This window comes from Blastococcus sp. SYSU DS0669 (assembly GCF_054050895.1).
In genome coordinates this window covers 1-57,549 of record NZ_JBJHAE010000019.1, presented here as the reverse complement: position 1 = coordinate 57,549, position 57,549 = coordinate 1, and the positions used below count along the sequence as shown (strand labels likewise).

Genomic DNA, 57,549 nt, shown 5'->3' with positions numbered 1-57,549 from the left:
CGCCACCGACTGCGCCGCACCCGACCGCGCGTCACCCGCCACCACCACCGTGCCGGCTCCCGTGCGCACCCCGTCGGCGAGCAACCGCCCGGCGCCGTCGGCAGGCACCGACTCGACCAGCCCGCCCGGGCCCCGGCGTCCCACGTACGGGAAGAGCCCGTCCGCGGCCAGCTCGCGCTCCCCACCGGGCGTGGCGACGACGACGCCCGCGAGCAGGCCCTCACCCCGCAGGGCGGTCACGCTCGCGCCGGTCAGCACCTCGACCCCGTCCGCGGCGGCCAGCCGGCGCGCGCGGTCGGCGTCCCACCGCGGCTCCCCCGGCACGAGCACGGTGACCGCGGACGCGACCTCGGCCAGCTCCAGCGCCTCCTCGGCGGTCCACCCGTCGTCGCCCACCACGACCACCGGGCGGCCCCGGAAAAGGGGGCCGTCGCACCCGGCGCAGGTGGAGATCCCGCGGCCGACGAGCAACTCCTCCCCGGGCAGGCCCAGCCGCCCCGCGCCCAGCCCGGTCGCCACGACCACGGCGCCCGCGGTCGCCGCACCCCCGCTCGTCTCCAGCCGCGCCGGGGTGCCGGGCCGCACCAGGGTGACCTCGTCGAAGGCCATGACCACACCGGCGTCCTCCGCCTCGGCGACCAGCCGCGACATCAGCCCGGTCGACCCGACGACCTGCCCCGGCCGCGGGTAGTCGTGCACCGAGGTCAGGTTGACCAGCTGCCCGCCCGGGGCCATCCGGTCGTAGGCCACCACCCGCAGCCCGGCCGCGGCGGCCACCCGTGCCGCGGTCAGCCCGGCGACGCCGGCGCCGACGACGGCGACGTCCCAGTCGGTGCTCATGCGCTCACCAGCCCCCTCGAGATCGTCGGCCACAGCTCGTCGGCGCCGGCGTCGGCCAGCCGCCGCCCGAGCTCCCGGCCCCACGTCCGCTCGCTGCCGAACTCGTCCCGCCACGACCACAACCGCCGGCTGAGCTGGCCGAGCTCGTACTCCTTGGTCATCCCGATGGCACCGTGCGCCTGGTGCGCCGCGCGGGCCGCGACGGTCGCCGCCTCGCCGGTCACGGAAGCGGCCGCCGCCACGTCGAAGAAGCCGGGCTCCGGCCGCGCGTTGCGCGCCGCCACCTCGACGGCCAGCCGGGCCAGCTCCGCCTCCTCCGCGATCGTCACCAGGTGCGCCTGCACCGCCTGGAACCGGGCCACCGGCCGGCCGAACTGCTGCCGCTCACCGGTGTACCGGACGGTCAGCTCGCCCACCCGCTCCAGCGCCCCCGAGATCAGCGCCGCCCGGCCCAGCGCCCCGCGCAGCCGCAGCGCGTCGGGGTCCACACCGGCCGGCGCCGCGGCGACCGCCTCGTCGCCGAGCGGCACGTCGTCCCAGGCCAGGGTGTCGCGGGGCTCCGCCGCGAGGTTGCGGCCCGGCTCCACCCGCGCCGCCTCCGTCGGTGCGCAGACGACGTGCCGCTCACCGCCGACGGACGCCAGGAGCACCACCCGGGTGCTCCGGCCACCCCAGGGCACCCGCTGCACCCGCGCCGTCAGCCGCCACCGCCCCGGCCCGCCGGAGAGCTCGACGGCGTCACCCGGCCGGCCCACCGCCACCGACAGCGGGCCTTCCGGCAGTTCCAGCCCCGCGGCGGCCAGCGCCCAGCCGGCCAGCAGCCCGCTCTCGGCCAGCGGCACCGGTGCGGCGAACCGTCCGGCCACGGCGAGCAGCGCGCACGCGTCGGCGACGTCCCCGCCCGGGCCACCGGCCTCCTCCGGCACCGACACGTAGGGGAACCCCGCCTCGGTCAGCGCCGACCAGAGCCGGTCGCTCCACCCGGTCGCCTCCGCCGCGACGACGTCCTCCGGGGTGCAGAGATCGCGCATCAGCCCCGCAGCCACCTCGGTCAGCATCGTGCTGTGCTCGCTCATGCCAGCCCCTTCGCGGCCACGGACCGCAGGATCTCGGTGGTGCCGCCGCGCAGCGTGTAGGACGGCGAGGTGAGCACGGCCTCGGCCAGCAGCCGCTGGAAGAGCGTGCCCGTGCTCTGGTCGACCTCGGTCTCGGCGGCGACCCGCAGCGCCTCCACCAGGTCCTGCTCGAACCGCGTGCCGACCTCCTTGACCAGCGCCGCCTCGATGACCGGCACCGCCCCGGCGTCCAGGGCGCGAGCCACCGACAGCGACAGCGCCCGGATCGCCCAGGCCCGGGCGGCCAGCCGCCCGATGACCGTCGCCTCGTCGTCGGCGACCGCCTTGCCGGCCCCCTCCCGCACGAACTCCCGCAGCACCGGGAACGTCGAGAGCCACCGGTCGGGCCCGCTGCGCTCGTAGGCCAGCTCGCTGGTGACCTGCTGCCAGCCCGAGCCGATCTCGCCGAGGACCATGTCGTCGGGGACGAAGACGTCCTCGAGGGCGACCTCGTTGAAGTGGTGCGATCCGTCGAGGTACGGGATCGGCGAGACCCGCACGCCGTCGGCGTGCAGGTCGACGATGAGCTGCGACAGCCCGGCGTGCTTCCGGCCCTCCTCCATCGGGGAGGTGCGGCACAGCACGGCGAAGAAGTGGTTGCGGTGCGCCTCGCTGGTCCACACCTTGGTGCCGGTCACGGTCCAGCCGCCGTCGACCCTGGTCGCCCGGGTGCGCACCGAGGCGAGGTCGGAGCCGGAATCGGGTTCGCTCATCCCGAGCGAGAAGTAGATCTCTCCCGCCGCGATGCCCGGCAGGAAGCGGCGGCGCTGCTCCTCGGTGCCGAAGTGCAGCAGCGCCGGGCCGGTCTGGCGGTCGGCCACGAAGTGCGCCCCGATCGGGGCGCCGGCGGCCAGGAGCTCCTCGGCGACGACGAAGCGCTCCACCGCGCTGCGGCCGTGCCCGCCGTACTCGGGCGGGATCGCCATGCCCACCCACCCGCGGGCGGCGAGCTTCCGGGAGAAGTCCGGATCGTAGCGGCCGGCGAAGCCGAGCGCCGGCCGGTGGTCCTCGGGGAGCTCCGCGGCCAGGAAGTCGCGCACCTCGGCGCGCAGCGACTCCTCGGCGGGGGTGAGGGTGGTGGCGCCGAACTGCATGGCCGGTCTCCTCCGGTCAGGGGTTGCCCGCCGGGCCGCCGGTGGTGCGGCGGCCCGGCGGGGCGTGCTCAGGCGGTCTCGCGCCGCCGCTGGGACCACATCTGCGTGGCCCGCTCGAAGTGCAGGGCGGCCTCCCAGCCGATCCCGGGCGGGCCGGACTCGGTGCGGAACGAGCGCGCCGCCTCGCGGGCGAGCTCCGGGTCCTTGGCGGCGCGGCCGGCGAGCTCCATCGCGAGGTCCTCGACCTGCTCGTCGGGCACCGCCTTCCACGCCATCCCGATCTCCGCGGCGCGGACCCCGTCGATCTCCTCGCTGAACAGCCCCATGGCCGCCGTCGCCTCGCGGCCCGCGGTGCGGGAGCTGATGGTGAAGTAGCCACCGCCCGGGTGCAGGCCGATGCGGAGGAAGCCGGCCAGCAGCCGCGCGGACTCGGAGACGATCCGCAGGTCGGTGGAGAGGGCCAGGTTGATGCCTGCGCCCACGGCGGCACCGCGGACGGCGGCGATCGTGGGCACCTGCAGCAGGCCCACCCGGCGGAACGCCTGGTAGACCGCGCCCAGCTCCTTGTAGGTCTTGTCCTCTGCCTGGTCGGAGCCGGCCGTCCAGCGGCGGCGGTCGGCGCCCGAGCAGAACATGCCGTCCTTGCCGCGCACGACCGCGGCACCGATGGCGGGGTCGCGGTCCACCTCGTCGCACAGCTCCGACAGCTGCATGCCCATCTCGGGCGTCAGGCCGTTCTTCACCTCGACGTTGTCGATGGTGAGGACGGCGATGCCGCCCTGCTTCTCCAGGTGTACCTGTCCCACGCGGGGGTCCTGCCTCTCTGTGTGAGTGGTGCTACTCGCCGAGCGGGGCACGGTGGCCGGTGGTGCGCACCAGCACGTCGACGGCGGTGGCCCCGCCGCCCTGCGCCCCGACGATCAGGGGGTTGACCTCGAACTCGGCCAGCCTGTCACCCCCGGCCACCGCGGCCTGCGACAGGCGCACCACCGCGTCGACGGCGGCGGCGACGTCGGCCGGCGGCGCACCCCGGAAACCGGCGAGCAGCGGCCAGGCGCGCAGGCCGCGCAGCATCGACCAGGCGTGCTCCGGGGTCACCGGCGCCAGGCCCGAGGCGATGTCGCGGTAGAGCTCGGTGGTGATCCCGCCGAGACCGACGGTGACCACCGGGGGGAAGCCGTCGCGGCCGGCGGTCGCGGCGAGGATCAGCTCGGTGCCGGGCGGGATGAGCTCCTGCACCTGCACGCCCTCGACGTCCGGGACATGGTGCCGGCGGGCGGCCTCGACCAGCTCGGTGAAGACGACGGCGGCCTCCTCGACGGCCACGCCGACGCGCACGCCGCCGACCTCGCTCTTGTGCGCCAGGTCGCCGGCGGCCAGCTTGAGCACGCCGGGGCCGGGCAGCGCGGCGACCGCCTCGCGGGCCGCCTCCGGCGTCGTCACCAGCGTGGCGGCGGGCTGCGGGATGCCGATGGCGCGCAGCAGCTCGGGCCCGTCGACGACGTCGGCGTCCAGCAGCTCGCGGACCCGGGCGACGGGCACCTCGGGGGCGGGCGGCAGGGCCGGCGCCGCCCCGCGGTGCGCCGGCGGCGCCATGCGCGCCGCGGCGCGGACCACCCCGCCGACCGAGCCGAAGACCGGGATGCCCGCGTCGCGCAGCACGCGCCGCCCCTCGGTGGTCAGCTCCTGACCGGCGATCCATCCCACGAGCAGCGGCACCGGCAGCTTCGCGGCGGTGAGCACCAGGTCCTCGGCCAGCCGGGCCCCGGCGTCGCCGACCACCATCGTCACGAAGACGGCGATCGCGTCCACCGACGGGTCGTCGGCCACGATCCGGCAGACGTCGCCGAACGCGTGCGCCCCCCGGTTGAACAGTTGGGCGGTGACGTCGACCGGGTTGGCCAGCGCGCCGAACGCGGGGATCAGCGGGCGCAGCCGGTCCTGGGTGTCGGCGGAGAGCTCGGGCATCTCCAGGCCGAGGTCCTCGCACTGGTCGGCCGCGAGGCTGCCGGCCCCGCCGGAGGTGGTGACGACGGCGACCCGCCGCCCCTCCGAGCGCTTGCCGGTGGAGAGCAGCGCGGCCACCGAGAGCAGCTCGTCGATGTCGTGGACGAGCACCACACCGTGCTCCTCGGAGGTGAGCACGAAGGCGACGTCGTCTCCGAGCATGGACCCGGTGTGGCTGGCCACCGCCCGGCGCCCGGCGCTGGAGCGGCCCGACCGGAGCACCACCAGGTGCCGGCCCGTCTCGCGCGCCCGGCGGGCGAGCGCGGCGTAGGCCTGCCCGTCGTCGGTGGCCTCGACGTAGAGCATGAGCACCCGGATCGCCGGGTCCTCCAGCAGCTCCCGCGAGACCTCGAGCAGGTCCAGGTCGGCCTGGTTGCCGGTGCTCGCCCAGAACGACAGGCCCAGCCCCATGTCGGTGGCCAGGTCGAGCACCGAGCCGCCGACCGCCCCGCTCTGCCCGACGTAGGCGACGCCGCTGTCGGAGGTCAGCGGCCGGTCGGCCGCCGCGGTGAAGGTGGCGACCACGCCGGTGGGCGCGTAGAGGAAGCCCTGGCAGTTGGGGCCCAGCACGCGCACGCCGGTCTCCCGCGCCACCTCGGCCAGCCGCTGCTGCAGCGCCACCCCCTCCGGCCCCACCTCGGCGAAGCCGGAGGCGTAGACGACGGCGGCCGACGCGCCGACCGCGGCCGCCTGCCGGATCGCGTCCTCCACCCGGTCGGCGGCGACCAGCACGAGCACCAGGTCCACCGGCCCGGGGACGTCGGCCAGCGTGGCGTAGCACTTCTGCCCGACCAGCTCCTCGTAGTTCGGGTTCACCGGGTACAGCGCACCCGTGTACCCGTGCTCGACCAGGTAGCGCAGCGGCCGGGACATGAGGTTCTCGGTGCGCCCGGAGATGCCCAGCAGTGCGATCCCGCGCGGCCGCAGCAGGGCACCGAACCCACCGGGGCGGGCGTCTGTCGGCGATCCGGTCAACGGGATCCGCCTTTCGGGCGGGCGACGGGGTGGGCAGGACCAGCTAAGTTGACACCGACGTCAGTGTCAACAGCGCCCCGGGCGTTGCGGGAGGGAGGCCCCTGGTGCAGCACCCCGGCTCCGCCGGGCCGGACGCGATCCCGGCCTCCCCCGGCGCGACCCCGGCGGCGCCGGCCACCGAGCGCGGCCGCGCCATGCGCGTCCGGCTGCTCGCCGCCGCCCGCCAGGTCTTCGAGCGGGACGGCTTCCTCGACGCCCGCGTCACCGACATCTCCGCCGCGGCCGGCGTCGCGCACGGCAGCTTCTACACCTACTTCCGGTCCAAGACCGACGTGTTCCGGGCCCTGGTCGCCGCCACCATGGACGACCTCTACGCCTCCCTCGGCAGCGGGGCGAAGGCCGGCAGCGGCGCGGCCGACGGCGGCATCCGCGACCGCCCCGCGGACCCCGTCGCCGCCATCGAACGGGCCAACCGCCGGTTCGTCGCGATGTACCGGGAGAACACCGCGCTCATGGCGCTGTTCGAGCAGGTCACCACCTTCGACCCCGAGGTGCGCGCGGTGCGGCAGGCGGCCCGCGAGCGGATGGTCGGCCGGGTCCGGCACAGCATCGAGCGCTACCAGGCCGACGGCCTCGTCACCGCCGACCTGGACGCGGAGTACAGCGCCCACGCCCTCGTCGCCATGGTCAACGGCCTGGTGCACTACTGGCTGGTGCTCGGGGGGGACTTCGAGGAGGAGCGCCTGGTGGAGACGCTCACCCGGCTGTGGGCGCAGTCCCTGGGGCTGGCCACGACCCGCTGAGCGACCGGGTCAACTGGCGGCGGGTCGAACTCCCCGCATCCCGGTCGGCCCCGGGTCACGTCGAGCCGCTCCATCCACCGTCGAGCCGCGTGCGGACGCGGCTCGACGTCGCGCGAAGCGGCTCGACCCGCGGGGCGGGGGCTCCCCACCTCCCGTTGAGCGCTCGGGTCAGCCGGTGATGCGGGTGGCCAGGGTGCCGATGCCCTCGATGGTCACCGCGATGTCGTCCCCCCGCTGCAGCGACCCGACCCCGGCCGGCGTGCCGGTCAGCACCACGTCGCCGGGCAGCAGCGTCATCGCCTGGCTCACCCACGAGACGCACTCGGCGACGTCGCGCAGCATGTCCGCGGTCGTGCCGTCCTGGCGGACCTCGCCGTTGACGGTGGACCGCAGCGCCAGCGCGGAGGGGTCGACGTCGGTCTCCACCCACGGCCCCAGCGGGCAGGCACCGTCGAAGCCCTTGCCGCGGGTCCACTGCCCCTCGCGCTTCTGGACGTCGCGCATCGTGAGGTCGTTGGCCACCGTGTAGCCGAACACCACGGCGGCGACCTCCCCGGCCGTGACCGCTTTGCAGCGCCGGCCGATGACGACCGCGAGCTCGCCCTCGTAGTGCAGGTCGGAGGTGAGCGCCGGGTACTCGACCTCGGCGTCCGGGCCGACGACCGAGGTCGACGGCTTGAGGAAGACGATCGGCACCTCGGGGACCTCGTTGCCGAGCTCCTTCGCGTGCTCGGCGTAGTTCCGCCCGAACGCGACGACCTTGCTCGGCTCCACCGGCGCGAGCAGCCGCACCTCCGCCAGCCGCAGCTGCTCGCCGGTCCGGCGCACCCCGTCGTAGGGCAGCCCCTCGAGGGCGTGCAGCACGGCGTCGTCGCCGTCGCCCTCGACGACGGCGTAGGAGGCTGCGCCGCCGGGAGCGGTCTCGTAGCGGGCGATGCGCATCAGATGGCCTTGACCAGGCCGCCGTCGACGAGCAGGTTCTGCCCGGTCAGGTAGGTGTTCGCGCCGGAGACGAGGAACGCCGCCACCCGGCCGAACTCCTCCGCCTCCCCGTAGCGGCCCAGCGGGATGGTTCTCTCCGACTGCGCCCGCACCTCCTCGACCGAGAGGCCGGTCTTCTCCGCCCGGGCGGCGTCCAGCGAGGCGACCCGGTCGGTGGCGATGCGCCCCGGACCGACGGTGTTGACCAGCACGCCCTCACCCGCGAATTCGATGGCCAACGACTTGGCCAGCCCCACGACGGCGACCCGGTAGGTGTTGGACAGCAGCAGGTTCTCGATCGGCTGCTTGATCGACGACGACGTGACGACGGCGATGCGGCCCCAGCTCTGCTCGCGCATGTGCGGCAGCACGCCGCGGATCAGCCGCACCGTGCTCATGAGGTTCAGGTCGTGCGCCTGGTACCACTTCGCGTCGTCGACCGCGTCGAACCCGCCCGGCGGGGGGCCGCCGGCGTTGGCGACCAGCACGTCCACGCCCCCGAGGCGGTCCCGCGTCTCGGCCAGCAGCCGCTCGACGTCGGCAGGGTCCGCGACGTCGGCCGGGCAGTGCTCGACCTGCGCCCCGGTGGCCTCGGCGATCTCGGCCGCGGTGCGCGCCAGCTGCTCCTCGCCCCGGCTGGAGATCATCACCCGAGCGCCCTCGGCGGCCAGCTGGGTGGCGGTCGCCCGCCCCAGCCCCTTGCTCGCCGCGGTCACGAGCGCGGTACGACCGGTCAGCTGCAGGTCCATCGGTTCACTCCACGGGGTTCGAGAGGTCGCGGAAGCCCGCGATCGAGACGCCGGCGGTGTCGCCGGGCCGGATGTGCACGGCGCCGGGGGTGCCGGTCGAGATGACGTCGCCGGGCAGGAGGGTCATGACGCGCGAGTGGAAGGCGACCAGCCACCACGGCCGGAACGTCATGTTGGAGACGACGTTGCGGCGGTGCACCTGCCCGTTGTGGATCGTGGCGACCTCGAGCGCATCGACGTCGGCGACCTCGTCCACGGTGACCAGCTCTGGGCCGAAGCTGAAGAAGGTGTCGAAGCTCTTCGACCGGGTCAGGTACCGCGGGTTCTTCTCAAGGATGTCCTCGGCGGTCATGTCGACGATCGTGGTGAACCCGGCGACGACGCCCGGCGCGTCGGCCTCGTCGACGTCCTTGCACTCACGGCCGATGACGACGCCGAGCTCCCCCTCGGCCGTGGTCCGCTGCGACTGCGGCGGGATCCGGATCACGTCGCCGGGCCCGATGATCGCGGTGTCCGGCTTCATGAACGACGCCGGCTCCGTCGACGGGGCCTTCTCGGACAGGTCCGCAGCGTGCTCGACGTAGTTCAGCCCGATCCCCCAGATCTTGCGGGGCCTCCGGTAGAGCGGCGCGTACGCCAGCTGCTCCTGCGGGATCGCCAGGTCATCGAGCAGCCCCGCCGGGGCGCCGCCCACCCACTCGCGCAGCGGCTCCACCTGGCCCTGCTCCAGCAGCTCCTGCACCGTGCCCGGCCAGGTGGTGCCCAGGGCCTCGTTCACGGCCGTGAGGAGCACGGCGCCGGAGGGCCGGACCAGCGCCGCCGGTTCGGCGCCGTCGATCCGCAGGGAGGTGAGTCGCACAGGGGTGTCCCGTCTCTCGGGTGGCCGCCGGTCAGAGACCGACGGCCGCGATCAGGTCGTCGAGCTCGGCGAGGGTCACGTCGTCGACCGGCGGTGCCGGGAAGCGGGCGTGCGGCGAGCTGATCGCGCCGCGCCGGGCGAACACCTGCTTGCGGATGGTGACCCCGCCGACGCCCAGCTGGGCCTCGTAGCGGATCAGCGGCAGGTGCCGGAAGAAGTACTGCTGGGCCTCCGCACGATCGCCGGCCACGAACTTCTCGTAGGTGCCCACGAGGACCTGCGGAAAGCCGAAACCGGTCATGATCCCGTCGGCCCCGCGCAGCAGCTCCTCGTACAGGTACACCCCGCCGAGGCCGCCGAAGATGCCCACCGGCGAGGTGACCGCCTTCCGCACCGCGGTGATCTTCGGCAGCGTCGGCGTCTCCTCGAGCTTGAGGTACCGGCACCCCTCGATCTCGTCGAGCAGCCGCACCAGGAAGGGGGCCGGCATGGTGACGCCGGTGTTCACCGGCTCGTCCTGCACGACCACCGGCACCGAGACCGCCTCGGCCACCCGGCGGAAGTGCTCGAACACCAGGTCGAGGTTCTTCGTGCCGTCCGGGGGTGCGAGCATGACCGCCGCGGCACCGGCGTCCTCGGCCCGCCGCGCGTAGTCCAGCGCCATGTGCGTCGCGCGGGCCGACACCCCGGCGACGACCGGCACCCGGCCGGCGGTCGCCCCGACGTAGCGGCGGAGCACCCGCTCCCGCTCCTCGTCGAGGAGCTTGGCGGCCTCGCCCATGATCCCGAGGATGGTCAGGCCGTGGGCCCCGGCGCCGAGGTAGTCCTCGACCAGGGTGTCGATGCTCCCCTCGTCGACCGCACCGTCGTCGGTGAACGGGGTGAGGGTGATGGGCAGGACCCCCTGCAGGGAGGTCATCGCCGGGCACCCCGCGCGGACGCGCCCTGCGACGGGCTGGAACACTCGGTGATCGACATCACAAGGTCACCGTAACGGTTCCTCGGGCGATGCTCAGGGCGGGTCCCACCGGGTGGACCCAGATCGGAGGATCCATGTCCGCGGCTCGCTTCGCCGTCGTCGGCGGCGGCATCATCGGGACGGCGGTGGCCCGGCGGCTGCTCCAGCTGCGCCCGGAGGCGCAGGTCACCGTCCTGGAGAAGGAGGACCGCCTCGCGGCCCACCAGACCGGGCGCAACAGCGGCGTCGTGCACGCCGGCCTCTACTACGAACCCGGGTCCCTCAAGGCGGTCCTCTGCCGCCGCGGCGTGGCGCTGCTCAAGGAGTTCTGCGCCGAGCACGACCTGGGCTACGACGAGATCGGCAAGGTGCTCGTCGCCCTCGACGACGCCGAGCAGCACCGGCTCGGCGCGATCGCCGACCGGGCCCGCGCCAACGGGGTCCCCGGCATCCGCATCATCGGCCGGGACGAGCTGGCCGAGCTCGAGCCGAACGTCACCGGCGTCGGCGCCCTGCACTCCCCCAGCACCGCGATCGTCGACTACGCGGGCATCACCCGGCAGCTGGCCGCCGACGCCACCGCCCGGGGAGCGACGATCCGCACCGGCTTCGCCGTCACCGACCTGCGGCACACCACGGGCGGCCCCGGCGAGGAGGTCGTCGTCCGCGGGAGCACGGGCGAGGAGCTCGTCGTCGACCAGGTCGTCCTCTGCGCCGGGCTGCAGGTCGACCGGCTGGCACAGCTGGCCGGCGACGGGGCGGCCCCGCGCATCGTCCCCTTCCGCGGGGAGTACTTCGCCCTCGTCCCCGGCAAGCGGGAGCTGGTCAACGGCCTCGTGTACCCGGTGCCCGACCCGCGGTACCCCTTCCTCGGGGTGCACCTGACCCCGCGGTTCGACGGCGAGGTCCTGGTCGGTCCCAACGCCGTCCTGGCGCTGGCGCGGGAGGGCTACCGCCGTCGCGACGTCAACCTGCGGGAGCTGGCCGAGACCGCTCGCTACGCCGGGTTCCGCCGGTTCGCCCGGCAGCACTGGCGCACCGGGGTCACGGAGATGTACGGCTCGCTGAGCAAGCGGGCCTTCACCCGCGCCGCCCAGCGCTACGTGCCCGCGCTGACGGCCGCCGACCTGGTGCCCGCCGACGCGGGGATCCGCGCCCAGGCCCTCGAGCCCGACGGCAGCCTGGTCGACGACTTCCGCATCACCCGCACCGGCGCGGTCGTCGCCGTGCGCAACGCGCCCTCCCCGGCCGCCACGTCGTCCCTGGCCATCGCCGAGCACATCGTCGACGACCTGCTCGACCGCCGCTCCGACTCGTGAGCGCGGCGCGGTGGGCCTGACCGCCGTGCGCGGGTGGCGGGGCCGCGGCCCGGCGAGCTCGACCGCGGCCGCGGTCGCCGCGGTGACCGTGACGACGGTCGGGGTGCTGCCGATCTACATGGTCGGCGTGCTGTGGGTGCAGATCCGCGAGGAGCTGGAGTTCGGCCCCTCCCTCCTCGGCGTCCTGGTGGCCTGCTTCTTCCTCGTCTCCGCGGTCTCGGCGCTCACCGCCGGCGTCGTGGTGCGCCGCTTCGGCACCTCGCCGGTGGTCCGGCTCTCTGCCCTCGTGGGCGGCCTGTCGATGCTCGCCGTCGCCCTGGCCGCGCAGCACACCGCCGTCCTGGTCGGCGCGCTGGTCCTGGCGGGCTGGGGCAACGGCATCGGCCAGCCGGCGAGCAACGACCTGATCGCCCGGGCGGTGACCCCGGGCCGGCACGGGCTGGCCTACGGCACCAAGCAGGCGGCGATCCCGCTGGCGACCATGCTCGCCGGGGTCGCCGTCCCGCTCGTCGCCATCCCGCTGGGCTGGCGCACCGCCTTCGTGATCGGCAGCGTGCTGGCAGTGCTGGTGCTGCTCGGCGTCCCCGGGGGCGCGCGGCTGCCGGCCCGGGACGCCGCCCAGACCTCGGAGGCGGCCGGCCCGTTCCACCGGGCGGCGCTCGTCGTGCTCGCCGTCGGGCTCATGCTGGGCGCGGCCACGGGCAACGCGCTCGGGTCCTTCTTCGTCGCCACCGCCGTCGACTCCGGCATCGCCCCGGCGACCGCGGGGGTGCTCGCCGCGGTGGCCAGCGGCGCCGGCGCGGCGGCGCGGGTGGCGTTCGGCTGGCTGGCCGACCGGGTGCGCACGCGCTGGCTGCTGGTCGTCGCCGCGCAGATGTCGATCGGTGGCCTCGCCTACGCCCTGCTGGGCACCGGCGTCGAGGTCCTGGTGGCCGCGGGCGCGGTGATCGGCTACTGCACCGGCTGGGCCTGGGCGGGGCTCTCCACCTACTCGGTGGCCCGCATGCACCCGGGCATGGCCGCCCGCGCCACCTCCATCACCCAGGGCGGGATGGGCGCCGGGGCGGCGCTCGGGCCGCTCGCCTTCGGCGTCGTCGTCTCCTCCACCTCCTACGCGGTCGCCTGGTATGCCACCGCGGCCGTCTCGGTGGTGGCGGGCGCGGTGGTCGTCCAGGGCCGGCGCATGCTCGTGCACGACCGGCCGCAGCTTGTGGCGGCCCAGCGGCTGCGCCGTCAGGCCCGCCACGGCTGAGCCGGTTCAGCCCGGCGGGTCGGTGGGCAGCCGCCCCAGGACGTCGAGGGCCTCGGCCAGCGACCCCGGCACCTCGCCGGGCTCGTGGCCGGCCGCCGCCAGGCCACGGGCGGTCAGCTCGTGCCGGGCCAGCAGCCCGCCGGAGAGCAGCGGCGGCACCCCGGTCCCGGCGACGGTGTCCCGGGCCATCCGCACCTCCACCTGGCGCCGCCCGGCGTGCCCGACGTGGGTGGTCACCAGCATCGTGGCGAAGTCCCGCGTCGGGTAGCGGTCCAGCGTCTCCTCCACCATGGCGATCAGCGGCTCGACGACGCCCAGCTCCCGCGCGGCCAGCAGCGCCTCCACCCAGAGCCCCTCCATGCCCTTGACGACGACGCTGCGCAGCATCTTCAGCGCCGCCGCGGCCCCCACCTCGCTGCCGACGACGCCGGCCTTCAGCCCCACCCCGCGCAGCAGCTCCGCCGCCTGCTCCGCCTGCGGGCCGGCGAGCGAGATCGGGATCGCCGCGCCGTCCAGCCGGATCCCGCCGCCGGTCATCACGCCGTCGACCACCCGGTCGCCGCCGAGGGCCTCGGCGACGGCGCGCTTGTCGCCCGGCGCGGTGGAGTTCAGGTCGACGTAGAGCAGGTCGGGGCGCGTGCCGACGGCGCACTCCACCGCCGCCGCCACCGCCGTCGCCGGCGTGACCAGCGACAGCACGACGTCCCGGTCGGCGAAGTCGGCGAGGTCTCCTGCCGCGCGGGCACCGGTCGCCTCGATCGCCGCGCGCGCCGCCGGCCCACGGGCGGGGTCCAGCAGGACCCGGTCGTGCACCAGCAGGTCGGCGCCCGCGGCGGCGACCGCCGCGCCGATGACCCGGCCCGCCTCGCCGAACCCGATCAGCCCCCAGCGGGGGCTCACCGCGCGGCCCGCTCGCCGGCCGGGGACTCGGTCAGCGCCGCGGTCACCCAGGAGCGGTCCAGGGTCCCCGCGGCGATCTGCCGGAACGTCTCCTCCTCGGCGGCCAGCCGCTCCTCCCCGGCCCCGACCACCTCCGCGGCCCGCTCGTGCGGCACGACCACCACGCCGTCACCGTCACCGACGACCAGGTCGCCGCAGCGCACCACCGCGCCACCGGCCTGCACCGGGCCGCGGAGCTCCCCCGGGCCGTCCTTGTACGGCCCGAGGTGGTTGATCCCCCGCGCGAACACCGGCACCGGGCCCTCTGCCAGCCCCTCGCGATCGCGGACGGCGCCGTCCACCACCAGCGCCGCCAGACCGCGCGCGGCGGCGTAGCGCGCCATGATCTCGCCCAGCACCGCCCGGTCCAGGGCACCGCCGCCGTCGACGACGAGCACGTCGCCCGGCTCGGCGAGGTCCAGGGCGCGGTGGACCACGAGGTTGTCGCCCGGGCGCGTGCGCACGGTGAACGCCGGCCCGGCGACGCGCGGCCAGGCGGCGCCCGGCACCCAGTGCAGACCCGTCGCGCCCTGGGCGCGCTCCATGCTGTCGGACAGGATGCTGGTGGGCAGCGCCCGGGCCCGGGCCAGCAGCGCGGGATCGGGCCGGGGACCCGGCGGGTGCAGCCGGCAGGTGCTCATCGGGGTGCTCCTCTCGTGGTGCGCGGGGCGCCGGAGCGGGTCCGGGCCGGGCGCGCCGGTCAGGTCGGGGAGTGCAGGTCGGGCACGGCCGCCGGCCGCCACGGGTGCCGCAGCGACGTCACCGGCAGGCCCCGGGACCGGCGGACGGTGCGGCGGGCCGAGCGGACCGTCAGCGCCGCCGCCAGGCTCAGCACCGCCGCGGTGGACCACGCCGCGCGGTAGGAGAAAGCCTGCGCCACGACGCCGAACAGCAGCGGCCCGCTCGCCGCGCCGAGGGACAGACCGGTCTGCACGAAGCCGGTCACCGAGGCCGCCGCCGTCCGGTTGTCGCGGATCACCGCGAAGTGGAACAACCCGGTCCAGGCCCAGCCGAGCAGGTAGGCGCCGAAGGACCCGGCGACGAACAGCGGCGTGGCGCCGGTGGCCAGCAGCAGGTAGGCGACCGAACCACCGGCCATCAGGTTGGCGATGAACAGGTAGCGGCTGCGGTCGGGGTACCGGTCGGCGAGCCACCCGAACCACACCCGGGCGCCCAGGCCGAACACCGAGCAGGCGGCGAACAGCAGGCCCGCGGCACCCGGGCGGAGGCCGGCGGCGACGGCGGAGTCGACGAGGAACACCCCGGTGGAGGTCGCCGCCGCCGAGCCGAGGAACCCGCCGACGGTGAGCACGACCAGCCCCCGGCGGGGGATGCCCTTGTCCGGTCCACGGTCCACGGCCGTGGGGGCTCGGGACCGGGCGTCCCGGCCGGTGCCGACCGCCCACAGCAGCAGCCCGAGCGCCAGGCCGATCGCGGCGAGCACCGCCCAGCGCCAGCCCAGCACCAGCGCGATCCCCGGCACGGCCAGCCCGCCGAGCAGCGTCGCCGCCGGGATCGAGGACTGCTTGATCCCGAACGCCAGCCCCAGCCGGGCCTCGGTGACCAGCTCGGAGATGCCGAGGTTGGCCGAGGGCTGGGCGACGGCGTTGCCGAGGCCGCCGATCGCCAGCCCGACCATCAGCCAGGCCGCCGACTGGGCGAGCGCGATCACGCTGAGCGAGGCGATGGACAGCAGCGCCGCCAGCGCGGTGCCCCGGCGGGAGCCCAGCCGCTGCACCAGCCGGCCACCCGGCCGGGCCAGGGACCCCGAGACGGCGAAGAGGGTGGCGGCGGCCAGGCCGAAGACGCCCAGGCCCACCCCGAGGTCGGCCCGGATCTGCACCGCGAGGGCGCCGACGAGGAAGGCCGGCAGCACGCCGAGCACCGAGACCGAGACGCCCTGCACCACGGCGCGACCGGAGGCGACCGGGACGGCGGCGGGCGCCGCCGGCCCGGTGGGGGCGGCGTCGGTCCCCTCAGCCACGGGCGGCGGCCCCCAGGGGCCGGCCCAGCCGGTCGCCGACGGCGACCAGCGCCGCGTGCGTCTCCCGGTCCAGCGGCACGCCGTCCGCCCGGCGACGCGCGCGCTCGGCGGCGGCGCGCTGGCCCGGCGTCCGCACCGGCAGCTCCTCGTCGACGGGCAGCAGCGCCCGCAGCTGGGCCAGCATCCGCCGCATCTCGCCCCGCATGCGGACGGGGTCACCCAGCCGCGCCGGGTCGAGCACGACGACGAGGTGGCTGGTGCCCGGCGGCCGGGGCTCCGACCGGAAGGTGAGGTTCCCGACCTCCGGGCCGAGGGGGCCGCCGGCGAGCACCGCGGTGAGCACCTCCACCAGCAGGCCGAGGCCGTAGCCCTTGTGGCTGGAGCGCTCGCGGTCGCTGCCCAGCGGCAGCAGGGCGCCCTTGCCCGGGAAGACCGCCGCGGGGTCGGTCGTCGGCCGGCCCTCGGCGGTCAGCCCCCAGCCCAGGGGCACGGGCAGCCCCTGCCGCAGCGCGATCTCGAACTTGCCGCCGGCCACCGCGGAGGTGGCCATGTCGAAGACCATCGGGTCCTCGCCGTCCACCGGCACCCCGAGAGCCAGCGGGTTGGTGCCGAAGTACGGCCGCCCGGTGCCCGTGGGGGCGACGATGGGACCGGTGTTCGTGGCCACCAGCCCGAGCAGGCCCTGGGTCGCGACGTCGTGGACGTAGGAGCCGCTCGCCCCGTGGTGGCTGCTGCGGCGCACGTTGACCCAGCCGACGCCGTACCGCCGCGCCCGCGCCACCGCCTCGTCCAGCGCCAGCGCCGTGACCGGGTGGCCGAGCAGCCCCTGCCCGTCGACGAGGGCGACCGCCCCGCCGTCGGAGTGCACGACCGGCTCGCCGTCCGCGGCGATGGCCCCGGTGCCGATCATGGTCACGTAGGCGGGCAGCCGGGCGATGCCGTGCGAGTCGATGCCCGAGAGGTCGGCGTAGCCGAGCACGTGCGCCACCTCCCGGGCGTGCGCCGGGCGGACGCCGACGGACTCCAGGACCTCGACCGTCCAGGCCTCCAGCACCTCGGCCGGCACCCGGACGTCCGGCTCCGAGACCTCTCCCGCCGTCCCGCCCGCGCCGCCGGGTGCGGTCGCGTCGAACGCGGCGAGCACGGCATCGGCGACCTCGTCGGTGGAGGCCGGCGTCATCCCGGCCGGGGCGAGGTCGTAGGTCCAGGGGCCGTGCCGCAGCACGGCGTGCGTGGCCGCGCGCAACTGGTCGCCCAGCGCCCGGGTGGTGTCGAAGTGCCGGAGCAGCGCGACCAGGGCGAGGAAGCCGCCGAGCGGATCGACCTGGCGCAGGCCGGCCCTTCGCGGCGCCGAGCCGTGCGCCGGTTCGAACAACCCCTGGCAGCGTCCGTGCGCCGGCGGGCCGGGGTGGATCGACGCCGACCCGCACAGCGCCGGCGAGCCGGCCCGGCCGGCGGCGAGATCGCTGAGGATGTCGCCGAGCAGCCCCTCGGTGACGATCACCGCGGGCACCTCCGCGCCCGACCCCAGCTCGAAGGCGGCGCGGTCGACGTAGCGGTGCTCGACGGGGACGCCGCGGCGGCCGGCGACCTCTGTGGCGACCTGCCGCCAGAGCCGGCCGGTGGCGTAGAGGTTCGCCTTGTCCACCGACACCAGCCGGCCACCACCCCGCTGCAGCAGCCGGTCGATGCCGAGCTCGACCACCTCGCTGATGCGCCCGGGGGTCAGCCGCAGCACGTCCGCGGCCTCGCCGCCGCCCTCGGAGTACGTGCGGTCGGCCGGCCCGGTGCCGTAGGAGCCGCCGATGAGGTTGCGGACGACGGTGAGCTCGCCGTCCTCGCCGAGCGGGATGTCGCGTACCGAGATGCGCAGGTCGTAGCGGGCCCTGAGGCGGTGCAGCGCGACCTCGGGTCGCGGGCAGACCTCGGGCGGGACGGCGGGGTCCTCCCCCACCGCGCCGAGCAGGATCGCGTCCGCGTCGTCGCAGGCGGCGAGCGTCTCGTCGGGCAGCACCTCGCCGGTGACGGCCGCGGCCGTCGCCCCGACCGGCCACGGCCCGGTGACCTCCACCAGGCCCCGCTCGGCCAGCCGGTGCAGCAGCCGGGTCGGCCCGTCGAGCACCTCCGCGCCGACGCCGTCCCCCGGCAGCAGCGCGATCCTGATCACCGCCGCACCAGCCGTCGCCCGACCGTGGTCAGGATGAGCTCGGCGTCGGCCTCCCCCACCGACCGCTCCAGGCCGGCCAGCCAGCCCGGCAGCGCCTGCTCCATCGTCGGGTGGTGCGCGTGCCCGAGGTCGCCGCCGAAGGCCAGCATGTCGTGGGGGTACACCTCGCCGAGCGTCGTCGAGGGCGGGCCGTCGGTGGTCAGGATGTCGGGCAGGATGCCGAGCTCCAGCACCACCCCGAGCCGGGCAAGCTCCGGCGCCGCGTCGTCGTCCCACTCGAGGAACGGCATCCGGGGGTGGTTGAACAGCATCCGGGTCACCCCCGCCGCCTTCGCCGCGCGGAACAGTGCCAGGGCCTGCGCGCAGGTGAGGTGGCCCGAGGCCAGCACGAGGTCGTGGGCGGCGACGACGTCGAGCACGTCCTGCCACGCGGGCAGCAGCGCACCGGCGTCGTCGACGACGTCGACCTGCCGGAACACCATGCCCCGGTGGACCGACCGGGCCGGGCTGGACGGCGAGGCGATGTGCGCCGGCGCCGACACCGTCGGCATCCACACCACCCGGCCGCCCAGCCGTGCCGCCACCTCGACCGCGTCCGGGTTGGCGCCCCCGACCGGTGAGTTGAGCACGATGCCGCCGTACACCTCGACGCCGGCCGCCTCCCCGCGCTGGGCGGCGAACACCGCCCGCTCGACGGTCGAGCCCTCGTGCGCCTTGAGCACCGCCAGGTCGACACCGACCGACCCGTGCGCGCCGACGACCTCGTGGTCGAAGCCGTGCCGCTCCACCAGGCTCGGCGCGCCGTGGACGTGCAGGTCGGCGACCCCTGAGATCACGACGCCACCCGCCCGGGCGCTCCCACCTCAGCGCTCACCGGGACGGTCGGTGCCCGAGGTGGTCGCGCCGGCCGTGGTGCCGCTCGGGGGCGTGGCGTCGCCGTCGGTTCCGCCACCGCCCCCGGGGACCATCCCCTTGACCTTGGCGGCGACGTCGTCGCCCGCACGCCGGCGCATCACGAGGTGCACCGCGGTGCCGAGCACGCCGAAGCCGAGGCCGATGGCGATCCACAGCGGCTCCATGACCAGCAGCGCGATCGCCGCGCCGAGGAAGAGCGCCCGCTCGGGCCAGCCCGCCGGGCCGATCAGCCACTTGCCGGTCACCACCGCGAGCGCGCCGACCGCGAGCGAGGATGCGACGAACGCGATGGCGACCGTGCTCGCGCCACCCTCGAAGAGCAGGCCGACCCCGTTGGGCGAGAGCACGAAGATGAACGGCACCAGGAACGCCGGCAGCGTGTACTTCCACGTCAGCCACATCGTGGGCACCGGTTTGCCGCCGGTGATCGCCGCGGCCGCGAACGGCGAGAGCGCCGTCGGCGGCGAGACCTCGCTGAGCACCGCGTAGTAGAAGATGAACATCGCCGCGGCGAACGGCTCGACGCCGACCTGCTGCAGCGCCGGCGAGATGATCACGAAGGAGATGATGAAGCTCGCCGTGACCGGCACCGCCAGGCCGAGCAGGATCACCACGATCGCCGAGAACAACGCGGTGAGCACCAGGCTGCCGCCGGAGAAGTCGACGATGATGCCGGCCAGCCGCAGCGCCAGACCGGTGAGGGTCATGACGCCGACGATGATGCCGGCGACGGCCATGACCGGGATGACCGAGAGGGCACCGACCGCGCCCTGGCCGAGCGCGTGCCAGATCCGCTTCGGCGTCATCCAGTGCTCGCGGTCCAGCCAGCTCAGCAGGAAGGCCAGGACCGTGGCGTACACGACGGCGCGGAAGGGCGTGTAGCCCAGGGCGAGGAAGAGGACGATCGCGGCCAGCGAGCTGAAGTGGTACCCGAACCGGAGCAGCAGCCGCCACGCCGACTTCTCCTCCACCTCGACCTGGTGCGTGCCGTGCCGGCGGGCGTCGAACTCGATCGCGAGCACGATGCCGAGGTAGTACAGGATCGTCGGGATCGTCGCCCAGATCAGCACCTCGAGGTAGGAGACGTTGAGCAGCTCGGCGATGATGAACGCCGCGGCGCCCAGCGTCGGGGGCGACATGATCGCGCCGATGCCGGCCGCGGCGAGCACACCGCCACCGGCCTCCGCCGGGTAGCCGGCCTTGCGCAGCAGCGGCCAGCCGAAGCCACCGAGGGTCACCGTCGTCGCGACGCCCGAGCCCGACACCGTGCCGAGCAGGAAGCCCGAGAGCGTGACGGTGCGGCCCGGGCCGGCCTTCGACTGACCGAAGGCGGCGAAGGACAGGTCGATGAAGAACTTCGTCGCACCGGAGGCCGCCAGGACGGCGCCGTAGATGGTGAACAGGATGATGTAGGTCGCGGCGACCTCGAGCGGTACGCCGAAGATCCCCTGGGTGCCCATCACGTTGTGGCCGATGAGCCGCGTCCACTGGAAGTCGGCGGTCGTGAAGGGGCTCGGCATCGCCGAGCCGAAGTAGGCCATGGCCAGGAAGCCGAGCACCACGAGCGGCACCAGCAGACCGACGGTGCGGCGCGCGGCCTCCAAGATCAGGACCACCAGCAGCGTGCCGACGACGAGGTCCATGTCGGTCGGGGTGATCGCCCGGCGGAAGAAGCCCTGCCAGTCGTAGACCATGTAGAGACCCGGCACCAGCGACACGAACGCCAGCAGCCAGTCGAGGACGTTGGGGTGGTCGGCCCTGCCCTTGAGCTTGTCCTTGTCCGACCGGCCCCAGCCGCGGTAGGTCAGGAACGTCAGGAAGAGCCCGATGCTGAGGAACAGGGGCAGGTAGACCTGCCGCGGCATCGGGTTGAACACCCAGTAGAGGGCGAAGACGGACAGCCCGACGCCGATGACCGCGACGACGTGGCCCGGGATGCCGGTGAGGTGGCGCGCCGGCTTCTCGGCCTCGAACTCGGCGAGCAGTGCCTCCTCGTCGATGGCCTCCTCGTCGACGTCGCGACGCCGGTTCAGGCTCTTGTCGATGGTGGAGGCGTCCTCGTCCCCGCGCTCGGCACCCGGGCTCGCCGGAGGTGCGCCGGGGACGTCGCCCGGCTGGTCCTCGGCGACGCGGGTGGCCCCCGCGGTCGTCCCCGGCTCGGCCTGCCGATGCGTGAGTCGTCGGAGATTCATCGGTTCTCCTCGATGTCGAGAATCACGGTGGGGTCGTCGGTGACGACGAGCTGCCAGATCGGGACCGGCTCGGCGCCGGGCACGTGGAGCGTCCGCTCGCCCAGGTCGGTGGCGGCGATGTTGAGCTCGTCGAAGACCGCCGGCCGGGCCGGGTCGGGCGGGACCACGTACGCCAGGCGGTCGCGGGGCGGGGCCGGGCGGGGCGGGGCGGGCACGGCGTAGTACTCCTCGAGGACCGCGACCTGCTCCGCGGCCAGTTCCACCAGCTCGAACCTGCCGTCGGGGAGCACACGGTAGCGCTCCTCGGCGAGGGTCCGGTAGATGCTGTTGCGGTAGCCGACGGCGAACGTGTCGCCGTCCAGCGGGACGCGGGCGATCTCCACGCCGTCCGGCCCGCGGACGGTGACCGCCCGGGACCCTTCGCCCACCGCGACGGGCCCGCCCTCGGCCGTCGCGACCGCGACCGCCACCCCCGCCGCCGTCACGGTGACGAGCACCGCGACGACGGCGAGGACGAGGTGGCGTGCCACGAGCGGGCGTCGGGAGGGCCCGGGGTCGCCGGGGCCGGAGATCCCTCCGGCACCCGGCAGCGCACGGGTCGGGCCGCCGGTCAGCCGACCGAGTCGAAGTAGGCCTGCGCGCCGGGGCAGGTCTCGATGAACCCGACCTCGTCGGCGGTCTCCGCGTTCAGCTCCTCGGCCGCCGGGTGCACGGTGAGCAGCTGCTCCTTGTTCTCGAAGATCGTGCGGGTGATCTCCTCCTGGAGGGCCTCGTCCATGTCGGAGCGGACGACGAGGATGTTCGGCGACACCACGTTGGGCACCGCCTCGTCCTGGCCCTCGTAGGTACCGGCCGGGATGTCCTCGGCGAAGTAGAAGTCGCCGTACTCCTCGGCGAGCGGGTCGGCGTACTCGCCCGTGGGGATGAGCACCAGGTCGCTGGTGCTCGCCAGGTCGACGATCGCACCGGTGGGCAGGCCGCCGGACCAGGCGCCGGCGTCCACCGTGCCGTCCTGGATGGCGGCCACCGTCTCGGCGACGCCGAGTTGGACCCGCTCGATGTCGGCCTGCGGGTCGATCCCGGCGGCCTCCATGATCCGGTCGGCGGTGACCTCGGAGGCCGAGCCGACGGCGCCGGGCGAGACGCGCTTGCCCGCCAGGTCCTCGATCGAGGTGATCCCCGTGTCTGCGGTCGTGAAGAAGTGGACGAAGTTGTTGTACGTGTTGCCCAGCGAGCAGATGTCCAGCGGCTCGGTGAAGGTGTTCTCCCCGTTCGCTGCGTCGGACACGACGTCGCCGAGGGCGAGGGCCATCTGGGCCTGATCGGTCTCGAGCAGCTTCATGTTGTCGACGGAGGCGTTCGTCTCCTGGACGGTGACCGTCAGGCCGGGGATCTCCGAGCTCAGCACGTTGGCCATGCCACCGCCGTAGGGGTAGTACACGCCGCCGGTGCCGCCGGTGGCGAAGGTGAGCTGCTCGTTGAACGTCTGCGTCTCACCCTCGCCGCCGCCGGAGGCCGTGTCGTCGGCCGAGTCGCCGCCGCAGGCCGTGAGTGCCAGCGTGGTCGCCGCCCCCAGGGAGAGGAGGAGTCGCGACCGCTTGCCGGGGTGGGGGCCGGGAGTCGGGAGCATCGTGTGCCTTCCTGTCGGTGCCGACCCGGCGGTGGCCGGGGCACCGGATGCGGGACCTCCCGCATGCCGGCCCACCCGCTGCCGGAGGGGGCGTCAGCAACATGCTGTTGATGAGATCACAGGAGTGAAGCAGCTCACATTCGGCAGTGTCTACTGTTTACAGTGTCACGGGACGATGACATTTCCGAGCGTCGCGTGGAGGCCGGCCGATGTCCGACGCACTGCCCATCGCCGCCCTGCCCCTCCGCGAGCACGTGTACGAGCGCCTGCAGGAGCTGCTCATCAGCAGGTCCCTGGCGCCCGGCGACCACCTCGTCGAGGAGCGCCTCGCCGCGCAGCTCGGCGTCAGCCGCGGGCCGGTGCGCGAGGCGCTGCAGCGGCTGCACCGGGACGGCTGGATCACGCTGCGCCCCCGGCAGGGCGCGTTCGTCAACAAGCCCACCCGGCAGCAGGTCCACGAGTTCTTCGAGGCCCGCCAGCTGGTCGAGCGCGAGGCGGCGCACCTGGCCGCGGTGCGCCGCACCCCCGAGGACGCCGCCGAGCTGCTGAGGATCTGCGACCGCGCGGACGCCGACTGGCGGCGGGGAGTGCCGTCCCAGGAGATGGCGGCGCACACGGCGAGGTTCCACCGGGCAGTGCTCGTGCACGCCCGCAACCACCTCCTGCTCCAGTTCGGCGAGCAGCTCTCCCACCGCAGCCGCTGGTTCTTCGCCCCCCTGGTCTCCTCCATCGCGCCGCGCGCCTGGCACGAGCACCGCCAGGTGGCCGAGCTGATCGCCGCGGGCGAGGCTGCCCGTGCGGCCGAGGCGATGCACCGGCACGTCGCGCTGTCGCGGAACTCCTACCTGGAGATCCACCCCGACGGCGACGTGCACGAGGCCGACCTCACCCCGGTGACCGCCACCGGGGCGCGCCCGGCCGACCCCGGCCGGTGACCGTCCCACCCCTCCTACGGAAGCAGGCCCCATGGCAACCACCCGTGTCGTCCTCGTCACCGGCTCCTCCAGCGGCATCGGCCGCGCCTGCGTCGCCGCCTTCCTCGCGCAGGGGGCGCGGGTGATCGCCGCCGCCCGGCGCACCGACCGGCTCGAGGAGCTGCAGGCCGAGCACGGGGACGCCGTCCTCCCGGTGGCGCTCGACGTGCGCGACCGGGCGCAGGTCGCCGAGGTGATCGGCTCGCTGCCCGACGGCTGGTCGCCGATCGACGTGCTGGTCAACAACGCCGGCCTGGCCCTGGGGAAGACACCGCTGCACGAGGACGACCCGGACGACTGGGACCAGATGCTCGACACCAACGTGCGCGGGCTGCTGAACGTCTCGGGCGCCGTGCTGCCCGGCATGGTCGAGCGCGGCTCGGGCCACGTCATCAACATCGGGTCGAACGCCGGGCGCGAGGTCTACCCGGGCGGCACCGTCTACTGCGCCACCAAGGCCGCCGTCGAGCGGATCACCCGCGGCATGCGCATGGACGTGCTGGGCAGCGGTGTCAAGATCAGCCAGGTCGACCCGGGCATGGTCGAGACCGAGTTCTCCGAGGTGCGCTTCCACGGTGACAAGGCGGCCGCGGCCGCGGTGTACGAGGGCGTCACGCCGCTGGCGGCCGCCGACATCGCCGACGTCGTCACCTGGGTGGCCGGTCAGCCGCCGCACGTGGTGATCGCCGACGTCCTCGTCTACCCGCTCGACCAGGCCGGCTCCGGCAAGATCGCCCGCCGGAAGTGAGCCCGCGCTGAGCCGCGGCGGGCGCACCGCGCCGGTCACCCGCCGCCGGGACTTCCCCGGCTGGCGCATGGTCTGGGCGCTCGCCGTCACCGAGACGGTCTCCTACGGCGTCCTCTACTACTCCTTCGCCGTCTTCCTCGTGCCGATGCGCGAGGAGCTGGACGCCTCCACCGCCCAGCTCTCGGGGGCGCTGACGCTGTCGCTCGCCCTGAGCGGGCTGGGCGCGGTCGTCGTCGGGCGGTGGCTGGACCGGTGGGGCGCGCGGTGGGTGATGACCACCGGCAGCCTGCTGGGCGGCGCCTCGGTGCTCGCGTGGTCGCAGGCGCGGGACCTCCCGCAGCTGTACCTGGCGTTCGCCGGCATCGGGGTGGCCAGCGCCGCGGTGCTGTACGAGCCGGCGTACGCGGTCATCAACACCTGGTTCCGGCGGGACCGGCCGCGTGCCCTGCTGACGCTCACGGTGGTCGCCGGGTTCGCCTCGACGATCTTCCTGCCCACCTCCCAGCTCCTCATCGAGGGCGTGGGCTGGCGGCCGGCGCTGGTCGTCCTCGCCGCCGCCGTGGCGGCGTGCGCGCTGCCGCACGCGCTGGTGCTGCGCCGGTCGCCGGCCGACCTGGGGCTGCTGCCCGACGGTCGTGCGCACGGTGACGCACCCCCCGCCCCGGCGCCGGCCGCGGCCGACGTCGACCTGTCGCCGTACCGCGGCCCGGGCGCCGCCTACCGGCGGCCCGCGGTGCGCTGGCTGACGCTGGCCGCCGCGCTGCAGATGGTGGCCAACGCGGCCGTGGCCGTGTTCCTCGTGGCCTACCTGCTCGAGGCCGGCGCACCCGCCGGGCTGGCCGCGGTGGCGGCCGGCGGGCTGGGCGCGCTGTCGGTGACCGGGCGGGTCGTCCTGACGGTGCTCGCCGCGCGGGTGGGGATCGGCCACGTGACGGCGGCGATGGTCCTCGGTCAGGCCGTCGGCGTCGCCGCGCTCTTCCTGCTGCCCCAGCCTGCGGCCACCGTGGTCTTCGTGCTCCTCTTCGGCGTCGGCTTCGGCGTCCTCAACATCGCCCGGCCCGCGCTGCTGGGGCAGTCCGTGCCCCAGCCGGTGTTCGCGGCCGTGTCGGGTCAGCAGGCGCTGGCGGTCCAGTTCGGCCGCGTCGTCGCGCCCGTCGCCGTGGGGGCGCTGATCACGACGGTGGGCTACGGCGCCGGGTTCACCGCGATCGCCGGCTGCGTGCTGGCCGCCGCCGTCCTGCTCGTCCTCTCCGACCGCGCGGCCGCGTCGTCGTAGACGCCGCGGGTCAGGCGGGCGGACCGGCGTGCGGCTCGCCGGCGGGGTGGTGCGGCCGGCCGGTCGCCGCCCGGATCGCGTCGTCGTCCAGCCCCACCGAGCGCAGCACCTGGTCGGAGTGCTCCCCGAGCGCGGGGGCCCCGGGGAGGTCCGGCGCACCGCTGCGGGAGAAGGTCCACGGCAGGCGGGCGTGCACGAGCGGCCCCTCGGTGGGGTGCTCGACGTCCTCGAACAGGCCCACCGCCGCGAGGTGCTCGTCGGCGAAGAGGTCCTCGATGGAGTGCACCGGCATCGCAGGGATCGCCTGTGCGCGCAGCAGCTCGATCCACTCGCCGGTCGTCCGCCGGGCGAGCGCCTCCTCGACCAGCGCGTACAGCTCGTCGATCCGCTTCGTGCGCCCCCGGATGCTGTGCAGCTCGGGGTCGTCGGCGAGGTCCGGCCGGTCGACCAGCCGGAAGAAGGTGCGCCACTGGCCGTCGGTGTACAGCAGCACCGAGATCGTGCCGTCGGCGGTGCGGTAGGGCTTGCGGTAGGGCGAGGCGGTGCGTGCGTACCCGGTGCCGCCGGTGCGCCCGGCGTAGACCCGCTGCCCCTGCTGCTCCATGAGCAGGAACGCCGCCATCGACTCGAACATCGGCACCTCGACGGCCTGGCCCTCGCCCGAGACGTCCCGCTCGTGCAACGCGGCGAGAATCGCGGCCAGCGCCATGACCCCGACGGTCTTGTCCACCACCTGCGTCTTCACGTACTGCGGCTCCCCCGCGCCGCCCTGCACCGCCGCGATCCCCGAGACGCCCTGGACGACGTCGTCGTAGGCGGGCTCGTCCCGGTACGGGCCGGCCGAGCCGTAGCCGACGGCGTGGCAGTACACCAGCCTCGGGTTGCGGGCCCGCACCGTGCCCGGGTCGATGCGCAGCTTGCGCATGGCGCCCGGGCGCATGTTGTGCAGGAAGACGTCGGCGGTGCCGACCAGCCGGTCCAGGGCGTCCCGGCCGGCCGCCGTCGCCAGGTCGAGGACGACGGACTCCTTGCCCCGGTTGAAGGTGAGGAACGCCGGGCCCAGGCCGGAGTGCCGGTCGTCGGCCACGTACCGGATGATGTCGCCCTCCGGCGGCTCCACCTTGATCACCCGGGCGCCCATCTGCGCCATCAGCTCGGCGCAGTAGGGGCCGAGGAAGGTGGACGTCAGGTCCAGGACGGTGACGTCGGCCAGCGGGCCCCGCCCGGCGGACACCCGCTCAGACCGCCCGGGTGAGCGCCGGCCAGAGCTCGTCCGGCCCACCGGCCAGCAGCCCCGACGCCAGCACCCGCGACCACACCAGCTCGCTGCCGGCCTCGTCCCGCCACGACCACAGCCGCCGGGTGAGGTGGTGCAGCTTGTGCTCCTGGGTGAACCCGATCGCCCCGTGCACCTGGTGCGCCAGCCGCGCCACCACCTCGACGGCGGCACCGGCCCGCACCTTCGCCGCCGCGGCGGCCGGCACGACGTTCTCGCCCCGGTCCAGCGACTGCACCGCGGCGTCGGTCAGCGCCGTCACCGCCGTCACCTCACCGGCCATCTCCGCGAGCTCCATCTGGATGGCCTGGAACTTGCCCAGCGGACGGCCGAACTGGTGCCGCTCCCCCGCGTACTGCACCGTCCAGGCCAGCACCTGCTCCAGCGCCGCGGCCAGCTGCACCGCCCGCGCCAGCGCGTACCGGGCACGGACCTCCCGAGCCTGCGCCTCGGTCAGCAGCGCGCCGGACGTGCCGACCTGGTCCAGCACCAGCGACCCGCGCGGCTCACCGGCCAGGTTGAACGCGTCGGTCGCCGGCAGCGACGACGCATCGACCAGGGCGAGCACGGAACCCTCGATCCCCGCCGGGGCCGGCGCCAGGACGACGACCTGCCGCGCCGCTCCCGCCCACGCCACGTCGGTCACCGTGCCGTCGAGCGTGAACCGCCCCGGCCCGTCACCGTCGTCGACCGGGTGGACGGTCACCGAGTCCGCGATCGCGAAGGTCGTCGGCTCCTCAGGCGAGGGCAGCTCGAGGTCCGCGGCGAGCAGCGCCGGCCCCGCCACCAGCAGCTGCTCGGCGACCGGCACCGCCGCGGCGCCGGCGGCGAGGGTGCGCACGATCGCCACCGCGTCGGCCAGCTCGCCGCCCGAGCCACCGGCCTCCTCGGGCAGCCCGACCCCGGTCAGCCCGGCATCGGCCAGCGTCGACCACAGCCCGGCGTCCCAGCGCCGGTCCGCCGTCAGCACGAACGGTTCGAAGCCGCTCAGGATGTCCCTGACGGTCTCGATCACCAGGTCCTGGTCGGACATCAGCGCAGCCCCAATCCACGAGCAACGATCCCGCGAAGGATCTCGTTGGTCCCACCGCGCAGCGTGAAGCCCGGCTGGTGCAGCTGCGCCTCCGCCAGCGCCCGGGCCAGCGGGTCCGGCGAGTCCAGCGACGGGGTCACGTCGACCACCTTCCGGATCTCCTCGATGACGTCCGCCTCGAACGTCGTCCCCACGTCCTTGACCAGCGCCGCCGGGATGTTGGGCAGCTCCCCGCGGTCCAGCGCCGCCGCGATCCGCAGCGACATCTGCCGCAGCGCCAGCAGCCGCGCCGAGAGGCGGCCGAGCACGGCGAGCTGCCCGGCATCGCCGGTCTCGGCGACCCGGCGCCCGAACTCGGCGACCAGCGGGTACGTCGACAGGAACCGCTCCGGGCCCGACCGCTCGAACGCCAGCTCGGCCGTCACCTGGTGCCAGCCGTTGCCCTCGTCGCCCAGGAGCATGTCGCCGGGGACGACGACGTCCTCGAACACCACCTCGTTGAAGTGGTGGCCGCCGTCGAGGATGCGGATCGGGTTGATCGTGATGCCCGGCAGCGACAGGTCGATCAGCAGCTGCGACATGCCGGCGTGCCGGCTGGCGGGGTCCGCCGGCGAGGTGCGCACCAGCACGATCCCGTAGTGCGAGTGGTGCGCGTTCGACGTCCACACCTTCGCGCCGTTGACCACCCAGTCGCCGTCGCCGTTGCGGGTGGCCTTCGTGCGGATCGAGGCGAGGTCCGAGCCGGAGTCCGGCTCGCTCATCCCGATGACGAAGAAGCACTCGCCCGCGGCGATGCGCGGCAGGATCTCCTCGCGCTGCTTCTCGGTGCCGTAGGTCAGCAGGTTCGGCCCGGACTGCCGGTCGGCGATCCAGTGCGCGGCGACCGGCGCCCCGGCGGCCAGGAGCTCCTCGGTGACGGCGTAGCGCTCCATCGCCGAGCGCTCGTGCCCGCCGTACTTCTTCGGCCAGGTCATCCCGAGCCAGCCGCGTTCGCCCAGCTTCTTGGAGAACGCCGGGTCCACGCCGGACAGCCAGGTGTCGACGTGCGTGCGGAACGTCCCGGCGGCCAGTTCGGCGGCGAGGAACTCGCGCACCTCCGCCCGCACCTGCTCCGCCGCGTCGGACCGCGGAGCGGGTGCCAGTGTCAACGAGTTGCTCATGCGACTCCCCAGGTGTGGTCGTGCCCACTGCGGTTGTACAGGGCCCGGCAATCGCACCGTCCGCCGGGATGCTCCAGGCGCTGCGACACAGGGCTCTGATCCTGAGCACTCAACGGGATGACTCCCCTAACCTCGGCTCGTGGTCGAGGCGGTCGCGGCTCTGGTCGGCACCATCACTCTCGTCCTGCAACGACGCGATCGCCGTGAGGACCAGGCGGTCTCCGCCGCCGTCCTCCGGCGCGCCGTTCTCGGCCTGTACGACCGGGCCGTCGGGTGGGCGCGTCTGGCGGAGCACCTGCGCGACGCCGTCCATGCCTGGCGGGAAGCCGGGTGCCCGCTGGACTCCGACTTCGGGACGGTGGAGAGAGCCGGGGCCAAGATGCGTGCGGTCGACGCCTACGCGAGCCGGGACCGCAACCTCCAGCTGGTCCTTCAGGTCTACGCGCCGGAGAGCCAGGACCTCGACCGTCTCGCCGAGCGATCGAGCCGGAATCTGCGTCAGCTGGCCGATCAACTCCGGCAGGCACGGGAATCGGGTCCCGAAGCCGTCGACGAGGTGATCCGTCAGTTCGACGCGCGGACGGATGAAGTGTTGCGCGGCGTTGCAGACCTTCGAGCGCTCATCGCGGACCGCTTCCCCGTGCAGTGATCTCCGCCGGGCCCAGGGTCCCGACCGCGGTGCCGGCCGCGACCGGTGATCGGGCATCACCGTCCGGCGTCGTCGTCCCCCTCACCGCGGGTCAGCTGGCGCAGCTCGGTGACGACGTCGGTGGCCACCGCGCCCAGCGACACCAGCGCCCCTGAGACCAGCCGCCGCACCCCCTGCACGTCCAGGCCCAGCGCCGCCCCGACACCCGAGCCCGCCTCCAGCCCGCCGAGCTCACCGGTGGCCGGCATCCGCTCCGCCAGCTCGGGCGACCAGCGCATCGCATCCCCCGACAGCGTCCAGTCGCCGGTCGCGCCGTCGATCGCATCCGTGACCGGGTTCCCACGGGCCGATGAGTCCATCACCGCCTCCTCCGGGGTCGCCCACCCATGGTGACCCGAAACCGCGGCGTCCGGAAGGTGTGACCCGCGTGTCAGGTGCGGGTCAGCGCCAGCAGGGCGATGTCGTCGGCCCGGTGCGCCCCGGTCAGCTCGCCCAGCAGCCGGTCGCACAGCTGCTCGGGGTCGCCCGCCCACGCCCGCCCCGCCACCTCGACCAGCCGGGCCAGCCCCGCGTCGATGTCGGCGCCCCGGCTCTCCACCAGCCCGTCGGTGAACAGCACCAGCGCCGCCCCCTCCGGCAGCACCCCCGACCACTCCTCGGCGGGCGCCGGCGGGGCACCGAGCATGCGGGTCGGCCGGACCGGGAGCAGTTCCGCCCGGCCGTCCGCGCACAGCAGCGGCGGCAGGTGCCCGGCAGAGGCGATCCGCAGCTCACCCGACGCCGGGTCCAGCGTCGCGAACAGGGCCGTCGCCATCCGCTGCAGCTCGAACAGGTCCCAGTTCTGCTGCAGCCGCTCGATCAGCACGGCCGGCGAGGGCCGGTCGGCCGACATCGCGCGGGTCACGCTGCGCAGCTGCCCCATCGTCGCCGCGGCCGTGATGTCGTGGCCGACGACGTCCCCCACCGTCAGCCCGACCTGGTCACCGGGCAGCCGGACGACGTCGTAGAAGTCGCCGCCGACGTCCACGCCCTGCGTCGCCGCCAGGTACCGCACGGCCGTCGACAGCGCCGGGATGTCCGGGGGCGACGGCGGCAGCAGGCTGGCCTGCAGCGTGTGCGAGGTCCGCTCCTCGAACTCCAGGCGCAGCGCCTTGTCGACCACCTGCGACAGCTGGAGGGCCAGCTGCTCGGCCACCTCGACGTCGGCGGCGGTGAACGGCGCCCGGTCCCGGTCGGCCCCGAACGTCACCACGCCCAGCCGCCGGCCGTCCACGATCATCGGGACGCCGACCACACCGACCAGCTCCAGGTGCGCGACCACCTCCCGGAACGCGTCGTCGGGGGCGATCGCGTCGAGCACCGCCCGCGCCTCGTCCAGGTCGCGGATCCACTGGGTCCGGCCCTCCCGCAGCGCGCGCACCGAGGGGTGCTGCGGGGACCGCGCCGGCGGGTGGTTCCCGCGCAGCCGGTCCAGCACCGGCTGGCGGCCGGGGTCGCGGTGCCGCGCCACCGGCTGGTGCAGCCCCTGCTCGGTGACCATGTCGATCACGCAGACGTCGGCCAGCCGGGACACCACCAGCCCGGCCAGCCGGTGCACCGTCTCGGTCACGTCCCGGGCCTCGCTCATCAGCCGCGCCGCCTCGAGCAGGAACGCCGCGCGCTCGCCCTGCTGGCGGGTCTGCTCGTGCAGCCGCACCCGCTCCAGCGCCTGCCCGGCCTGCCGGCCGAGCGTCCACAGCAGGTCCACCTCGGCCGGGCTCAGCGGCCGGTGCTCCCCCGGCTCCTCAAGGCTGATCAGGTGGCCGCGGGCCGCCGCGCCGCGCGCCAGCACGAGCACCCCCAGCCGCTTGGAGTCCGCCGACACCGGGACGACGACGAGGTCGGTCAGCCCGTCGGCCGCCATCGTCGTAGCGAGCTCCGGCTGGTCGGTCCGCAGCCGGGCGTCCAGCACGATCGACCGCAGACCTTGCGCCAGCTCCAGGGCCAGCCGTCCACCGGCCGCGTCCCGCAGCCGCCGCAGCAGCTCGCGCGACACCCCCTCCGAGCGCACCGGCCGCAGGACCGGCAGCTCCTCGGCATCCGCCTCGCCCTCGACCAGCACCAGCGCCGCCCCGCTGGCCCGCAGCGCCGCGCGCCCGCGCTGCACGATCACCGTCGCCACGTCCTCGGGCGTCGCCGCCGCCGCGAGGTCGAAGACGACCTTCTGCACCACCCGCGACCGGGCCTCGGACTCCTCCGCCAGCCGCTGCGCCGCCAGCAGCTCCCGCTCGTAGCGGCGTCGCGCCGTGGCCTCGAACAGCGTCGCCCGCACCAGCAGCGGGGCACCGTCCTCGTCGCGCACCTCGACGGCGTTGAGCAGGCAGGGCAGCAGCGTGCCGTCGATCCGGGTGACGTCGATGGCGATCTCGCGCACCGCGCCCTGCATGCGCAGGAGCGGCACCAGGTGGGTGTTGTAGAAGACCCGGCCCCCGACGCTGAGCAAATCCTGGAACCGGTGGTCGCGCAGCTCCTCCGGCGCCCGGCCGGTCCACGCGCAGAAGGTGCGGTTGACCTTCACGATCCGCCCGTCGGGCAGCGCGGAGAGGTACCCCATCGGCGCGTTCTCGTAGAGGTCGGCCGGGTCCTCGTCGAGCAGGCGGTCCAGCGGGCTGCCCCCGTCCTCCGGGCCGGTCACCGGACGCCGTCCGAGGCGGTCACGGCGTCAGGAATCCGCGGATGGCGGCCGTCGTCTCCTCCGGCGCGGACAGCTGCGGCACGTGACCGCTGGCCCGCATGCGCACGAACACGCTGCCGGGGATCTGCCGGTGCACGTACTCACCGACGGTGTCGGGGGCGATCGCGTCGGCGCTGCACTGCAGCACCAGCGTGGGCAGCTCGATGCCGTGCAGGTCGGCGCGGTTGTCCGACAGGAAGGTGACCCGTGCGAACTGCCGTGCGATGTGCGGGGCGGTCCGGCAGAAGCTGTTGGTGAGCTCCTCGGCCAGCTCCGGCCGGTCCGGGTTGCCCATGATCACCGGGGCCATCTGCGCCGACCAGCCCAGGTGGTTGCTGTCGAGCGCGTCGAGCAGACCGGCGACGTCGCTGCGGCTGAACCCGCCGACGTAGCCCTCGTCGTCGACGTACCGCGGGCTCGGGCCCACCATGACCATCGCGCCGAACACCTCCGGCGCCCGGTGGTAGGCCAGCACGCCGATCATGGCGCTCACCGAGTGACCGACGAAGACGACGTCGGTGAGACCGAGCTCGCAGAGGATCTCGACGACGTCGGAGGCGTACCCGTCGAGCGAGTCGTACTTCTCGGGGTCGTACGCCGAGAGGTCCGACTGCCCCGATCCGACGTGGTCGAAGAGCACCACGCGGTGGTCGACGGCGAAGTCCGGGGCGACGAGCCGCCAGAGCGTCTGGTCGCAGCCGAAGCCGTGCGCGAACACCATCGGCCGCCCGTCGGGCAGGCCGCTGACGTTCACCCGGTTCCGTGTGACGACGCTCCCCACGGACCCGACCGTAGTGGAACCGACGCCCGCCGTGGTCGATCCGCGCGATCGCTGCGGAACCGTTCCGCCCCGATCCGCCGTACCGGCGGTCACCCGGGGTGACCTCAGGACGACGGAGTGCCGCGCGCCGCCGTACGACCGCCGGACCGCGTGCCCCGCCCGGAAAACGGCTGTCGACGCCGTCCCGGGCGGCCCTACCCTCCCCGCATCCCGCGCTCCGGCCGATCCCGGAGCTCCGGCCCGAACCCCTTGAACGAGGTGCGTGCCATGACCGCTACCGCGGTCCTTCCCCCCACCGTCCCGCACCCCCGGCGCCCGGCCGAGCCGGCGCCCCCCGCCGCGGCCGCGCGCCCCTCCGGTCGAGCCGTGGAGTACCAGCGGGTGCTGCACCAGCTCGTGCGCCGCGAGCTGCGCACGCTGGCCGACGTCGCGACCTGGGCACCTGACGGCGAGTGCGCCCGCACCGGGGTGCTCACCTCCCACGCCGGGCTCGTGGCCCGGCTGCTGCTGCACCACCACGCCGTCGAGCGGGACGCCGTCTGGCCCGCGCTGCTGCGGAGCGCACCGGAGTCCGCCCTCCCCGCCGTGACCGCCGCCGTCGCGACCTGGACCTCGTCGTGCACGGGCATCGACGCCGCGCTGCGCGACCTGGACACCGCGGCCCGCCAGTGGGCCTGCTCGGGCAGCGGCCGGGCCCGGGAGACCTTCGTCCGCGCCTGCCGGCGGCTGGCCGACGACGTCGAGGCGCAGACCGCCGAGGAGGAGGCGACCCTCCTCCCGCTGCTCGACGCCCACCTGACCGACGCCGGGTGGGCGTCCGTGGTGCGCACCGCGCGCTGCGGGCTCTCCACCCGGCAGCGGCTGCTCGTGCTGGGGCTGGCCCTCGAGGACTGCAGCGCGGCCGACCGCGCCCGCGTGCTCGACGGCGTCCCGCGCGGCACGCGGCTCGCCTGGCGGCTCTACGGCGGGGGCCGCTACCGCGCCGCCGTCGTCCGGCTGCGCGGTGCCCCGCCCGCTGCCTGACCCGCTACCCGTTCAGTAGCGGGACGTCCCGCAGTCGCGGCAGCGCTTGCGGGCGCTCATCTCGCGCCCGTGGCAGTTGTCGCAGACCCAGGTGGTCCGCTCCTTCGTCGCCGTGCTCATCGCTGGTCCTCCCCTCGTCGTCGTGCCGACGACGCTAGGAGGCCGGTGTGACGTGGAGGTGTCCACAGAGTTGCGATGGAACGCAAACTAATCTGGCCTGCCCCACGTCCACCCGCCCCGCGGCGGCGCCCGCTGCCGCAGGCCTCTCCGCGGGGCGCCGGTGCGCGCGGCACGGTGCGCTTCCGCCCTGGTCGGGCGCACAATGGGGAGTTGCCCTGAACGGCACGACGCACAGGACGTGCACCACCACCGCGACGAGAAGGCGGAGAGCTTGACGACAGTTCGTGCCGACGGGTCCCTCGACGCCGAGATCGCGGCGGAGCAGACCTACGTCAGCGGGCTGCACGGCCGGCTCGACGAGGTGCGCGCCCGCACGGTCGCCCGGCTCGACGAAGCCCTGGCGACCGTGCCGCACAACCCGCAGGCCGTCGGCGAGCGCGAGGCCGCGGTCGAGATGTACGCCCAGCGGATCGTGGCGCTCGACGCCGCCGACAGCGGGCTCTGCTTCGGCCGCCTCGACCGGCACGGCAGCGACGTCCCGCGGTACGTCGGCCGGATCGGCCTGAACGCCGAGGACGGCCGCGAGGAGCCCCTGCTGGTCGACTGGCGCGCCCCGGCGGCGCAGCCGTTCTACACCGCCACGCCCCTGCACGACCTCGGGGTCCGGCGCCGTCGGCACATCCGCACCCGCGGGCGCACCGTCGTCGGCGTCACCGACGAGACCCTCGACCTCTCCGACCCCGACCTCGCCCAGCGCTCCGGGTTGGCCGGCGAGTCGGTGCTGCTGGCGGCGCTCAACGCCAACCGCACGGGGCGGATGAACGACATCGTCCGCACCATCCAGGCCGAGCAGGACCGCATCATCCGGGCCGACCACCGCGGCGTCCTGGTCGTCCAGGGCGGCCCCGGAACCGGCAAGACCGCCGTCGCCCTGCACCGCGCGGCCTACCTGCTCTACACCCACCGCGAGCGGCTGGCCCGCAGCGGCCTGCTCATCGTCGGCCCCTCCCCCGCCTTCCTCGGCTACATCGCCGACGTGCTGCCCTCCCTCGGGGAGACCGGGGTGGTGCTCGCCGACATGGGCGGGCTGCGGCCCGGGGTGCAGGCGCACGCGGTCGAGGCGCCGGAGGTCGCCGAGGTCAAGGGACGGCTGGCGATGGTCGACGTCGTCACCGCGGCGGTCCGCAACCGCCAGGCGGTTCTCGACGGGCCCGTCGCGCTGACCGTCGACGGAACGCCGCTGCGCTTCACCAAGGCCGACGCCGCCCGCGCCCGCAGCCGCGCCCGGTCCGTCTCCCGGCTGCACAACGAGGCCCGGCCGGCGTTCGTGCGCGCGGTCATCGACCTGGTCGCCGGCAAGTACGCCGACAAGCTCGGCGCCGACGTCCTGGACGGCGGGAACCTGCTCGGCCGGGGCGATCTCGCGGCGCTGCGCCAGGAGGTCGCCGCCGAGCCCGCGGTGCACGCCCTCGTCGAGCGGCTGTGGCCCCGCCTCACCGCCGAGCGCCTGCTGCGCGACCTCTTCGCCGACCGCCGGCGCCTCGTGGCGGCCACCCGCGGCTGGTCCGAGGCCGACCGCGAGCTGCTGCTGCGGCCGCCGTCGGCGCCCTGGACGCCGGCCGACGTGCCCCTCCTCGAGGAGGCCGACGAGCTGCTCGGGGTCGACGACAGCGCCGAGCGGGCGGCGGCCCGCCGGGAGCGGCAGCGCCGGCTGCGGCACGCTCAGGAGACCCTCGACCTGCTGCACGGCTCCCACTCCACCGACTGGGAGACCGAGGAGGAGTCCGAGGAGCTCTCCGCCGGCGACCTCCTGGACGCGGAGGGCCTCGCCGAGCGCCAGGAGGAGCGGGACAGCCGGTCGACGGCGCAGCGCGCCGCCGCCGACCGCACCTGGACCTACGGGCACGTCATCGTCGACGAGGCGCAGGAGCTCTCGGCCATGGCCTGGCGGGTGCTGCTGCGCCGCTGCCCCACCCGGTCGATGACCCTGGTGGGCGACGTGGCGCAGACCGGCTCGGCCGCCGGCGCCAGCAGCTGGGCGGAGGTGCTCGAGCCCGCGCTCGGGCCGCGGGACCTGCGGGGCTGGCGCCTGGAGGAGCTCACCGTCAACTACCGCACACCCGCGGAGATCATGGACGTCGCCGCGGACGTGCTCGCCGCCGGAGGGGCCGCCACCACGGCCGGCCGGTCGGTGCGCTCCACCGGTGAGCGGCCGTGGGCGCGCGCGGTCACCGAGGAGGAGCTGGTGGGCGCCGTCGCCGAGGCCGCGGCCGAGCTCGACCGCGAGGAGGGCACCCTCGGCGTGGTCGTGCCGCGCAGCCGGCTGGCCGCTGTCACCGCCGCCGTGCGGGCCCGGGTGCCCGCGGCGTCCGCGGACGGCGACCTGACCGCCGGCCCCGTGGTGCTCACCCCCGCAGGCAGCAAGGGCCTGGAGTTCGACTCGGTGCTCGTCGGCGACCCGGTCGGGATCCTCACCGAGGGCGTGCGCGGCCACAACGACCTCTACGTCGCGCTCACCCGGGCCACCCAGCGGCTCGGCGTGGTGCACGCCGACGAGCTGCCCCCGGAGCTCAAGCGGCTCGACCCCTGCTGACCGGCCGGCCGGGTGTCGGAGACGTACCTCAGGCCCCGCCGCGCACCCGCAGCCGCACGCCGCTCTTCGGCTTGGCCGGGATGCGGTGCAGCGCGATGGTGAGGTCCTGCTCGGGCACCTCGTAGTCCAGCCGCGCCAGGCGGACGGCGAGCGCCGAGAGCAGCGCGACGGTGATCTGCTCGCCCGGGCAGCGGTGGTTCGTGCGCGGGTCCCCCCCGCCCTGCGGCACCAGCTCCCACTGGCCGATCTCGCGGTCGAGGAACCGCTCGGGCCGGAAGGCGTACGGGCTGTCCCAGAGCGCCGGGTCGTGGTTCTGCCCGTACAGGTCGAGCAGCACCATGGCGTTCTCCGGGATCTCCACGCCGTCGAACTCCCTGCGCGCCGGCGACCGGCCGCCGATGAAGGGCGCGAACGGGTAGAACCGCCGCACCTCGTGCGCCCACGCCTCGGCGAACGCCGGGTCGCCGCTCGCCAGCTTCCCCCGGTTGTCCGGCCAGCGGATCAGCGCGTGACCCGAGAAGGCCATGAACCAGGCGACCGCCGTCGTCGGGCGGATGATGTTGAGCAGCTCCACCGCCGCCACGTTCGCCGGCAAATGGGTGCCGTCGGCGTCCCGGTGCCGCGACACCACGTCGACCGCGGAGCCCTCCTCCACCCGGGTCCGCCCGCTGCGCACGTCCTGGACCAGCTGCGTCAGCCACCTCTCCCGGCGGCCGCGGGCCCGGCGGGCCCGGAAGTGGCGGGGGCCCCCGGTGGCGAAGCCGTCGACCAACGCCACCATGTCCCGGGCAAGGTCGGGCACCTCGTCGTCGCGCACCGGCAGGCCGGCCCAGCGCGCCACGGAGCCGGCCAGCACGCGGCTCGACTCGTCGAACAGCACGATCTCGGGACGGCGGGACCACTCCGGCACCGCGGCGTCCCAGGCGGCCGTGGTGCGCTCCACGAGCGACGCGATGCCGTCCTCGCGCATGAGCAGGGCGACGAACATCGCCTTGCGCACCCGGTGCATCTCACCGTCGAGCGTGTGCACCGCTCCCTTGCCGAAGAGCGTCCCCTGCACCGGCTCGGGGATGGCGTGCGCGCGGCGCACGTGGTCCTCGTCGTAGAGGTAGCGCGCCGCGTCGGGGCCCTCGATGCCGACCGCAGGCATGCCACCGAGCCGCACCCCCACCGCGTGCCTGCCGGCCCGCCGGCGCTCGTCGGGCAGCCAGGCGTAGCCCTTGGACAGCAGTTTCAGGCTGTTCTCCAAACGTGGCATGGACGGTGCCGTGCCCATCCGCGCAGGCGGGCAACCGCTCAACCCAATCGCTGCTCCTGGGTCCGGTCGTCACGGGGGCGGGTGGCGACGTCCGCGGGCGGGTCCTCCCCGTCGGCGGCCGAGCTGCCGTGGCCCAGCCGGCGCAGCAGGTCGGCGACCTCCTGCCCGACCGTGGAGCAGGCGTCCTCGGGCAGCGCCTCCGCGACGCCGGCCAGTGCCTCGGCCAGCGCCCGCTCCTCGTCGTTGAGCAGCCCGCGGTACGCCGGGTCGAGCAGGTAGCCGGTGGGCGGCGTGGAGAGGCAGCCGATGAGGTCCAGCAGCACCTCCAGCCGGCGCGCGGCCTCGGCGGGCGATCCGTCCGCGGGGCTCATCGCCACCGTCTCGACGTCCTGCTCCCACAGCCGGGCGCGGGCCGGGTCCTCCCGAAGCGCGAGCACGGTCCCGGTGCGCCGGGCGATCCCCGGGCCCTGCGTCTGCAGCGCGGTGCGCACCTGGTGGGCGATCCGGATCAGGTCGTCGTCGAGCATGGAGGTGCCGACGAACAGCACGTGCCGGGTGAGCAGCAGCGAGTGCAGCACCCCGGCCAGCGCGGCGCCGGTGTTGCCGAACTGCAGGTACTCCTCCCGCGTCAGCACCACGCTCTCCGGGTGTGCGGCGTCGCCGTGCAGCTTGAGCAGCCACGGTGCCCCCGGCCGGGCCTCCTCGTGCGGCAGCACCGTCACCTGCCGGCCGATGTCACCGGCGGCCAGCTCCACCAGCGGGTCGTAGTTGGTGGTGACGAACTCCTGCACGGGGAGGTCGGCGATAAGCGCGTGCGCCAAGGCGTAGGGCCCCGGGCCGAAGCGCTCCTCGACGAACGCCGCCAGCTCCGCCGACCCGAGCTCGCGGGCCAGCAGCGCCGCCGAGTCCTGCGCCGGCAGCCGGGAGAGCCCTGCGCGCAGCGCGTCGTCCAGGCCCGACCGGGTCGCCAGCTCGTCGACGAGCTGCTCCCAGGTGGGCAGCCCCGCCGCGGCGCTGACCCCCGCGCCGATGAAGAGCGCCAGCTGCCCCCGGCGGGCCCGCTCGCCCAGGTCCACGGCGAGCTCCCGCAGGTGCGCGGGCAGGTCCCAGCCGCCCTCCTCGCCGCGCCGCACGCGCTGGGCGGCGGCGAGGTCGCTGGGCCGGCGCAGCACGAGGGCGACGTCGAAGCCGTGCTCGTCGGCGGCCTCGCGCAGCACCGGCAGCAGCTGCTGCAGCAGCGCCCCGCGCTCGCCGGCGGCGCCGCCCCAGCCGGTGCCCAGCGCCGGCAGCCCGACCAGCCGCCGCGCGCGCCCGTGCACCGGCCGGCGCACCTCCCGCCGGGCGACCGCGGCCAGCGCCTCGCGCGCTCCGTCGAGCAGCCACGACAGGCCGTGGCTCCCCGTGCCGTCGGCGCCCCCGTCGACGGTGTCGACCAGCCACGCGCGCCGCGGGCCGTCGCCGGGCACCTCGAGCACCCGCTCGTCCCCCGACCAGGACAGGGCGATGCAGTCGCCGCCGGCCCCCCGGTCGGTGATCAGCTCGTCGGGCAGCAGGGAGCACCAGCCGCGGGCCACCCGCAGCGAGCGGTCGGTGGGCACCAGGACGTCGTCGCACGACAGCCGCGTCAGGTCCGCCCCGGCGACGAAGACGTGTCCGCTCACGGGCGGGCCCATACCCAGGGCCCGCCGGCCATGCGCTCCGGTCAGGCCCCGCAGCCGCCGGCGCCGCAGGCGCACCCGCCGCAGCCGCCGCCGGCCGGCGCCGGGGCGGGCGTGGCGGCCACCGTGCGCAGGTTCGCCGCGCCGACGAGCAGCGGCACCCCGAGCACCGCGACGGCCAGCGCAGCCACCACGGTGGCGACGTCGGCGGCCCGGTCGAAGCCCTGGACCACACCGGTGACCACCAGCAGGGCGGTGACCAGCAGCGTCCACACCAGCAGCGCCAGGCCGCCGCGCCGCGCCGCCCCACCCCGCCCCAGCAGGCCGAGGGAGGTGACCAGCAGCAGCAGCGGGACACCGACGAGGAGGACCGCCGCGGACAGCCACGCCGAGGCGACGGCGACGACGAGAGCCACGGCACCCGCCACGACGGCGACGCTGCCGAGCGACCGCGCCCGCCCGGCGACCTCGCCGGGGAGCGCGCCCGAGCGGGCACCGCGCAGCAGCACCGTGCCGCGCGCGGCCAGGAACGCCCCGAGGGCACCGAGGAGCAGGCGGGCGCCGGCGTCCCAGATCACGGCGACCACCGCGACGGCGATCATGGCCACGCCCAGGGCCAGCCACCGGGGCCAGGTGCGGCGGGCGACCTCCGGGGTCGCCGCGCTGACCGTGCCGGCCGAGAGGATTCCGGTTCCGTTCGCCACCCGCCCAGTGTCCCTCACGCCGCGCGCCCGGTGGGGAGGCACCGGGACGTGCGCCGTGCCACGCTGATCATCTCCGCGCCCCCGCGGCCGGGACCGAGATCAGGAAGGCACCACCATGAGCGTGCAGGGCAGTGCCCGGTCGGCCGCCGGTGCGGCCGGGCGGGCCGGGAACAGCGACGGTCTCGAGCACCTGGCCCGCATCGGGCTGATCGCCTACGGGCTCGTGCACGTGCTCATCGCCTGGCTGGCGCTGCAGCTGGCGTGGGGCCGCGCCGGGCAGGAGGCCGACCAGTCGGGGGCGCTGGCCACGCTCGCCCAGCAGCCGCTGGGCAAGCCGCTGCTGTGGGTGCTCGCGGTGGGGTTGTTCGCGCTGGCGCTCTGGCAGGCCGCCGAGATCCTCCGGTGGCGGCACGGCTGGTCGGCGTCGGGCGAGGCCCGCAAGCGGGCGGTGGAGAAGACGGTGAAGGCGGCGGCCAAGGCGGTCGTCTACGCCGCCCTCGCCGTGCTCGCCATCCGGTTCGCCACGGGCGGCGGGCAGTCCAGCGGCGGGGCCCAGCAGCAGCAGGCCACCGCCGGCGTCTTCGGCTGGCCCGCCGGCCGCTGGCTGGTCGGCGCGGCGGGGCTGGCCGTCGTGGCCGTCGCGATCTACCTGGTGCACAAGGGCGTCACCAAGCGGTTCCTCAAGGAGATCGACCTCACCGACTGCTCCTCCTCGGCCCGGCGGCTGGTCACCCGGCTCGGCCAGGTCGGCTTCCCCGCGAAGGGCGTCGCCCTCGGGCTGGTCGGCGGGCTGCTGGTGTGGGCGGCGGTCACCGTCGACCCCGACAAGGCCGCCGGCCTGGACGGTGCCCTGCAGACCGTGCTCACCGCACCCGCCGGGCCGGTGCTGCTGACGCTGATCGCCGTCGGGATCGCCGCATTCGGCGCCTACTGCTTCGTCCGCGCCCGGTACCCCGAGCGCACGTGACGGCCCCGCTCCAGGGTCCCGCCACGAGCTCGCGAGTGCTGGGGGGAAGCGCGGTCCTCCGTCGTCTGCACGACGTCGTCGTCCGCATCCGCCGGGTCACCGACCACCCGGTGCTCGTGCACCTGGCCCGCGCCGGCCTGATCGCCTACGGGGCGATGCACCTGCTCATCGCGGTGCTCGCGCTGCGCATGGCGATGGGCCTGCGCGGCGCCGACGCCGACCAGACCGGCGCGCTCCTCGTCGTCGCCGGCGGGCCCGGCGGCCGGCTGTTGCTGGTCGCCATCGGCCTGGGCATGCTGTCGCTGGCCGTGTGGCAGGCCGCCGAGGTGCTGCTCTGGTGGCACGGCCTGCTGGACGGCGACCACCGGGTGCGCACCGCCGTCGTCTGCGCCAAGTGCCTGGCCAAGGGGGCGGTGTACGGCGTCCTCGGCGTCACCGCCCTGCTGTTCGCCCTCGGGTTCGACTACGAGGCCGACGAGCGGCTGCGCGACCTCACCGGCGAGACGCTGGCGATCCCCGGCGGCGCGTTGCTGGTCGGCGCGGTCGCGGCCGGGGTCGTCGCCGTCGGTGCCTACGTCTTCGTCCGGGGCTGCACCGGCGGCTTCATGCGGGACATCGACCTGGCGGCCGCCCCCGACCGCTGGGAACCGGTGATCGAGGTGCTCGGCCGGGTCGGCTACCTGGCGAAGGGGGTGGCGTTCGCGCTGGTCGGCGTCCTGCTGTGGCGGGCGGCCACCTCGCACGACGTCTCGACCGCCACCGGCCTGGACGGCGCGATGACGGCGATCGCGGGCGTGGGCGCGGACCGTGGCTGCTCGGCGGGGTCGCGGCCGGGTTCGCCGCGTTCGGGGTCTACGCCCTCACCCGCGCGCGCTACCCCGACCGCGACCCCTCCTCCTAGACCTTCGGGCCGCCCGCGACGTAGACGACCTGACCCGAGACGAACCCCGCGCCCTCGCTGACGAAGAAGGACACGGTGTGCGCGATGTCGTCGGGCACACCGGCGCGCGCGACCGGGATGGCGGCCGCGCGCTTCTGCACGTAGGACTCCCACTCCTCGCCGATCCGCTCGGCGGTCGCCTTGGTCATCTCCGTCTGGATGAAGCCCGGGGCGATGCAGTTGGCGGTGACGCCGAACTTGCCGAGCTCGATCGCGAGGGTCTTGGTGAAGCCCTGCAGGCCGGCCTTCGCGGTGGCGTAGTTGGCCTGCCCCCGGTTGCCCAGCGCAGAAGTGCTGGACAGGTTGACGATCCGGCCCCACTTCTGGTCGATCATGTGCTTCTGGGCGGCGCGGGTCATGAGGAACGAGCCGCGCAGGTGCACGTGCATGACGATGTCCCAGTCGGCGTCGCTCATCTTGAACAGCAGGTTGTCCCGGGTGACCCCGGCGTTGTTCACCAGCACCACCGGCGGCCCGAGCTCCGCGGCGATCCGGTCGACGGCCGCCTGAACCTGCTCGGCGTCGCCGACGTCGGCCCCCACGGCCAGCCCCCGGCCGCCGGCGGCCTCGATCGCCTCGACGGTGCCGCGGGCGTCGTCCTCCTTCAGGTCGATCACCGCGACGGCGAAGCCGTCCTGGGCCAGCCGCAGGGCGGTGGCGGCGCCGATGCCGCGGGCGGCGCCGGTGACGATCGCGACGCGGGGCGAGGACTCAGACATGCAGGCTCCTTACAAGAGGTGGGTGGGGGCGGCCCCGCTGCAGGGGCCCGCCGCAAGCGTGCGAGTGGTGGGGGGGCAGCGGGGCCCTTTTCACACCCGCTCGAACAGCGCGGCCAGGCCCTGACCGCCGCCGATGCACATCGTCTCCAGGCCGTAGCGGGCGTCACGGCGGTCCATCTCGCGCAGCAGCGTGGCGAGGATCCGGCCGCCGGTCGCGCCCACCGGGTGGCCCAGGGAGATGCCCGAGCCGTTGACGTTGGTGCGCTCCCAGTCGGAGTCGGTGAAGCCCCACTCCTTGGCGACGGCGAGCACCTGGCTGGCGAAGGCCTCGTTGAGCTCGATCAGGTCGACGTCGGAGAGCTTCAGGTCGGCCTGGGCGAGCGCCTTGGCGGTGGCCGGGACCGGGCCGATGCCCATGGTCTTCGGCGGCACCCCGCCCACCCCGAAGCTGACCAGCCGCGCCAGCGGGCGCAGGCCCAGCTCGGCGGCCTTCTCCGGGGTCGTGACGATGGCGACCGCGGCGCCGTCGTTCTGCCCGGAGGCGTTGCCCGCGGTGACGGTGGCGTCCGGGTCGTTCTTGCCCAGGATCGGGCGGAGCTTGGCGAGGGTCTCGACGCTCGAGTCGGGGCGGATGTGCTCGTCGCGGTCGACGACGGTGTCGCCCTTGCGGCCCTTCACCGTGACCGGCACGATCTCGTCGGCGAACCGGCCCTCGGCGGTGGCGGCCGCGGCCCGCTGGTGGCTGCGGACGGCGTACTCGTCCTGCTCCTGCCGGCCGATGCCGTAGTCGCGCCGGAGGTTCTCCGCGGTCTCCAGCATGCCGCCGGGCACGGGGTGGTTCTGCCCGCCGGCGGTGACCCGGCCGCGGGCGAGCCCGTCCTCGAGGAGCACGCCGGGCCCGGGCTTGACGCCCCAGCGCATGGCGGTGGAGTAGAAGGGCGCGTTGCTCATCGACTCCGCGCCACCGGCCAGGACGACGTCGGAGGCGCCGGACTGCACCTGCAGGGCGGCGTAGATGACCGCCTGGAGGCCCGAGCCGCAGCGGCGGTCGACCTGGATGCCCGAGGCCGTCACCGGCAGACCGGCGTCGAGGGCGGCGACCCGGCCGAGGGCCGGCGCGTCCATCGTCGGGTAGCAGTGGCCCAGCAGGACGTCGTCCACCGACTCGGGCGGCAGGCCGGTGCGCTCCACGAGCGCCCGGATCACCGTCGCCGCCAGCTCCTGGACGGGGACGTCGCGCAGCGAGCCCCCGAACCCGCCGACCGGCGTCCGCAGGGGCTCGCAGATGACCGCATCGCGCACGGTGGTCCTCCTCGTTCGTCCGCTCGGGGAACCCGGTCCGGCCCCCGGCCTGGGTTCCGAGTCTGCCCCTCGGGCGACGGCGGCGCGCCCCCGACCCCCGCGAGACGGTGCGGCGAGGGGTCAGGAGGCGGCGGTGCCGACCCGCTCTCCGCCGAGCAGGTCCCACAGACCGGTGATCTGCAGCGGCCGGATGACCGCGCGGGTGGCGGCGAGGATCCGGAGCCGCCCGCCGCCGGCCAGCGCCTTGCGGTGGGCGACGGCGAGGGTGCAGAGCCCGGCGGAGTCGAGGAAGGTGACGGCGGTCAGGTCGACCACGACCTCCCGCGGCGCGGCGTCGACGAGCTCGTCGAGCACGGCGCCGACCTGCGGGGCGGAGGTGCAGTCGACCTCACCCGAGACGGTGAGGCGGGGCAGGGAAGCGGAGCCCGCCACCTCGAGGGTGAGGGGGGCGGCCGGGAGGACGTCCATCCCGGCGGGGATCGCAGCGGATCCGGTGAGCGAACGGTCGAGCGAGGAAGCGGTCACGGGTTTGCCTCTCGGGCGAGAACCGGACCAGTGAGCCTGCGGACGCGAACGACACGACGACCAGCACTGGGTTCACGGCTGCTGCTGAACCGCAGCTCCGACCGTAGGCATCGCGGGGTCGCGGCGCAAGGGTCGCGTCGCAGGTCACCGGGCGTGCGCGGCGCCAGCCGCGGGACGCTCCGCCGCCGGCCCCGCGCGGCGACGGATACTGGTCCGGTGACCGAGCCGCGCCCCTCGTCCCGCCGCCCGTCCCCGCTGCTGATCGTGGGCGGGCTCGTCGCGCTGGCGGTCTCGGTGGGCGCGTTCGCCGTGCTGGACCCGGTTCTCGCCGCGGCGGTCGCCATCGGCGCGCTCACCCTGCTCGCCATGGCCGCGGCGGCGGCGGACTGGGAGTCCCACGCGACGTTCGAGGAGCGCGAGCTCGCCCGCGCGCGGCGCCGCAAGGAGAAGTGGGAGCGCAACGCCGACGCCCGCGCGCGGGACCGCGCCCGCTGGGAGGCCCACCAGGCGCGGAAGGCCGCGCGCGACGCCTCCCGGTAAAGAGTTCGACGCCCGGGCGGCGCCGGCCTAGCGTCCCTCCCCATGCGGTACTCCGTGCGCCTGCGCACCTCCTGAGCTGACGCGCCGCGGGCCGGTTCCCCCGCCCGCCGTCCGCGCCCGGTCCTTCCCGGGCGCCCGCTCCCCTGCGCCCCCGCCCCGGGCCCCGTCGTGCCCGCGGGGCGCTCCCCACCGCACCCTGCCGGAGGCACCCGTGCCACGCAGCACCCCTCGTCCCACCGGTCCGGCCGCCGAGGCGCGCGCCGCGCTCCCCGAGAGCGAGACCGCCGACTTCGACCGACTGGCCCACGCCGTCCTCGCCTCGCCGTCGGCCCCGCTGGGCCCGCTGCTGCGGGCGCAGCTGCCCGGGACGGCCGGCGTCCGCTGGCTGCGCCAGGAGGGCCTGGCGCCGACCGCCCGCCCGACGGCCCTGACCGCCGACCGGTGGTTGTCGCTGTTCCGCTGCTGGCGGTCGGTGGCCCCGGTGCCCGGGGCAGCCGGGGCGGGCAGGCAGCGGGGCGGCGGCCGGCCGGCCACGCACGGTCACGCGCCCGGCGCGGCCGCCATCCCCCGCTGGGGTTCCTGACGGATCCCCACCGCGTCCTCGGCCGCCAGGTCGAGGGCGCGGTCGGGGTCGGCGAACGCCTCGGCCAGCGCCTGGCGCAGCCCCCACGCGCCGGTCCGCCAGGCCAGGGCCCGCCCGAGCGCGCCGGGCGTCCCGTCGACGTGGTCGACGTCCTCGCCGGGCCACCACGCCGCCTGGCGACCGTCGACGGTGAGCCGCTCGTGCAACGCCACCGCGCCGGGGAGCGCGGCGCGGCCGAGGCGTGCGGCGGCCAGCGCGGCGCCCGGCACCTCCGCCCACTCCAGCCGGCGCAGCGGCCGGCTGGTCACCCGTGGCTCGCCCACCAGCTCGCCGGCCAGCGGGAGGTCCAGCAGGTCGGCCACCGCCTCGGGCGCACCGCCGGCGGGCACGACCGGCAGGTCCACCAGCGGCAGCAGGTGCGGCGCCTCCAGCACCACCGCGCGCTCGGCCACCCGGTCGGGCGCGACGCGCACCCGGTCCGGTGGCTCGACGTCGAACCCGTCGAGTGCGGCGGCCAGCCGGGCGTGCACCGTGCGGAGCACCGCGGGCGGCACGGTGCGCGCCGGGTCGCCCAGCCGGCGGAGCAGGTCGCGGGCGTCGTCGGGGTCGGAGAGCACGTCGCCCAGCACGGCCGGCGGGCGCAGCAGCCCGAGCAGCGGCTCGTCGCCCGGCGCCGGGTCGTAGAGGCCACGCAGCTCGGTGCTGCCGGGGTGCGCCAGCCGCCCGGGCCGGCGCCCGTCGAGGACCGGGTGGGTCAGCAGCCACCAGCGCAGGTACCCCGGCACCGTCTCCCCGCCGACGACGACGTCGGCCCACGCCTCTGCCGGCCCCGCGGCGAGCAGCGCCAGCGCCCCGGGCCAGTCGGCCACCAGCTCCAGGTCGCGGACGGCGACCAGCGGCGGCCACACCGGCGGGGCGTGGCCGGGCAGCCGGTCGAGCACGGCGTCGGCCCACTCGTCGGCGCCGGCCACGTCGAGGTCGTCGGGGTCGTCGGCGCGCACGAGCGCGAAGCCGTCCAGGACGCCGATCGCGCGCAGCGCCCCGGCGTCCGCGGTCGCGGCGAACCCCGGGTCGAGCACGCCCAGCGCACCCTCGGCCAGCACGTCGGCGAGCGGCGATCCCGGGGCCAGCAGCTCCCCCGCCGGCGCGTACCCGCCGTCGGCGTCGGGCAGCGCCAGCTCGGCCAGCCAGGGGGCTCCGGCCGCCTCCGGCGCGGCGGCGACCAGGGCGAGCACCGCGTCGGCCAGGTCGTCGGGGTGCGGCGCGTCGGCGGCGCCCTCCTCGGCCGCCTCCAGCGAGCCCTCCACCGCCGTCCGCACCGCAGGGTCGGCGAGCACCGCCTCCGCCGTCGCCGGACGCGCGCCCAGGCGCTCGAGCAGGCGGCCGGCCGCCCGGGGAGCCACCGCCGCGGGGTCGACCAGCCGCACGGGCAGCGCCGCCAGCCGCTCCACCGGCAGGCCGGGCTCGGGCAGCAGCACCCCGGCGGGGCCGTGCGCCGTGCGTCCGTCGGCCAGCGGCACCGGCAGCGCCGCGAGCTCCTCCCGGTCGGCGTCGGCGAAGGCGGCGTAGAGCTCCGCCCACCACGCGGCCGGGCGGGCGACCTGGCGCACCGCCTCGACGACGTCGGCCAGGCCCGCCCGGCGGACGCCGAGCGCGCCCAGCACCGGCAGGTCGGTGCGCCGCGACCAGGCGGCCGGCAGCAGCCCGGGCAGCACGCCGGTGAGCGCGGCGACCCGCTCCTCGGTGGCGTCCTCCAGCACCACGGCGCGGGACGGCGACCGGCGCTCGCCGGGCTCCCCGGCGACGGGCAGCCACGCGGTGCGGCCCAGCCGCTCCAGGGCGGCCGCGGTCAGCGCGGCGTCCAGCGCGGCGCCGGCCAGCGCGGGGCGCGGGACCAGCGCCAGCAGCGCGGGGTCGGCGGCCAGGCGCGCGACGAGCTCCACCAGCGCCTGGGCGGCCTCGGCCACCAGCAGGTCGGTGACCGGGCCGGGGAGCACGTGCCGCCGATCGGGGCCGAGCGGGAAGGGCGCGATCAGCCGCAGCGGCAGGGACAGCGGCTCGTCGCCGGGCGTCGGCGCGTGCACCACCTGCGGGCCGGGCAGGGGCCGCGGCCGGCCGTCGTCGTCGATCGGCACCGCCCACGTCACCGTCCAGGCCCGGCGCCCGCGCTCCTCCACGGGGCGGCCGGCCAGCAGCTCCGCCGGGAGCTCGCCCGACCGCTCGGCCATCGCCCACCGCGTCGGCACGCCGTCCTCGGTGAGCCGCACCTCCGGCGCCGCCCCCTCCCGGGTGAGCACGCGGCGGTCCCCGTCGATCACCACCTCCACCGCCGCCAGCCCCGGCAGCGCCAGCAGCAGCTCCGCCGGCAGGTCGCGGAGGGCCGCGGCGACGCCCGCCCGCGCGCCCCGGCGCAGCGGGAGCACCACCTCGGTGTCGAAGCCCTCGGGAGGCGCCCCGGCGGCCGGCCAGGGCAGCCGCAGCACCGGCACGGCGCCGTCCCGGCGGGCCAGCTCGGGGGCGAGCGCGGGCAGCGCCGCGACCTCGGCCCGCGTGCCCTCGGCGCTGAACCGGACGCCGCCGGTGCGGGAGAGCACCGCCGGCTCGTCGCTCACCGCGAGCACCGCGGCGAAGCCCACCCCGAAGCGGCCGACCGCCGCGGCGTCGTCCCGCTTCGCCGACGCGCGCAGCGTGGCCAGGCCCTGCACCCCACCGTCGTCCAACGGCGCGCCGGTGTTGGTGGCGCGCAGCTCCTCCCCGGCCAGCCGCAGGCGCAGCCGGCCGGGCACCCCGGCCCGGAGCGCGGCGTCCGCGGCGTTCTGCGCCAGCTCCACCAGCAGCCGGTCCCGGTAGCCGCCCCGGACGAGGTCCTCCTCGGCGTTGGCGTCCTCGCGGAAGCGGGCCGGCGAGGCGGCCCAGGCGGCGAGCACCCGGCGGCGCCGGCCGGCCGTGCCGAAGGGGTCCGCCGGGTCCCCGGGAACGGTGGCGGCCATGCCCCGGACCCTAGGCGCCCACCGCCGTCGGCCCCGCCACCTCTTCGGGGTGAGACGAGGGTTCGCACTTCCCCGGAACGGGCAGGGTGCCGCCACGACCGGTCGGCGGAGCCGGTGAGGGAAGGCGGTGAGGGGTGGCGCTGTGGCAGGCCGCGCGACCGCCGGGACCGTTCGCGGAGATCTGGTGCCAGGAGCTCACGTCCCTGGGCGAGCTCGCCGCTCTGCGCAGCCGTCTCCGGGAGTCCACGACCGGGAGCCGCACCGTCGCCCACCCTGAGCGGGACCACTGGTCCGAGCGGCTGGTGCTGATCGCCGACGAGCTCACCTCCAACGCCCTCCGGCACGGCGGGGCCCCGGTCGCGACGGTCCTCGGCCGCGACGGGGACCGCTGGCTGGTCGCGGTCCGCGACTCGGCGGCCGACGTCGCGCCGGCGCCGGCCCAGGGGCGCGATCCCGGGCTCGGCGGCTTCGGCCTGTACCTGGTCGCCGACCTCTCCCTCGCGCACGGCTGGTTCGCCGAACCCGGCACCAAGACGGCCTGGGCCGTGGTGGACGGCCGCTGACCGGCCGTCCCCGACCGGGCGAACCCCTGCGCAGGTGTCTGTGACCCGCGGGTAACGTGCGCCACATGTCGCTCGCCGATCAGCTGGACACGGTCACCGGCTCCGCCGCGGGAACGGTCGACCGGCACGCCACCACCGAGACCTTCGAGTCGACCGCGCCGGCCAGCGGCGCGGTCGTCGGCGTCTTCCCCGTGCACGACGAGGCCGCCGTCGGCGAGACGGTCGCCCGCGCCCGCGTCGCCGCCCAGCAGTGGGCGGGGCTGGGTTTCGACGGCCGCAAGCAGCGGCTCTCGGCCTACCGCGGCTACGTCGCCCGGCGCATGCACGAGCTCGCCGACCTGGTGCACCGCGAGAACGGCAAGCCGCACGCCGACGCGATCCTCGAGATCAGCCTCGCCGTCGACCACCTCGCCTGGGCCGCCGGCCACGCCCGCAAGGCCCTCGGCCCGCGCCGGGTGAACCCCGGGATGCTGGCGGCCAACCACGCCGCCTACCTGGAGTACCAGCCGCTCGGCGTCATCGGTGTCATCGGCCCCTGGAACTACCCGGTGTTCACGCCGATGGGCTCGATCGCCTACGCCCTCGCCGCCGGCAACGCCGTCGTCTTCAAGCCCTCCGAGCACACCCCCGCCGTCGGCGCGTGGCTGGCCGCCGCCTGGCGGGCCGCCGTCCCCGACTGCGCGGACGCCTTCCAGGTCGTCACCGGCTACGGCGCCACCGGCGCGGCGCTCTGCCGCGTGCCCGTCGACAAGCTCGCGTTCACCGGCTCGGCGGCCACCGGCAAGAAGGTCATGGCCGCCTGCGCCGAGACCCTCACCCCGGTGCTCATGGAGCTCGGCGGCAAGGACGCGATGATCGTCGACGACGACGCCGACGTGGCCGCCGCCGCGGACGCCGCCGTCTGGGGCGCGATGAGCAACGGCGGCCAGACCTGCATCGGGATCGAGCGCGTCTACGCCACCGAGGCGGTCTACGACCGCTTCGTCGACGCCGTCACCGCCCAGGTGCGCACGCTGCGCCCCGGTGCCGACGGCGAGGCGACCTACGGCCCGATGACCATGCGCTCGCAGATCGACGTCGTCCGCCGGCACGTCGCCGACGCCGAGGCCGCGGGCGCCCGGGTCATCACCGGCGGCACGGACGCCGACGCGTTCCCCGCCGAGGGCTACGTCGCGCCGACCGTGCTGCTCGACGTCCCCGAGGACTCCTCGGCGGTCACGGAGGAGACCTTCGGCCCCACGCTGACCATCACCAAGGTGCGCGACGCCGAGGAGGCCCTGCAGCGGGCCAACGACACCACGTACGGCCTGGCCGGCGCGGTCTTCTCCGCCTCCAAGGAGAAGGCCATGGACCTCGCCCGCCGGATGCGCAGCGGCATGACGTCGATCAACTCGGTGCTGACCTTCGCGTCGGTGCCGGCACTGCCCTTCGGCGGCGTGGGCGACTCCGGCTTCGGCCGCATCCACGGCGAGGACGGGCTGAAGGAGTTCACCCGCGCCAAGGCCATCACCCGCCAGCGGGTGGCGCTGCCGGTCAACCTGATGAGCTTCGGCCGGCCGGAGAAGGCCGCCGACGCGATGGCCCGGGTCATGGGCATGGTGCACGGGCGGCACCGGTGAGCGGCGAGGTGCGCGTGGCCGACGAGTACGACGTCGTCGTCGTCGGGGCGGGCTCGGCCGGCAGCGCGCTGGCCGGGCGGCTCAGCGAGGACCCGGGGCTCCGCGTGCTGGTGCTGGAGGCCGGCGGCACCGACGACGTGCTCGAGGTGAAGATCCCGGCCGGGCTCTACAAGGTCTGGCGCACCCGCCACGACTGGAACTACACCACCGACCAGCAGCCGGGCCTCGGCGGCCGCAGGCTCTTCTGGCCCCGCGGCAAGCTGCTCGGCGGCTCCTCGTCGATCAACGCGATGATCTACGTCCGCGGGGCGCGCGCCGACTACGACGAGTGGGCCGAGCTGACCGGTGACCCGTCCTGGTCCTACGACCGCGTGCTCCCGCTGTTCAAGCGGATGGAGGACAACGCCCGCGGCGCCGACGAGTGGCACGGGGTCGGCGGCCCGCTGCGCGTGGAGGACCTGCGCTCCCCCCACCCGTGGACGACGGCGGTCGTCGAGGCGGCGGTGGCCAGCGGCTACCCGCGCAACGCCGACTTCAACGGCGCCGCGCAGGAGGGCGTCGGCCGGTACCAGGTGACGCAGAAGCGCGGCCGCCGCTGGTCGGCCGCCGATGCCTACCTGCACCCCGCCGCCAGCCGGCCCAACCTCACCGTGCGGACCGGGGCGCTGACCACCCGGGTGCTGGTCGAGAGCGGCCGCGCCACCGGCGTCGAGTACCGCGCGGGCGGGCAGCTGCGCACGGTGCGCGCCACCCGCGAGGTGGTGCTCTCCGGCGGCGCGGTGAACTCGCCGCAGCTCCTCATGCTCTCGGGGATCGGCCCGGCCGAGCACCTGCGCGAGGTCGGCGTCGACGTCGTCCACGACCTCCCGGGGGTGGGCGCCGGCCTGCAGGACCACCCGCTCGTGCCGGTGGTCTGGAACGTGCGCTCGGGGAGGTCGCTGCGGCTGGCCGAGACACCGGTCAACCTCGCGAGGTGGAAGGTGGCCGGCCGCGGCCCGCTCACCTCGAACCTCGCCGAGGCGGGCCTCTTCACCCGCTCGAACCCGGAGCTCGCCGAGCCGGACCTGCAGATGCACTTCCTGCCCGTGAAGTTCTGGAAGCAGGCGGAGGTCGACCCCGACGCCGAGGCGTTCACCTCCGCCGTCGTGCTGGTGCGCGTGCACTCGCGCGGCTCGGTGCGGCTGCGCTCGGCCGACCCGACGTGGGCGCCGGCCATCGACGCCGGCTACCTCACCGACGAGCGGGACCTCGACGCGCTGGTGTCCGGCGTCGAGCAGGCGCGGGAGATCGCCCGGGCCGCACCGCTCGCGTCGGTTCTCGCCGAGGAGTGGTCGCCGGGCGGGACGGTGCACGGTCGGGAGGCGCTGCGGCAGTCGGTGCGCGACACCCTGGAGTCGCTGTACCACCCGGTCTCCTCCTGCCGGATGGGCGCCGACGACATGGCCGTGGTCGACCCGCAGCTCCGGGTGCGCGGCATCGAGGGCCTGCGCGTCGTCGACGCCTCGGTCATGCCGACGCTGGTGCGCGGCAACACCAACGCGCCGACGATCATGATCGCCGAGCGGGCGGCCGACCTGATCCTGGGCCGCTCCCCCGCGGCCGTCCTCGCGACCGCGCACTGACGCCGTCCCGCGCCGGGATCAGGGGACCTGATCCCGGCGCGTCCTCCCTCGCGGTCGGCGGTGAGGGAGGACGCGGCGCGGTGAGGGAGGAGCCCCTCGCTCAGCCGTGGGCCTGGGCGGCAGCCGCCTCCCCGCGCTCGGCCGGGAGCGCGGTCGTCGTGGGCGGGGGCAGGTTCCGGCGGATGGACATCGACGCCGCCGCGGCCAGCAGGCACAACCCGCCGGCGAGGAACCAGGCCAGGTCGTAGGAGCCGGTGACGTCGCGGATCACCCCGCCGCCGAACGCCGCGACCGCCGCGCCGACCTGGTGGGAGGCGAAGACCCAGCCGAAGACGACGGGCGCGCGGGCGCCGAAGTGCTCGCGGCAGAGCGCCAGCGTGGGCGGCACCGTGGCCACCCAGTCCAGGCCGTAGAAGACGATGAACGCGATCATGCTGACGTGCAGGTCCGGCCCGAACAGGGTGGGCAGCGCGAACAGCGACAGCCCGCGGAGGCCGTAGTAGGCCAGGAGCAGCACCCGCGGGTCGACGCGGTCGGTGAGCCAGCCGGAGAAGATCGTGCCGGCGATGTCGAAGAGCCCGACCACGGCGAGCAGGCCGGCCGCCGTCGTCACCGGCATGCCGTGGTCGTGCGCGGCCGGGATGAAGTGCGGCTGCACCAGCCCGTTGGTCGACATGCCGCAGATGAAGAAGCCGGCCGCCAGCAGCCAGAACGGCCGTGACCTCGCCGCGAGCACCAGCCCCTGCACCGCCGCGCGGGCGGCCCCGGCGCGGACGGGCTCGACGTCGTCGGCCGCCGTCCCGCCGTAGGGGACGGCGCCCACGTCGCGGGGCCGGTCGCGGAGCAGCCAGGCCACCAGCGGGAGGACGGCGAGGGCGGCGGCCGTCGTCCCCAGGGATGCCGCCCGCCAGCCCCAGGCGGAGTCGATCCAGGCCACGAGCGGCAGGAACACCAGCTGCCCGGCGGCGCCGCCGGCGGTGAGGATGCCGGAGACCAGGCCGCGGCGGGCGACGAACCAGCGGCCGGTCACCGTGGCCACCAGCGACAGCGCCATGGACCCCGAGCCCAGGCCGACCAGCACGCCCCACAGCAGCACCAGCTGCCAGCTCGCGGTCATGAACACGGTCAGCCCGCTGCCGAGCGCGACGACGACGAGCGCGGCCATGACCACCCGGCGGATGCCGAAGCGCTCCATCAGCGCGGCGGCGAAGGGAGCGGTCAGCCCGTACAGCGCCATGTTGACCGCGACCGCGGCCGAGATCGTGGAGACCGACCAGCCGAACTCCGCGCGCAGCGGGTCGATGAGCACGCCCGGCACCGCGCGGAACGCAGCGGCCCCCACGAGCGCCAGGAAGGTCACCGCGGCGACCCACCAGGCCGGGTGGATCCGGTGCGTGCGCGGCGGGGCGAGGGCGGTCACGGCGGAGAGCATGACGGGCGGGCGGCCTGCCGGGCGAGTGGCCGGGCGGCCAACCTGTGCAAGGATCCGGCCATGCCGACGAGCGGTCGCCCACCGCGGCACGAGGTCGCCGTCCTGGCGCTGCCCGAGACCATGGCGTACGAGGTGGGCCTCCCCCACCAGTTCTTCGGCAGCGCCGTGGACGCCCGGGGCAGCAGGCTCTACCGGGTGCGGGTGGCCAGCCTCGACGGCGGGCCGGTGCGCACCTCGGCCGGCTTCTCGCTGCTCCCCGAGCACGACGCCTCGATCCTCGACACGGCGGAGACGGTCGTCGTCCCGGGCGTCCACGGCACCTCGGCCATGCGCGACGGCACCGTGCCCGAGGAGCTGGCCCGGCTGCTCCGCCGGGCGGCCGGGCGCTCCCGCCTGGTCTCGATCTGCACCGGGGCCTTCGTGCTCGCCGCCGCCGGGCTGCTCGACGGCCGGCGGGCGACCACCCACTGGGTGCACGCCCCGGCCTTCGCCGACCTCTTCCCGCTGGTGCACCTGGACCCCGACGTGCTCTTCGTCGACGACGGCGACGTCCTCACCTCGGCCGGCAACGCGGCCGGGATCGACCTCCTCCTGCACGTGATCCGCCGGGACCACGGCAGCGAGGTGGCCGGCCGGGTCGCCCGGCGCAGCGTCGTCGCCCCGTGGCGGGACGGCGGCCAGTCGCAGTTCATCGAGCGGCCCGTGCCCGAGCTCGGTGACTCCGGCACGGCGGCCACCCGCGCCTGGGCGCTGGAGCACCTCGCCGAGCCGCTCACCCTGGCCGACCTCGCCGCGCACGCGCGGATGAGCGTCCGCACCTTCACCCGGCGCTTCCGCGAGGAGACCGGGTCCTCGGCCACCCGGTGGCTGGTGCAGCAACGGGTCGCCCTCGCCCGCCGGCTGCTGGAGTCGACCGACGTGCCGGTCGAGCGGGTCGCCGAGCGGTCCGGCTTCGGGACGACGGCGTCGATGCGCCAGCACCTGCACGCCGCCATCGGGGTCGCGCCGCTGGCCTACCGCCGCACCTACCGCGGACCGACGGCTCACCCGATGTGACGGGGGACTCCCCCCACCTGGGACCACGACGCGGTGATCTCTGGTTGAGTACTACGTACCGGCGCCGCCCTCGCTCATCCGGAGCGGCAGGAATCGACGTCGGGCTGAGGCTGCGCCACCTTGGTGCGCCCGGCTGACCGACGTCTCGCCGACGATGCGACCCGCCCTGCCACCGTGCAGACGTGCCGGGGCTCGCGCTCGCCGAGGTGCTCGTGCGGCCACTCGAGCGTCGAAGGATCCCAGTGACCTCCATCAGCAACTCCCCTGCCTCGTCCGAGACCCCCCGCCGCCGTCGCGGTGGGCGCGGCCGCGGCACCCGCCCGGCCGGCGAGCAGCAGGTCCAGCACCGCCCCGCGCCCGCGGCCGCGCCCGCGCCCGTCGTGGTCCCGGTCGGCGCCGACGCCACCGTGCTCCCCACCGACACCAGCTTCGAGGCCCTCGGCGTCCCCGCGCCGCTGGTCGAGGTGCTCACCGGCAGCGGCATCACCGCGCCGTTCCCCATCCAGGTCGCCACGCTGCCCGACAGCCTCGGCGGCCGCGACGTCCTCGGCCGCGGGCGCACCGGGTCGGGGAAGACCCTCGCCTTCTCGATCCCGCTGGTCTCCCGGCTCGCCACCTCCGGCTCCCGCCGGCAGGCCAAGCGCCCCCGCGCCCTCGTGCTGGTGCCGACCCGCGAGCTGGCCAACCAGGTCTTCGCCGTCGTCGACCCGCTGGCCCGCGCGCTCGGCATGAACGCCACCACGATCTTCGGCGGCGTCGGCCAGAACCCGCAGGTCCAGGCGCTGTCCCGCGGCGTCGACATCGTCATCGCCTGCCCCGGCCGGCTCGAGGACCTCATCGGCCAGGGGCACTGCGACCTCGGCGGCGTGGAGATCACCATCCTCGACGAGGCGGACCACATGGCCGACCTGGGCTTCCTGCCGGGCGTCAAGCGCCTCATGGACCGCACCCCGAAGACCGGTCAGCGGCTGCTGTTCTCCGCCACCCTGGACAACGGCGTCGACGTGCTGGTGAAGCGCTACCTGAGCAGCCCGGTGACCCACTCGGTCGACCCGGCCGTCGCCCCGGTCAGCACCATGACCCACCACGTCTTCCACGTGCAGACCGCCGACAAGGGTGAGGTCGTCCGCCAGCTCGCGTCCGGCCTGGGCCGCAGCGTGCTGTTCACCCGCACCAAGCACCAGGCGAAGAAGCTCGCCAAGCAGCTCACCGCCCAGGGCATCCCCGCGGTGGACCTGCACGGCAACCTGAGCCAGAACGCGCGCGAGCGCAACCTCGAGGCGTTCAGCAACGGCTCGACCCGGGTGCTGTGCGCGACCGACATCGCCGCCCGCGGCATCCACGTCGACGACGTCGCGCTGGTCGTGCACGTCGACCCGCCGACCGAGCACAAGGCCTACCTGCACCGCTCGGGCCGCACGGCCCGCGCCGGTGCCGGCGGCATCGTCGTCACCATCACCACGCCCGACATGGTCGGCGAGGTGCGCACGCTCACCCGCCAGGCCGGCATCAACCCGGTGGTCAGCCAGGTGCGTCCGGGTTCCGCGGAGATCGCGGAGCTCGCCGGTCCGGCGGCCCCCTACGTGGAGCCGGCCCCCGCGCCCGAGCCGCAGCCGCAGGGCTCCGGCGGTGGACGCCGCCGGCGTGGCGGCTCGGGCTCCGGTTCGGGCTCGGCCGCGGCCAAGCCCGCCGGCTCGTCCGGGCGCAGCGGCGGCTCGGGTTCCGGCCGGCCCAGCGGCCCGGCCCGCACCCGCGCCGAGCTCGCCGCCCGGGCCGGCTCGTCGTCGGCCGCCTCGTTCAGCGCCCGCTCCCGCCGAGGCCGCTGAGCACACGGGTGGGGGGGGGGGGGGGGGGGGGGGGGGGCCCCCCCCCCCCCCCCCCCCCCCCCCCCCCCCCCGCCGGCGGCGCCCCCCCCCGCGGGCCCCCCGGCCCGCCCCGCACCCTCT

General features: G+C 75.6%; 48 protein-coding genes and 1 pseudogene (1 of these 49 only partly in view). 18 read left to right on the top strand and 31 right to left on the bottom strand.

Translation table 11 applies throughout. The annotated features are described in order from the left end of the window. From ACI792_RS16745 to ACI792_RS16725, 5 genes and pseudogenes are all read right to left on the bottom strand, one after another. Window positions 1–840: pseudogene (locus ACI792_RS16745) on the bottom strand (UGSC family (seleno)protein) (it extends 606 nt beyond the left edge of the window). Then, the gene (locus ACI792_RS16740; RefSeq protein ID WP_456603586.1) at window positions 837–1,916 is read right to left on the bottom strand and encodes an acyl-CoA dehydrogenase family protein; all 1,080 of its coding nucleotides are present in this window, start codon (window positions 1,914–1,916) and stop codon (window positions 837–839) included. The pseudogene ACI792_RS16745 and the gene ACI792_RS16740 overlap by 4 nt, the downstream one beginning before the upstream one ends. Next, the gene (locus ACI792_RS16735; RefSeq protein ID WP_456603585.1) at window positions 1,913–3,049 is read right to left on the bottom strand and encodes an acyl-CoA dehydrogenase family protein; all 1,137 of its coding nucleotides are present in this window, start codon (window positions 3,047–3,049) and stop codon (window positions 1,913–1,915) included. The genes ACI792_RS16740 and ACI792_RS16735 overlap by 4 nt, the downstream gene beginning before the upstream one ends. A 68-nt stretch (window positions 3,050–3,117) precedes the next feature. Next, window positions 3,118–3,855 (bottom strand): enoyl-CoA hydratase/isomerase family protein, encoded by a 738-nt coding sequence (locus ACI792_RS16730; protein WP_456579903.1) that lies wholly within the window; start codon window positions 3,853–3,855, stop codon window positions 3,118–3,120. 31 nt (window positions 3,856–3,886) lie between these two features. Next, a complete protein-coding gene (locus ACI792_RS16725) occupies window positions 3,887–6,031 on the bottom strand; it encodes an acetate--CoA ligase family protein (RefSeq protein ID WP_456603584.1) in 2,145 nt (714 codons plus the stop codon). Between the two features lie 104 nt (window positions 6,032–6,135). On the opposite strand from ACI792_RS16725, the gene ACI792_RS16720 reads away from it, so the two are divergent. Further along, entirely contained in the window at window positions 6,136–6,834 is a 699-nt protein-coding gene (locus ACI792_RS16720) for a TetR/AcrR family transcriptional regulator (protein WP_456603583.1), read from the top strand. Between the two features lie 168 nt (window positions 6,835–7,002). Here ACI792_RS16720 and ACI792_RS16715 read toward each other — a convergent pair whose 3' ends face one another. From ACI792_RS16715 to ACI792_RS16700, 4 genes are read right to left on the bottom strand one after another with little or no spacing between them, the layout of a single operon-like run. After that, window positions 7,003–7,776: a fumarylacetoacetate hydrolase family protein gene (locus tag ACI792_RS16715; protein WP_456603582.1), complete on the bottom strand. Its 774-nt coding sequence runs from the start codon at window positions 7,774–7,776 to the stop codon at window positions 7,003–7,005. Beyond that, complete coding sequence (locus ACI792_RS16710) at window positions 7,776–8,564, bottom strand: SDR family oxidoreductase (protein ID WP_456603581.1); 789 nt, start codon at window positions 8,562–8,564, stop codon at window positions 7,776–7,778. Before ACI792_RS16710 ends, ACI792_RS16715 begins: the two co-directional genes overlap by 1 nt. Window positions 8,565–8,568: 4 nt before the next feature. Further along, window positions 8,569–9,423, bottom strand: a complete 855-nt coding sequence (locus ACI792_RS16705; RefSeq protein WP_456603580.1) for a fumarylacetoacetate hydrolase family protein — start codon at window positions 9,421–9,423, stop codon at window positions 8,569–8,571. Window positions 9,424–9,454: 31 nt separating this feature from the next. Further along, complete coding sequence (locus tag ACI792_RS16700; RefSeq protein WP_456603579.1) at window positions 9,455–10,342, bottom strand: dihydrodipicolinate synthase family protein; 888 nt, start codon at window positions 10,340–10,342, stop codon at window positions 9,455–9,457. A 134-nt stretch (window positions 10,343–10,476) separates the two neighbouring features. Here ACI792_RS16700 and lhgO point away from each other — a divergent pair, with 134 nt between their 5' ends. Continuing rightward, window positions 10,477–11,700: an L-2-hydroxyglutarate oxidase gene (gene lhgO, locus ACI792_RS16695; protein ID WP_456603578.1), complete on the top strand. Its 1,224-nt coding sequence runs from the start codon at window positions 10,477–10,479 to the stop codon at window positions 11,698–11,700. A 10-nt stretch (window positions 11,701–11,710) separates the two neighbouring features. Next, a complete protein-coding gene (locus ACI792_RS16690) occupies window positions 11,711–12,952 on the top strand; it encodes an MFS transporter (protein ID WP_456603577.1) in 1,242 nt (413 codons plus the stop codon). 6 nt (window positions 12,953–12,958) lie between these two features. Here ACI792_RS16690 and ACI792_RS16685 read toward each other — a convergent pair whose 3' ends face one another. The 8 genes from ACI792_RS16685 to ACI792_RS16650 all read right to left on the bottom strand — a co-directional run bounded on the left by ACI792_RS16685 (window position 12,959) and on the right by ACI792_RS16650 (window position 22,779). Continuing rightward, window positions 12,959–13,852: a DUF1932 domain-containing protein gene (locus ACI792_RS16685; protein ID WP_456603576.1), complete on the bottom strand. Its 894-nt coding sequence runs from the start codon at window positions 13,850–13,852 to the stop codon at window positions 12,959–12,961. Further along, the gene (locus ACI792_RS16680) at window positions 13,849–14,532 is read right to left on the bottom strand and encodes an RraA family protein (RefSeq protein ID WP_456603575.1); all 684 of its coding nucleotides are present in this window, start codon (window positions 14,530–14,532) and stop codon (window positions 13,849–13,851) included. The genes ACI792_RS16685 and ACI792_RS16680 overlap by 4 nt, the downstream gene beginning before the upstream one ends. Before the next feature lie 59 nt (window positions 14,533–14,591). Further along, window positions 14,592–15,875 (bottom strand): MFS transporter, encoded by a 1,284-nt coding sequence (locus tag ACI792_RS16675; RefSeq protein ID WP_456603574.1) that lies wholly within the window; start codon window positions 15,873–15,875, stop codon window positions 14,592–14,594. Continuing rightward, window positions 15,868–18,042, bottom strand: coding sequence for an Ldh family oxidoreductase (locus ACI792_RS16670; protein ID WP_456603573.1), 2,175 nt, complete (start codon window positions 18,040–18,042; stop codon window positions 15,868–15,870). The genes ACI792_RS16675 and ACI792_RS16670 overlap by 8 nt, the downstream gene beginning before the upstream one ends. Further along, window positions 18,039–18,878 (bottom strand): DUF6282 family protein, encoded by an 840-nt coding sequence (locus ACI792_RS16665; RefSeq protein WP_456579916.1) that lies wholly within the window; start codon window positions 18,876–18,878, stop codon window positions 18,039–18,041. The genes ACI792_RS16670 and ACI792_RS16665 overlap by 4 nt, the downstream gene beginning before the upstream one ends. Before the next feature lie 27 nt (window positions 18,879–18,905). Further along, entirely contained in the window at window positions 18,906–21,149 is a 2,244-nt protein-coding gene (locus tag ACI792_RS16660) for a TRAP transporter permease (RefSeq protein ID WP_456603572.1), read from the bottom strand. Next, window positions 21,146–21,679: a hypothetical protein gene (locus ACI792_RS16655; RefSeq protein WP_456603571.1), complete on the bottom strand. Its 534-nt coding sequence runs from the start codon at window positions 21,677–21,679 to the stop codon at window positions 21,146–21,148. The genes ACI792_RS16660 and ACI792_RS16655 overlap by 4 nt, the downstream gene beginning before the upstream one ends. A gap of 80 nt (window positions 21,680–21,759) precedes the next feature. Continuing rightward, complete coding sequence (locus tag ACI792_RS16650; RefSeq protein ID WP_456603570.1) at window positions 21,760–22,779, bottom strand: TAXI family TRAP transporter solute-binding subunit; 1,020 nt, start codon at window positions 22,777–22,779, stop codon at window positions 21,760–21,762. Between the two features lie 209 nt (window positions 22,780–22,988). On the opposite strand from ACI792_RS16650, the gene ACI792_RS16645 reads away from it, so the two are divergent. From ACI792_RS16645 to ACI792_RS16635, 3 genes are all read left to right on the top strand, one after another. Beyond that, window positions 22,989–23,714 (top strand): GntR family transcriptional regulator, encoded by a 726-nt coding sequence (locus ACI792_RS16645; RefSeq protein WP_456603569.1) that lies wholly within the window; start codon window positions 22,989–22,991, stop codon window positions 23,712–23,714. Window positions 23,715–23,745: 31 nt separating this feature from the next. Next, entirely contained in the window at window positions 23,746–24,501 is a 756-nt protein-coding gene (locus tag ACI792_RS16640; protein ID WP_456603568.1) for an SDR family NAD(P)-dependent oxidoreductase, read from the top strand. Between the two features lie 67 nt (window positions 24,502–24,568). Then, window positions 24,569–25,777: an MFS transporter gene (locus ACI792_RS16635; RefSeq protein WP_456603567.1), complete on the top strand. Its 1,209-nt coding sequence runs from the start codon at window positions 24,569–24,571 to the stop codon at window positions 25,775–25,777. Between the two features lie 10 nt (window positions 25,778–25,787). Here ACI792_RS16635 and ACI792_RS16630 read toward each other — a convergent pair whose 3' ends face one another. Genes ACI792_RS16630 through ACI792_RS16620 form a run of 3 tightly spaced genes read right to left on the bottom strand, consistent with a single transcriptional unit; the run spans window position 25,788 to window position 29,246 of the window. Then, window positions 25,788–27,011 (bottom strand): CaiB/BaiF CoA transferase family protein, encoded by a 1,224-nt coding sequence (locus ACI792_RS16630; protein ID WP_456603566.1) that lies wholly within the window; start codon window positions 27,009–27,011, stop codon window positions 25,788–25,790. Window positions 27,012–27,015: 4 nt separating this feature from the next. Then, window positions 27,016–28,086 carry an acyl-CoA dehydrogenase family protein gene (locus tag ACI792_RS16625; RefSeq protein ID WP_456603565.1) on the bottom strand — a complete coding sequence of 357 codons (1,071 nt, stop codon included), beginning with the start codon at window positions 28,084–28,086 and terminating at the stop codon, window positions 27,016–27,018. Further along, window positions 28,086–29,246, bottom strand: coding sequence for an acyl-CoA dehydrogenase family protein (locus tag ACI792_RS16620; protein ID WP_456603564.1), 1,161 nt, complete (start codon window positions 29,244–29,246; stop codon window positions 28,086–28,088). Before ACI792_RS16620 ends, ACI792_RS16625 begins: the two co-directional genes overlap by 1 nt. A 139-nt stretch (window positions 29,247–29,385) precedes the next feature. Between ACI792_RS16620 and ACI792_RS16615 the strand changes: the two genes are divergently transcribed. Continuing rightward, window positions 29,386–29,895, top strand: coding sequence for a hypothetical protein (locus tag ACI792_RS16615; protein WP_456603563.1), 510 nt, complete (start codon window positions 29,386–29,388; stop codon window positions 29,893–29,895). Between the two features lie 56 nt (window positions 29,896–29,951). On the opposite strand, the gene ACI792_RS16610 is transcribed toward ACI792_RS16615, so the two are convergent. The 3 genes from ACI792_RS16610 to ACI792_RS16600 form a co-directional block, all read right to left on the bottom strand. Beyond that, window positions 29,952–30,254, bottom strand: a complete 303-nt coding sequence (locus ACI792_RS16610) for a hypothetical protein (RefSeq protein ID WP_456603562.1) — start codon at window positions 30,252–30,254, stop codon at window positions 29,952–29,954. A gap of 71 nt (window positions 30,255–30,325) precedes the next feature. Further along, window positions 30,326–32,569 carry a SpoIIE family protein phosphatase gene (locus ACI792_RS16605; protein ID WP_456603561.1) on the bottom strand — a complete coding sequence of 748 codons (2,244 nt, stop codon included), beginning with the start codon at window positions 32,567–32,569 and terminating at the stop codon, window positions 30,326–30,328. A gap of 19 nt (window positions 32,570–32,588) precedes the next feature. Then, the gene (locus tag ACI792_RS16600; RefSeq protein WP_456603560.1) at window positions 32,589–33,389 is read right to left on the bottom strand and encodes an alpha/beta fold hydrolase; all 801 of its coding nucleotides are present in this window, start codon (window positions 33,387–33,389) and stop codon (window positions 32,589–32,591) included. Between the two features lie 267 nt (window positions 33,390–33,656). On the opposite strand from ACI792_RS16600, the gene ACI792_RS16595 reads away from it, so the two are divergent. Further along, a complete protein-coding gene (locus ACI792_RS16595) occupies window positions 33,657–34,412 on the top strand; it encodes a hemerythrin domain-containing protein (RefSeq protein ID WP_456603559.1) in 756 nt (251 codons plus the stop codon). Between the two features lie 391 nt (window positions 34,413–34,803). Further along, a complete protein-coding gene (locus ACI792_RS16590) occupies window positions 34,804–37,125 on the top strand; it encodes a HelD family protein (RefSeq protein ID WP_456603558.1) in 2,322 nt (773 codons plus the stop codon). 28 nt (window positions 37,126–37,153) lie between these two features. Here the strand turns inward: ACI792_RS16590 and ACI792_RS16585 are convergent, their stop codons facing one another. The 3 genes from ACI792_RS16585 to ACI792_RS16575 are packed head-to-tail and all read right to left on the bottom strand — an operon-like array spanning window position 37,154 to window position 40,745. Continuing rightward, entirely contained in the window at window positions 37,154–38,383 is a 1,230-nt protein-coding gene (locus tag ACI792_RS16585) for a cytochrome P450 (protein WP_456603557.1), read from the bottom strand. A 38-nt stretch (window positions 38,384–38,421) separates the two neighbouring features. Further along, entirely contained in the window at window positions 38,422–40,044 is a 1,623-nt protein-coding gene (locus ACI792_RS16580) for an SIR2 family protein (protein WP_456603556.1), read from the bottom strand. A 41-nt stretch (window positions 40,045–40,085) separates the two neighbouring features. Beyond that, complete coding sequence (locus tag ACI792_RS16575; protein ID WP_456603555.1) at window positions 40,086–40,745, bottom strand: hypothetical protein; 660 nt, start codon at window positions 40,743–40,745, stop codon at window positions 40,086–40,088. 115 nt (window positions 40,746–40,860) lie between these two features. Here ACI792_RS16575 and ACI792_RS16570 point away from each other — a divergent pair, with 115 nt between their 5' ends. Further along, complete coding sequence (locus ACI792_RS16570) at window positions 40,861–41,712, top strand: DUF1206 domain-containing protein (RefSeq protein WP_456603554.1); 852 nt, start codon at window positions 40,861–40,863, stop codon at window positions 41,710–41,712. 35 nt (window positions 41,713–41,747) lie between these two features. Further along, entirely contained in the window at window positions 41,748–42,674 is a 927-nt protein-coding gene (locus ACI792_RS16565) for a DUF1206 domain-containing protein (RefSeq protein ID WP_456603553.1), read from the top strand. Here ACI792_RS16565 and fabG read toward each other — a convergent pair. From fabG to ACI792_RS16550, 3 genes are all read right to left on the bottom strand, one after another. Further along, window positions 42,610–43,371, bottom strand: a complete 762-nt coding sequence (gene fabG, locus ACI792_RS16560; RefSeq protein WP_456579936.1) for a 3-oxoacyl-ACP reductase FabG — start codon at window positions 43,369–43,371, stop codon at window positions 42,610–42,612. The genes ACI792_RS16565 and fabG overlap by 65 nt on opposite strands. A 90-nt stretch (window positions 43,372–43,461) precedes the next feature. Next, window positions 43,462–44,673 (bottom strand): acetyl-CoA C-acetyltransferase, encoded by a 1,212-nt coding sequence (locus ACI792_RS16555; RefSeq protein ID WP_456579937.1) that lies wholly within the window; start codon window positions 44,671–44,673, stop codon window positions 43,462–43,464. 120 nt (window positions 44,674–44,793) lie between these two features. Continuing rightward, entirely contained in the window at window positions 44,794–45,198 is a 405-nt protein-coding gene (locus ACI792_RS16550; protein ID WP_456603552.1) for an STAS domain-containing protein, read from the bottom strand. A gap of 216 nt (window positions 45,199–45,414) precedes the next feature. On the opposite strand from ACI792_RS16550, the gene ACI792_RS16545 reads away from it, so the two are divergent. Beyond that, window positions 45,415–45,738 carry a hypothetical protein gene (locus ACI792_RS16545; RefSeq protein ID WP_456603551.1) on the top strand — a complete coding sequence of 108 codons (324 nt, stop codon included), beginning with the start codon at window positions 45,415–45,417 and terminating at the stop codon, window positions 45,736–45,738. 211 nt (window positions 45,739–45,949) lie between these two features. Further along, window positions 45,950–46,321 carry a hypothetical protein gene (locus ACI792_RS16540; protein ID WP_456603550.1) on the top strand — a complete coding sequence of 124 codons (372 nt, stop codon included), beginning with the start codon at window positions 45,950–45,952 and terminating at the stop codon, window positions 46,319–46,321. Here the strand turns inward: ACI792_RS16540 and ACI792_RS16535 are convergent. After that, the gene (locus ACI792_RS16535; RefSeq protein WP_456603549.1) at window positions 46,279–49,311 is read right to left on the bottom strand and encodes a sacsin N-terminal ATP-binding-like domain-containing protein; all 3,033 of its coding nucleotides are present in this window, start codon (window positions 49,309–49,311) and stop codon (window positions 46,279–46,281) included. The two genes, ACI792_RS16540 and ACI792_RS16535, sit on opposite strands and share 43 nt — an antisense overlap. A 134-nt stretch (window positions 49,312–49,445) precedes the next feature. Between ACI792_RS16535 and ACI792_RS16530 the strand changes: the two genes are divergently transcribed. The 3 genes from ACI792_RS16530 (at window position 49,446) to ACI792_RS16520 (ending at window position 53,115) form a co-directional block, all read left to right on the top strand. Then, complete coding sequence (locus tag ACI792_RS16530; RefSeq protein ID WP_456603548.1) at window positions 49,446–49,874, top strand: ATP-binding protein; 429 nt, start codon at window positions 49,446–49,448, stop codon at window positions 49,872–49,874. A 65-nt stretch (window positions 49,875–49,939) separates the two neighbouring features. Next, window positions 49,940–51,493, top strand: a complete 1,554-nt coding sequence (locus ACI792_RS16525) for an aldehyde dehydrogenase family protein (RefSeq protein ID WP_456579943.1) — start codon at window positions 49,940–49,942, stop codon at window positions 51,491–51,493. Continuing rightward, complete coding sequence (locus ACI792_RS16520) at window positions 51,490–53,115, top strand: GMC family oxidoreductase (RefSeq protein ID WP_456603547.1); 1,626 nt, start codon at window positions 51,490–51,492, stop codon at window positions 53,113–53,115. The genes ACI792_RS16525 and ACI792_RS16520 overlap by 4 nt, the downstream gene beginning before the upstream one ends. Window positions 53,116–53,215: 100 nt before the next feature. Here the strand turns inward: ACI792_RS16520 and ACI792_RS16515 are convergent, their stop codons facing one another. Then, window positions 53,216–54,535, bottom strand: a complete 1,320-nt coding sequence (locus tag ACI792_RS16515; RefSeq protein WP_456603546.1) for an MFS transporter — start codon at window positions 54,533–54,535, stop codon at window positions 53,216–53,218. Between the two features lie 72 nt (window positions 54,536–54,607). Between ACI792_RS16515 and ACI792_RS16510 the strand changes: the two genes are divergently transcribed. Together ACI792_RS16510 and ACI792_RS16505 are read left to right on the top strand one after the other, a co-directional pair. Continuing rightward, window positions 54,608–55,603 carry a GlxA family transcriptional regulator gene (locus ACI792_RS16510; protein ID WP_456603545.1) on the top strand — a complete coding sequence of 332 codons (996 nt, stop codon included), beginning with the start codon at window positions 54,608–54,610 and terminating at the stop codon, window positions 55,601–55,603. Between the two features lie 242 nt (window positions 55,604–55,845). Further along, window positions 55,846–57,429: a DEAD/DEAH box helicase gene (locus ACI792_RS16505; RefSeq protein WP_456603544.1), complete on the top strand. Its 1,584-nt coding sequence runs from the start codon at window positions 55,846–55,848 to the stop codon at window positions 57,427–57,429. Window positions 57,430–57,549 lie beyond the last annotated feature (120 nt).

Coding starts and splice junctions, on each gene's coding strand:
- fabG (WP_456579936.1), bottom strand. CDS start 43,371: ATGTCTGAGTCCTCGCCCCGCGTCGCGATCGTCACCGGCGCCGCCCGC.
- ACI792_RS16620 (WP_456603564.1), bottom strand. CDS start 29,246: ATGAGCAACTCGTTGACACTGGCACCCGCTCCGCGGTCCGACGCGGCG.
- ACI792_RS16680 (WP_456603575.1), bottom strand. CDS start 14,532: ATGAGCACCTGCCGGCTGCACCCGCCGGGTCCCCGGCCCGATCCCGCG.
- lhgO (WP_456603578.1), top strand. CDS start 10,477: ATGTCCGCGGCTCGCTTCGCCGTCGTCGGCGGCGGCATCATCGGGACG.
- ACI792_RS16710 (WP_456603581.1), bottom strand. CDS start 8,564: ATGGACCTGCAGCTGACCGGTCGTACCGCGCTCGTGACCGCGGCGAGC.
- ACI792_RS16610 (WP_456603562.1), bottom strand. CDS start 30,254: ATGGACTCATCGGCCCGTGGGAACCCGGTCACGGATGCGATCGACGGC.
- ACI792_RS16660 (WP_456603572.1), bottom strand. CDS start 21,149: ATGAATCTCCGACGACTCACGCATCGGCAGGCCGAGCCGGGGACGACC.
- ACI792_RS16595 (WP_456603559.1), top strand. CDS start 33,657: ATGACCGCTACCGCGGTCCTTCCCCCCACCGTCCCGCACCCCCGGCGC.
- ACI792_RS16640 (WP_456603568.1), top strand. CDS start 23,746: ATGGCAACCACCCGTGTCGTCCTCGTCACCGGCTCCTCCAGCGGCATC.
- ACI792_RS16510 (WP_456603545.1), top strand. CDS start 54,608: ATGCCGACGAGCGGTCGCCCACCGCGGCACGAGGTCGCCGTCCTGGCG.
- ACI792_RS16535 (WP_456603549.1), bottom strand. CDS start 49,311: ATGGCCGCCACCGTTCCCGGGGACCCGGCGGACCCCTTCGGCACGGCC.
- ACI792_RS16570 (WP_456603554.1), top strand. CDS start 40,861: ATGAGCGTGCAGGGCAGTGCCCGGTCGGCCGCCGGTGCGGCCGGGCGG.
- ACI792_RS16625 (WP_456603565.1), bottom strand. CDS start 28,086: ATGTCCGACCAGGACCTGGTGATCGAGACCGTCAGGGACATCCTGAGC.
- ACI792_RS16635 (WP_456603567.1), top strand. CDS start 24,569: ATGGTCTGGGCGCTCGCCGTCACCGAGACGGTCTCCTACGGCGTCCTC.
- ACI792_RS16700 (WP_456603579.1), bottom strand. CDS start 10,342: ATGACCTCCCTGCAGGGGGTCCTGCCCATCACCCTCACCCCGTTCACC.
- ACI792_RS16645 (WP_456603569.1), top strand. CDS start 22,989: ATGTCCGACGCACTGCCCATCGCCGCCCTGCCCCTCCGCGAGCACGTG.
- ACI792_RS16650 (WP_456603570.1), bottom strand. CDS start 22,779: ATGCTCCCGACTCCCGGCCCCCACCCCGGCAAGCGGTCGCGACTCCTC.
- ACI792_RS16735 (WP_456603585.1), bottom strand. CDS start 3,049: ATGCAGTTCGGCGCCACCACCCTCACCCCCGCCGAGGAGTCGCTGCGC.
- ACI792_RS16525 (WP_456579943.1), top strand. CDS start 49,940: ATGTCGCTCGCCGATCAGCTGGACACGGTCACCGGCTCCGCCGCGGGA.
- ACI792_RS16715 (WP_456603582.1), bottom strand. CDS start 7,776: ATGCGCATCGCCCGCTACGAGACCGCTCCCGGCGGCGCAGCCTCCTAC.
- ACI792_RS16740 (WP_456603586.1), bottom strand. CDS start 1,916: ATGAGCGAGCACAGCACGATGCTGACCGAGGTGGCTGCGGGGCTGATG.
- ACI792_RS16585 (WP_456603557.1), bottom strand. CDS start 38,383: ATGCCACGTTTGGAGAACAGCCTGAAACTGCTGTCCAAGGGCTACGCC.